The sequence below is a fragment of the Natrialba sp. SSL1 genome (assembly GCF_001861355.1).
Classification (GTDB): domain Archaea; phylum Halobacteriota; class Halobacteria; order Halobacteriales; family Natrialbaceae; genus Natrialba.
Genome location: NZ_MASN01000060.1, coordinates 287,182 through 343,075 on the forward strand (window position 1 = coordinate 287,182; position 55,894 = coordinate 343,075).

At 63.2% G+C, this 55,894-nt stretch carries 53 protein-coding genes, 1 tRNA gene and 2 pseudogenes; 29 read left to right on the top strand and 27 right to left on the bottom strand.

What is annotated here, in order from left to right; genetic code table 11:
- The first annotated feature begins 72 nt into the window (after window positions 1–72).
- Window positions 73–858, top strand: coding sequence for a S26 family signal peptidase (locus tag BBD46_RS20330; RefSeq protein WP_071403653.1), 786 nt, complete (start codon window positions 73–75; stop codon window positions 856–858).
- A gap of 88 nt (window positions 859–946) precedes the next feature.
- Window positions 947–1,699 (top strand): ribose-5-phosphate isomerase RpiA, encoded by a 753-nt coding sequence (rpiA, locus tag BBD46_RS20335; protein WP_071403477.1) that lies wholly within the window; start codon window positions 947–949, stop codon window positions 1,697–1,699.
- A 20-nt stretch (window positions 1,700–1,719) separates the two neighbouring features.
- On the opposite strand, the gene BBD46_RS20340 is transcribed toward rpiA, so the two are convergent.
- A complete protein-coding gene (locus BBD46_RS20340; protein WP_071403478.1) occupies window positions 1,720–2,145 on the bottom strand; it encodes a hypothetical protein in 426 nt (141 codons plus the stop codon).
- 140 nt (window positions 2,146–2,285) lie between these two features.
- On the opposite strand from BBD46_RS20340, the gene fni reads away from it, so the two are divergent.
- Window positions 2,286–3,353, top strand: a complete 1,068-nt coding sequence (fni, locus tag BBD46_RS20345; RefSeq protein ID WP_071403479.1) for a type 2 isopentenyl-diphosphate Delta-isomerase — start codon at window positions 2,286–2,288, stop codon at window positions 3,351–3,353.
- Window positions 3,354–3,606: 253 nt separating this feature from the next.
- On the opposite strand, the gene BBD46_RS20350 is transcribed toward fni, so the two are convergent.
- Window positions 3,607–3,774 carry a DUF1931 family protein gene (locus BBD46_RS20350; RefSeq protein ID WP_004267503.1) on the bottom strand — a complete coding sequence of 56 codons (168 nt, stop codon included), beginning with the start codon at window positions 3,772–3,774 and terminating at the stop codon, window positions 3,607–3,609.
- Between the two features lie 258 nt (window positions 3,775–4,032).
- Between BBD46_RS20350 and larB the strand changes: the two genes are divergently transcribed.
- The 4 genes from larB (at window position 4,033) to BBD46_RS20365 (ending at window position 6,121) form a co-directional block, all read left to right on the top strand.
- The gene (gene larB, locus BBD46_RS20355; protein WP_071403480.1) at window positions 4,033–4,791 is read left to right on the top strand and encodes a nickel pincer cofactor biosynthesis protein LarB; all 759 of its coding nucleotides are present in this window, start codon (window positions 4,033–4,035) and stop codon (window positions 4,789–4,791) included.
- 120 nt (window positions 4,792–4,911) lie between these two features.
- Window positions 4,912–5,061 carry a DUF7563 family protein gene (locus tag BBD46_RS23665; RefSeq protein ID WP_012996607.1) on the top strand — a complete coding sequence of 50 codons (150 nt, stop codon included), beginning with the start codon at window positions 4,912–4,914 and terminating at the stop codon, window positions 5,059–5,061.
- 200 nt (window positions 5,062–5,261) lie between these two features.
- Window positions 5,262–5,684 (top strand): hypothetical protein, encoded by a 423-nt coding sequence (locus BBD46_RS20360; RefSeq protein ID WP_071403481.1) that lies wholly within the window; start codon window positions 5,262–5,264, stop codon window positions 5,682–5,684.
- Window positions 5,685–5,872: 188 nt separating this feature from the next.
- Complete coding sequence (locus tag BBD46_RS20365) at window positions 5,873–6,121, top strand: GIY-YIG nuclease family protein (protein ID WP_071403654.1); 249 nt, start codon at window positions 5,873–5,875, stop codon at window positions 6,119–6,121.
- A gap of 152 nt (window positions 6,122–6,273) precedes the next feature.
- On the opposite strand, the gene BBD46_RS20370 is transcribed toward BBD46_RS20365, so the two are convergent.
- Window positions 6,274–6,873 (bottom strand): NADPH-dependent FMN reductase, encoded by a 600-nt coding sequence (locus BBD46_RS20370; RefSeq protein WP_071403482.1) that lies wholly within the window; start codon window positions 6,871–6,873, stop codon window positions 6,274–6,276.
- 157 nt (window positions 6,874–7,030) lie between these two features.
- Here BBD46_RS20370 and BBD46_RS20375 point away from each other — a divergent pair, with 157 nt between their 5' ends.
- Window positions 7,031–8,536, top strand: coding sequence for a phosphoglucomutase (locus BBD46_RS20375; protein WP_071403483.1), 1,506 nt, complete (start codon window positions 7,031–7,033; stop codon window positions 8,534–8,536).
- Between the two features lie 86 nt (window positions 8,537–8,622).
- Window positions 8,623–9,033 carry a hypothetical protein gene (locus tag BBD46_RS20380; RefSeq protein ID WP_071403484.1) on the top strand — a complete coding sequence of 137 codons (411 nt, stop codon included), beginning with the start codon at window positions 8,623–8,625 and terminating at the stop codon, window positions 9,031–9,033.
- Between the two features lie 45 nt (window positions 9,034–9,078).
- Here the strand turns inward: BBD46_RS20380 and cysE are convergent, their stop codons facing one another.
- From cysE to BBD46_RS20395, 3 genes are all read right to left on the bottom strand, one after another.
- Entirely contained in the window at window positions 9,079–9,591 is a 513-nt protein-coding gene (gene cysE / locus BBD46_RS20385; protein ID WP_071403485.1) for a serine O-acetyltransferase, read from the bottom strand.
- Window positions 9,592–9,896: 305 nt separating this feature from the next.
- Window positions 9,897–10,565: a metallophosphoesterase family protein gene (locus BBD46_RS20390; protein ID WP_071403486.1), complete on the bottom strand. Its 669-nt coding sequence runs from the start codon at window positions 10,563–10,565 to the stop codon at window positions 9,897–9,899.
- A 165-nt stretch (window positions 10,566–10,730) separates the two neighbouring features.
- Window positions 10,731–11,327 carry an IMP cyclohydrolase gene (locus BBD46_RS20395; RefSeq protein ID WP_071403487.1) on the bottom strand — a complete coding sequence of 199 codons (597 nt, stop codon included), beginning with the start codon at window positions 11,325–11,327 and terminating at the stop codon, window positions 10,731–10,733.
- Between the two features lie 118 nt (window positions 11,328–11,445).
- Here BBD46_RS20395 and BBD46_RS20400 point away from each other — a divergent pair.
- The 3 genes and pseudogenes from BBD46_RS20400 to BBD46_RS20410 all read left to right on the top strand — a co-directional run.
- A pseudogene (locus BBD46_RS20400) lies at window positions 11,446–11,699 on the top strand (homing endonuclease associated repeat-containing protein); the annotation flags it as partial.
- Window positions 11,700–11,799: 100 nt separating this feature from the next.
- A tRNA-Gln gene (locus BBD46_RS20405) sits at window positions 11,800–11,872 on the top strand.
- 163 nt (window positions 11,873–12,035) lie between these two features.
- The gene (locus BBD46_RS20410; protein WP_071403489.1) at window positions 12,036–12,770 is read left to right on the top strand and encodes a rhodanese-like domain-containing protein; all 735 of its coding nucleotides are present in this window, start codon (window positions 12,036–12,038) and stop codon (window positions 12,768–12,770) included.
- 27 nt (window positions 12,771–12,797) lie between these two features.
- Here BBD46_RS20410 and BBD46_RS20415 read toward each other — a convergent pair whose 3' ends face one another.
- The 4 genes from BBD46_RS20415 to BBD46_RS20430 all read right to left on the bottom strand — a co-directional run bounded on the left by BBD46_RS20415 (window position 12,798) and on the right by BBD46_RS20430 (window position 18,270).
- A complete protein-coding gene (locus BBD46_RS20415; protein ID WP_071403490.1) occupies window positions 12,798–14,201 on the bottom strand; it encodes an NADH-dependent flavin oxidoreductase in 1,404 nt (467 codons plus the stop codon).
- 121 nt (window positions 14,202–14,322) lie between these two features.
- Window positions 14,323–14,850 carry a KEOPS complex subunit Cgi121 gene (cgi121, locus tag BBD46_RS20420; RefSeq protein ID WP_071403491.1) on the bottom strand — a complete coding sequence of 176 codons (528 nt, stop codon included), beginning with the start codon at window positions 14,848–14,850 and terminating at the stop codon, window positions 14,323–14,325.
- Window positions 14,850–17,267 (bottom strand): ATP-dependent DNA helicase, encoded by a 2,418-nt coding sequence (locus BBD46_RS20425; protein ID WP_071403492.1) that lies wholly within the window; start codon window positions 17,265–17,267, stop codon window positions 14,850–14,852. Before BBD46_RS20425 ends, cgi121 begins: the two co-directional genes overlap by 1 nt.
- Window positions 17,268–17,352: 85 nt before the next feature.
- Window positions 17,353–18,270: a site-2 protease family protein gene (locus BBD46_RS20430; protein WP_071403493.1), complete on the bottom strand. Its 918-nt coding sequence runs from the start codon at window positions 18,268–18,270 to the stop codon at window positions 17,353–17,355.
- A 249-nt stretch (window positions 18,271–18,519) separates the two neighbouring features.
- Here BBD46_RS20430 and BBD46_RS20435 point away from each other — a divergent pair, with 249 nt between their 5' ends.
- On the top strand, window positions 18,520–18,747 hold the full coding sequence (locus BBD46_RS20435) for a hypothetical protein (RefSeq protein WP_071403494.1): 228 nt from the start codon (window positions 18,520–18,522) through the stop codon (window positions 18,745–18,747).
- Here BBD46_RS20435 and BBD46_RS20440 read toward each other — a convergent pair.
- Window positions 18,733–19,551 carry a class I SAM-dependent methyltransferase gene (locus tag BBD46_RS20440; protein WP_253184618.1) on the bottom strand — a complete coding sequence of 273 codons (819 nt, stop codon included), beginning with the start codon at window positions 19,549–19,551 and terminating at the stop codon, window positions 18,733–18,735. The two genes, BBD46_RS20435 and BBD46_RS20440, sit on opposite strands and share 15 nt — an antisense overlap.
- A 195-nt stretch (window positions 19,552–19,746) precedes the next feature.
- Here BBD46_RS20440 and BBD46_RS20445 point away from each other — a divergent pair, with 195 nt between their 5' ends.
- Both BBD46_RS20445 and BBD46_RS21950 read left to right on the top strand, forming a co-directional pair.
- Complete coding sequence (locus tag BBD46_RS20445) at window positions 19,747–19,992, top strand: ferredoxin (protein ID WP_071403495.1); 246 nt, start codon at window positions 19,747–19,749, stop codon at window positions 19,990–19,992.
- Between the two features lie 48 nt (window positions 19,993–20,040).
- A pseudogene (locus BBD46_RS21950) lies at window positions 20,041–20,220 on the top strand (cytochrome P450); the annotation flags it as partial.
- A gap of 16 nt (window positions 20,221–20,236) precedes the next feature.
- On the opposite strand, the gene BBD46_RS20450 reads toward BBD46_RS21950, so the two are convergent.
- Together BBD46_RS20450 and mdh are read right to left on the bottom strand one after the other, a co-directional pair.
- On the bottom strand, window positions 20,237–20,911 hold the full coding sequence (locus tag BBD46_RS20450) for an HAD family hydrolase (protein WP_071403496.1): 675 nt from the start codon (window positions 20,909–20,911) through the stop codon (window positions 20,237–20,239).
- A gap of 159 nt (window positions 20,912–21,070) precedes the next feature.
- Window positions 21,071–21,985 (bottom strand): malate dehydrogenase, encoded by a 915-nt coding sequence (mdh, locus tag BBD46_RS20455; RefSeq protein ID WP_006653434.1) that lies wholly within the window; start codon window positions 21,983–21,985, stop codon window positions 21,071–21,073.
- Between the two features lie 174 nt (window positions 21,986–22,159).
- Between mdh and BBD46_RS20460 the strand changes: the two genes are divergently transcribed.
- From BBD46_RS20460 to BBD46_RS20470, 3 genes are all read left to right on the top strand, one after another.
- Window positions 22,160–22,609 (top strand): TIGR00725 family protein, encoded by a 450-nt coding sequence (locus BBD46_RS20460; RefSeq protein ID WP_071403497.1) that lies wholly within the window; start codon window positions 22,160–22,162, stop codon window positions 22,607–22,609.
- Window positions 22,610–22,720: 111 nt separating this feature from the next.
- Window positions 22,721–23,161, top strand: a complete 441-nt coding sequence (locus tag BBD46_RS20465; RefSeq protein ID WP_071403498.1) for a GNAT family N-acetyltransferase — start codon at window positions 22,721–22,723, stop codon at window positions 23,159–23,161.
- 61 nt (window positions 23,162–23,222) lie between these two features.
- Window positions 23,223–23,966: an Sjogren's syndrome/scleroderma autoantigen 1 family protein gene (locus BBD46_RS20470; protein WP_071403499.1), complete on the top strand. Its 744-nt coding sequence runs from the start codon at window positions 23,223–23,225 to the stop codon at window positions 23,964–23,966.
- A gap of 102 nt (window positions 23,967–24,068) precedes the next feature.
- Here BBD46_RS20470 and BBD46_RS20475 read toward each other — a convergent pair whose 3' ends face one another.
- Window positions 24,069–26,198 (bottom strand): cation:proton antiporter, encoded by a 2,130-nt coding sequence (locus BBD46_RS20475; protein ID WP_071403500.1) that lies wholly within the window; start codon window positions 26,196–26,198, stop codon window positions 24,069–24,071.
- Window positions 26,199–26,334: 136 nt separating this feature from the next.
- Window positions 26,335–28,842 (bottom strand): DEAD/DEAH box helicase, encoded by a 2,508-nt coding sequence (locus BBD46_RS20480; protein WP_071403501.1) that lies wholly within the window; start codon window positions 28,840–28,842, stop codon window positions 26,335–26,337.
- A 118-nt stretch (window positions 28,843–28,960) separates the two neighbouring features.
- On the opposite strand from BBD46_RS20480, the gene BBD46_RS20485 reads away from it, so the two are divergent.
- Window positions 28,961–29,554 carry a flavin reductase family protein gene (locus tag BBD46_RS20485; protein WP_071403502.1) on the top strand — a complete coding sequence of 198 codons (594 nt, stop codon included), beginning with the start codon at window positions 28,961–28,963 and terminating at the stop codon, window positions 29,552–29,554.
- A 27-nt stretch (window positions 29,555–29,581) separates the two neighbouring features.
- Here BBD46_RS20485 and BBD46_RS20490 read toward each other — a convergent pair whose 3' ends face one another.
- Entirely contained in the window at window positions 29,582–30,793 is a 1,212-nt protein-coding gene (locus BBD46_RS20490; RefSeq protein ID WP_071403503.1) for an MFS transporter, read from the bottom strand.
- A 182-nt stretch (window positions 30,794–30,975) separates the two neighbouring features.
- Here BBD46_RS20490 and BBD46_RS23410 point away from each other — a divergent pair, with 182 nt between their 5' ends.
- Window positions 30,976–31,110 carry a hypothetical protein gene (locus BBD46_RS23410; RefSeq protein WP_256375006.1) on the top strand — a complete coding sequence of 45 codons (135 nt, stop codon included), beginning with the start codon at window positions 30,976–30,978 and terminating at the stop codon, window positions 31,108–31,110.
- Window positions 31,111–31,160: 50 nt separating this feature from the next.
- Here BBD46_RS23410 and dacB read toward each other — a convergent pair whose 3' ends face one another.
- A complete protein-coding gene (gene dacB / locus BBD46_RS20495) occupies window positions 31,161–32,687 on the bottom strand; it encodes a D-alanyl-D-alanine carboxypeptidase/D-alanyl-D-alanine endopeptidase (protein ID WP_071403504.1) in 1,527 nt (508 codons plus the stop codon).
- A 203-nt stretch (window positions 32,688–32,890) separates the two neighbouring features.
- On the bottom strand, window positions 32,891–33,481 hold the full coding sequence (locus tag BBD46_RS20500; protein ID WP_071403655.1) for a dolichol kinase: 591 nt from the start codon (window positions 33,479–33,481) through the stop codon (window positions 32,891–32,893).
- Between the two features lie 377 nt (window positions 33,482–33,858).
- Here BBD46_RS20500 and BBD46_RS20505 point away from each other — a divergent pair, with 377 nt between their 5' ends.
- A complete protein-coding gene (locus tag BBD46_RS20505; protein WP_071403505.1) occupies window positions 33,859–34,290 on the top strand; it encodes a hypothetical protein in 432 nt (143 codons plus the stop codon).
- Between the two features lie 88 nt (window positions 34,291–34,378).
- Here BBD46_RS20505 and glyS read toward each other — a convergent pair whose 3' ends face one another.
- Together glyS and BBD46_RS20515 are read right to left on the bottom strand one after the other, a co-directional pair.
- On the bottom strand, window positions 34,379–36,214 hold the full coding sequence (gene glyS, locus BBD46_RS20510) for a glycine--tRNA ligase (RefSeq protein WP_071403506.1): 1,836 nt from the start codon (window positions 36,212–36,214) through the stop codon (window positions 34,379–34,381).
- Window positions 36,207–37,058, bottom strand: coding sequence for a CBS domain-containing protein (locus BBD46_RS20515; RefSeq protein WP_071403507.1), 852 nt, complete (start codon window positions 37,056–37,058; stop codon window positions 36,207–36,209). The genes glyS and BBD46_RS20515 overlap by 8 nt, the downstream gene beginning before the upstream one ends.
- A gap of 135 nt (window positions 37,059–37,193) precedes the next feature.
- Here BBD46_RS20515 and BBD46_RS22840 point away from each other — a divergent pair, with 135 nt between their 5' ends.
- Entirely contained in the window at window positions 37,194–37,355 is a 162-nt protein-coding gene (locus tag BBD46_RS22840; RefSeq protein WP_004267462.1) for a DUF7556 family protein, read from the top strand.
- Between the two features lie 229 nt (window positions 37,356–37,584).
- On the opposite strand, the gene BBD46_RS20520 is transcribed toward BBD46_RS22840, so the two are convergent.
- The gene (locus BBD46_RS20520) at window positions 37,585–38,637 is read right to left on the bottom strand and encodes a hypothetical protein (protein ID WP_071403508.1); all 1,053 of its coding nucleotides are present in this window, start codon (window positions 38,635–38,637) and stop codon (window positions 37,585–37,587) included.
- A gap of 247 nt (window positions 38,638–38,884) precedes the next feature.
- Between BBD46_RS20520 and BBD46_RS20525 the strand changes: the two genes are divergently transcribed.
- The gene (locus BBD46_RS20525; RefSeq protein ID WP_071403509.1) at window positions 38,885–39,478 is read left to right on the top strand and encodes a hypothetical protein; all 594 of its coding nucleotides are present in this window, start codon (window positions 38,885–38,887) and stop codon (window positions 39,476–39,478) included.
- Between the two features lie 233 nt (window positions 39,479–39,711).
- Here BBD46_RS20525 and BBD46_RS22845 read toward each other — a convergent pair whose 3' ends face one another.
- From BBD46_RS22845 to BBD46_RS20550, 6 genes are all read right to left on the bottom strand, one after another.
- Window positions 39,712–39,870: a hypothetical protein gene (locus tag BBD46_RS22845; RefSeq protein ID WP_171908255.1), complete on the bottom strand. Its 159-nt coding sequence runs from the start codon at window positions 39,868–39,870 to the stop codon at window positions 39,712–39,714.
- A gap of 221 nt (window positions 39,871–40,091) precedes the next feature.
- Window positions 40,092–41,537 carry an ABC transporter ATP-binding protein gene (locus tag BBD46_RS20530; RefSeq protein WP_071403510.1) on the bottom strand — a complete coding sequence of 482 codons (1,446 nt, stop codon included), beginning with the start codon at window positions 41,535–41,537 and terminating at the stop codon, window positions 40,092–40,094.
- On the bottom strand, window positions 41,530–42,714 hold the full coding sequence (locus tag BBD46_RS20535; protein ID WP_071403511.1) for an ABC transporter ATP-binding protein: 1,185 nt from the start codon (window positions 42,712–42,714) through the stop codon (window positions 41,530–41,532). Before BBD46_RS20535 ends, BBD46_RS20530 begins: the two co-directional genes overlap by 8 nt.
- A 185-nt stretch (window positions 42,715–42,899) precedes the next feature.
- Complete coding sequence (locus tag BBD46_RS20540; RefSeq protein ID WP_071403512.1) at window positions 42,900–43,901, bottom strand: ABC transporter permease; 1,002 nt, start codon at window positions 43,899–43,901, stop codon at window positions 42,900–42,902.
- A gap of 100 nt (window positions 43,902–44,001) precedes the next feature.
- Window positions 44,002–45,000 (bottom strand): ABC transporter permease, encoded by a 999-nt coding sequence (locus tag BBD46_RS20545; RefSeq protein WP_071403513.1) that lies wholly within the window; start codon window positions 44,998–45,000, stop codon window positions 44,002–44,004.
- Between the two features lie 218 nt (window positions 45,001–45,218).
- On the bottom strand, window positions 45,219–46,925 hold the full coding sequence (locus BBD46_RS20550; RefSeq protein ID WP_171908256.1) for an ABC transporter substrate-binding protein: 1,707 nt from the start codon (window positions 46,923–46,925) through the stop codon (window positions 45,219–45,221).
- A gap of 338 nt (window positions 46,926–47,263) precedes the next feature.
- On the opposite strand from BBD46_RS20550, the gene BBD46_RS20555 reads away from it, so the two are divergent.
- From BBD46_RS20555 to BBD46_RS20580, 6 genes are all read left to right on the top strand, one after another.
- On the top strand, window positions 47,264–47,683 hold the full coding sequence (locus tag BBD46_RS20555; protein WP_071403514.1) for a PPC domain-containing DNA-binding protein: 420 nt from the start codon (window positions 47,264–47,266) through the stop codon (window positions 47,681–47,683).
- Between the two features lies 1 nt (window position 47,684).
- The gene (locus BBD46_RS20560) at window positions 47,685–51,434 is read left to right on the top strand and encodes a DNA polymerase II large subunit (RefSeq protein WP_071403515.1); all 3,750 of its coding nucleotides are present in this window, start codon (window positions 47,685–47,687) and stop codon (window positions 51,432–51,434) included.
- A gap of 293 nt (window positions 51,435–51,727) precedes the next feature.
- Window positions 51,728–52,714 carry a bile acid:sodium symporter family protein gene (locus tag BBD46_RS20565; protein ID WP_071403516.1) on the top strand — a complete coding sequence of 329 codons (987 nt, stop codon included), beginning with the start codon at window positions 51,728–51,730 and terminating at the stop codon, window positions 52,712–52,714.
- Window positions 52,715–52,819: 105 nt separating this feature from the next.
- Window positions 52,820–54,220, top strand: coding sequence for an FAD-binding oxidoreductase (locus tag BBD46_RS20570; RefSeq protein ID WP_071403517.1), 1,401 nt, complete (start codon window positions 52,820–52,822; stop codon window positions 54,218–54,220).
- A 324-nt stretch (window positions 54,221–54,544) separates the two neighbouring features.
- A complete protein-coding gene (locus BBD46_RS20575) occupies window positions 54,545–54,838 on the top strand; it encodes a DUF7130 family rubredoxin-like protein (protein WP_071403518.1) in 294 nt (97 codons plus the stop codon).
- 35 nt (window positions 54,839–54,873) lie between these two features.
- On the top strand, window positions 54,874–55,806 hold the full coding sequence (locus BBD46_RS20580) for a ketopantoate reductase family protein (protein ID WP_071403519.1): 933 nt from the start codon (window positions 54,874–54,876) through the stop codon (window positions 55,804–55,806).
- Window positions 55,807–55,894: the final 88 nt, after the last annotated feature.

Sequence of the window (55,894 nt, forward strand, 5' to 3'; positions counted from 1 at the left end):
CAGGACGCATGTTCCACTGATGGTGTTGAAAATACAAAACGTTGACTTGCCGTGGTCTCGGAGAGTGCCTCGATGAGCGACCGTCCCCGCTCCGACTCGCCCTCCGATTCCCTCTCCCGTTCGGCAGCCGACACCGACGAGTCGTCGGCTGCTCCCGACTCCGACCCCACCGACGGACTCGGCCGCTGGCTCCTCCGCTCGGACGACGCCCGCGCCGTCGCGTGTAGAGACATCGCGAGCGTCGTCGCCGTCGTCGGACTGGCCGGCCTGCTGCTCGTCGCGTTTAGCGGCGTCTGGCCGCCGCTGGCCGCAGTCGAGAGCGGGAGTATGGAGCCGAACGTTGCCACCGGTGACCTCGTTTTCGTCACCGACAGTGACCGGTTCGTCGGTAGCGAGGCCGTCGGCGAGACCGGCGTCGTCACTCGCGAAGCCGCACTGAGCGGTGATGGCACTCACCTCCGGTTCGGCGAACCCGGCGACGTCATCGTCTTTGCGCCCGACGGCGACCCGAGCGCCACGCCAGTCATCCACCGCGCACACTTCTGGGTCGAGGAGGGCGAAAACTGGGTCGAGACGACGGCAGACGCCGACGCGCTCGGCGACAGAACGTGTGCGGCGCTGCACTCGTGTCCGGCACCCCACGACGGCTTCGTCACGAAGGGCGATGCGAACAGCCTGTACGACCAGGTCGGCGGCCAGTACGCGGAGACGACCGTCGTCAAGTCCGACTGGGTCACCAGCAAGTCCGTCGTCCGACTCCCGTGGCTCGGCCAGGTTCGCGTCGTACTCGAGTCCCTGTTCGCGGTGACGACCCCGCCGCCGCTCGCTGGCTCCCAGTTCGTGGCGGCGTTTGGGTAGTATAAAACCAGTCTGGGGCTGATCGTGAGTTGTCTGCTCCGCTTCGGTCGCACTTCTCGCACGGCCAACGCGACCAGCGCGACACGAGATGTACAACGTTTTTCTCCTCGCCGCTCGCCTGACGAACCAGACCATGAAGACCGAGGGCGGGAGCGACACGGCGAAGCGACACGCAGGCGAGCGCGCGGCCGACGCCGTCGAGGACGGCACCGTCGTCGGCCTCGGCACCGGCTCGACGGCCGCCTACGCGATCGAAGCCATCGGACAGGCCGTCGCCGACGGCCTCGACGTTCGGGCCATCCCCACGTCGTTCCAGTCGCGCCAGTTGGCACTCGAGTACGACATTCCACTGACGACCCTCGATGCGGTCGACGGCGTGGATCTCGCGATCGACGGCGCGGATCAGGTGGTCGACGATCCCGAGTCGGCCGCACACGGCGCGCTCATCAAAGGCGGCGGCGGTGCACACGCGCGCGAAAAACTTGTCGACGCGGCCGCAGACCGCTTTTTGGTCGTCGCCGATCCGTCGAAGCTCACTGCCGAACTCGATCGCTCGGTTCCACTCGAAGTGCTACCAGACGCTCACACCGTCGTCGCCGAGCGCGTTCGCGAACTGGACGGTGAGCCAACGCTTCGCGACGCCGAGCACAAGGACGGCCCGGTCGTCACCGACAACGGAAATCTGCTTTTCGACTGCGAGTTCGGTTCGATCGAGGAACCAGACGCGCTCGCGACCACACTCGCTTCGATTCCAGGCGTCGTCGAACACGGCCTGTTCGTCGGACTGGCCGACGAGACGTACGTCGGCACGGCCGACGGTGTGGACGTTCGGACGTACTGATCTGAGCGGTCTTTTGCTGCTCAGATGGTGTCTTCGCCCTCCTGTTTCTCAGTAGCCGCTGGCGCATCCGCCCGCCCAGTAGCCAGCGCAGCCACCAGATAGACCACACCCAGTGCGCGCGTGAGCGGCCCCACCCACGGCTTCACCTCGAGATCGTCCGGATTTTCGTAGGTCACTCTGAGACCGAACTCGAGTGCCGACCGTGGCGCGAGCGCCATCGCGAGGCCGAGGCCGGCCAGCAGCGGGCGAGCGAGTGCGGGCGGACCGCGTTTGCGGACGGCGGCCCAGGTGAACACGAGCGCCTCGAGCCGAGCCATCGGGATCGTCCACCGTCTGAGCCGTCCCTCACCGGGGTTTTCGAAGGCGATTCGCTCTGCGGCGCGGACGATGCGCCGCGGTGCAGCGAACTCGAGGATGCCGATCCCGGTCAGGATATGTCGGAGCATAGGCGGGATTCGACGGGGAACGCCAAAAGCGTGTGTCCGATCTGAGATGCTGAGAAGTCGGGAGGAGAACCCGCACCTGCGCACTGAGAATGGACACCTTTTCAATACCGACTCCCCCACCTTCGGATGGAGACGATTCGATGCCCGAAACATCCGACAGGAAAGACGACCACATCCGCATCATCGAGGAGGAAGACGTCGAGACGGCAGGCACCGGCTTTGCCGACATCGACCTCGTCCACGAGGCACTGCCGGAGATTCACCGCGACGAAATCGATACCACGATCGAGCTGTTCGGGCACGAGTTAGCGGCCCCGATCGTCATCGAGAGCATGACCGGCGGCCACCCAAACACGACGAAGATCAACCGCGCACTCGCCGAAGCCGCCCAGGAGACCAACATCGCCATGGGTGTCGGCAGCCAGCGCGCCGGCCTCGAACTCGACGACGAAGACCTGATCGAGTCCTACACCGTCGTCCGCGACGTCGCCCCCGACGCCTTTCTCTACGGCAACGTCGGCGCGGCACAGCTACTCGAGTACGATGTCGAGGACGTCGAGGCGGCCGTCGACATGATCGACGCCGACGCGATGGCGATCCACCTCAACTTCTTGCAGGAAGCCGTCCAGCCGGAGGGTGACGTCGACGCCCGAGGCTGTCTCGCCGAAATCGGCCACGTCGCGAGCGACCTCTCCGTGCCGGTCGTCGTCAAGGAGACGGGCAACGGTATCTCGCGCAAGACCGCGAGTCGCCTCACCGACGCCGGTGTCGACGCAATCGACGTGGCTGGCCAGGGCGGCACCACGTGGTCCGGCATCGAATCCTATCGCGCCGCCGCCGTCGGCGCGTCCCGTCAGGAGAAGATCGGCCAACTGTTCCGCGCCTGGGGCGTCCCGACTGCAGTGAGTACACTCGAATCCGCGTCGATGCACGACTGCGTGATCGCGAGCGGTGGCGTCCGCTCGGGACTCGACATCGCGAAGGCGATCGCCCTCGGCGCTCGGGCGGGTGGCCTCGCCAAGCCGTTCCTCGGCCCGGCAGGCCGGGGAACCGACGCAGTCGTCGATCTGATCGAACAGCTCGAACTCGAGTTGCGGACGGCGATGTTCGTCACGGGGTCGGCCTCCGTCGCCGACTTGCAGGAGGCAGACTACGTCGTTGGCGGCCGAACGAAGCAGTATCTCGACGAGCGCCAGCGTCGCCGGTAAGCGCTGACTCCTTTCCTTTCCTCCCCTCTCGCGTTGTTCTCTTGCTGGTTACTGACGGCCGTTTTCGGAACGTGAGCGTTCAGTTGGAACTGGTGCAGTGCCCAGTGTCAATGCTAGTGCCGCTATTCGTTCTCGTGTCAATGGCCATCAGTCGACAGAAGTCAGCGACTGTTACTGACAGCGATTCCAATACCGATAGCAATAGCTGTCGCTCACCAGTGTAACGTACGAAAGAATTGTGGTAAACGCTACCTTACAGGTCGCGCGGCTGGACCGTCTTTCGGTCGTTTGCCTCTGCGCGACGGGCAGCGTCTTCGAGGAGTTCGTCGACTTCCTCGTCGAGTGCGTCGTAGAAGTCCGAGGCGACGTTCTTGTCATCGAGCGCTTCCTTCACAGCAGCTTTGACGATAAGGTCTGCCATACGATGTAGCGATTTCCCTTTCCACCATATAAATGCTTTGGTTATTTACGGAAATACCGGGCCGTCAGGGGTTGCGACGCCCATTTCGGGGGGTCGACCCACCGGAAAGTATATGACTTATGAGTCACGCGAACGGTCTTTCACCCGTTCGAGCGCGTCGATTCTGCTCGCGCGCGCCGCTGGGTCCTCTCGCGCGCGGTTTCGACACCTCCCTCGTCGGTCCGACGGATTCGAGTATCGCGGTCCCCCATCGAACGTATGCGCGAACTCCTCGACGCCGTCGCCGACGGCACCCTCTCTCCCGAACAGGCCGAGGCCGAACTCAACGGCTACGTCACCGGCGAGGCCGGTCGCTTCGACGCAGCCAGACAGTCACGACGGGGCATTCCCGAGGCGATCCTCGCCGAGGGCAAGTCCGACGCACAGGTCGTCGCGCTCGCAGAGACCGCACTCGAGACGACCGATCGAGCGCTGCTCACTCGGATCAGTGACGACCAGATCGACGCGCTCCGAACGGCACTGGCCGAGTCTGCACCCGACGCGACGATCGAGCGCCGCGGTTCGACCGTCCGCGTGCTTGGGCCCGACTTCGACCAGCCGACACTCGAGGCGACCGTCGGTATCGTGACGGCCGGTACGGTCGACAAGCCAGTCGCCGACGAGGCCGAAATCGTCTGCGCCGACGCCGGCGCAACGATCGACCGGGTGGACGACGTTGGCGTTGCGGCCCTCGCGCGGACGCTCGACCAGGTCGAGCGCTTTCGCGACGCGGATGTCTTGATCGTCGCCGCAGGACGGGAGGGCGCGTTGCCGACCGTCATCGCCGGCCTCGTCGATACGCCGGTCATCGCGGTTCCCGTCTCGAGTGGCTACGGCCACGGCGGCGACGGTGAGGCTGCCCTGGCGGGCCTGCTCCAGTCCTGTACGGTGCTCTCGGTCGTCAACATCGACGCTGGTTTCGTCGCCGGCGCACAAGCTACCCTGATTTCGCGCGCGATCCATGGGGCTCAAGACTAATACTGTTGTTCGTATCAAAAGATAATCTCAGTAGTGACAAACTGCATAACTCGTTCTAGGAAGGATTTTTATTTCTTCCACGAATAGTACTGGGTGCCGGCAAACTCGCCGGTGTAACCCATGCCCAAGTGTGACCACTGCGACGCGCACGTTTCCGAACGGTTCGCGCGTGTCTTCGCCGACGCACACGGCGAAATCCGCGCGTGCATTAGCTGCTCGGCCAATGCAGGGATCGCTGAAGCCTCACGTGAGCGTGCCCGTCAATTATAGCACAAACTGACCCGACCCGCTACGAACTGTACACCCCAACTGACAACCCCGTACCCGGACGAGGCCTTTTTGTCGCGTGTTGTCATCTCCTGTGGGGTATTTGCCCAGCGTTCCCGACCCCATCGTTCTCGGCCCTATCGTTGACCTCGCTACTCACGTCACAGAAATGTTTATTCACCGACTGGACGAACCCTCTCGAAATGAGGCAGACAGTCGACCCCGACTTCGAGTTCGACCGCGGACCCGTGCTCTGGGGCGCGATTGCAGTCGTGATCTTGGGGTTCACCGTGAACTTTCTCCTGAATCGACCGCTATGGCTCGTTCTGGTCGCACTGGTCGGCGGTGGCGTTGCGGCCGCCCGAAGTGACTTCTACGAGGTCCCGGCCAACAACGGTGCCGTCGCAGCGGTCCTCGGGACGCTCGCGCTGATTCCGTTTCTGGCGTTCGCACGCGTCTCCTGGCTGTTCGGAATCGAGGGCAGCGGTGATACGCTGTTTCTCTCGGCCGTTCTCGGTCTCGCCTGGGTCGCCATCGTCCTCATCGTGCTCGCACCGCTCGGGTACGTCGGCGGGATGCTCGTCGATATGATCCGTCGCCGGGTCGGCGGACCGATCGGGTACTGATCACGACGTGGTCGGTCCACTCCGGTCACCGCTTATCCTCCGTCGCTCCCCGCTCAATTCGATAGCATCCTTTTTCGGCCCCGTTTCCGTACATCCGTCCGATGTCGGAGTCAGACGCCGCGGGCGACCCGTCCGATGACGGCAAGCCGGATAGCAACGGCACCAAATCCGAACCCGAACCCGAACCCATCGACGGCCGCCACGTCGTCTACGTACTCGAGTGCACCGACGGCTCGCTTTACACCGGCTACACGACCGACCTCGAGCGACGCGTGGCCGAACACAACGCGGGTGAGGGCGCGAAGTACACCCGCGGCCGGACACCGGTCGAGGTTCGCTATCACGAGCGCTACGAGACGCGCTCGGCGGCGATGTCACGGGAGTACGAAATCAAACAGCTAACGCGGGCTCAAAAGGAGCGGCTGGTCGGATTATAGTACAACTGCAACTATTCACACACTGATCGCCGAACTGTCTGGCGATCAGGTGTGCAGTGACTTGCAGTGGCTACTATAGCGTAAGCGAGTACGGTGGCTTGATTCGATCAGTCCGGTTCGTGCCCGCCTGAGACGGTTCGGTACTCGAGTCCCTACTCGGTTGACTCACTGCGTGGCGAGCTAACGTCCGGTTCGATGAACGCGTACTCGGTGAGCATTCGGCCGAGCTTTTCGACGCGTTCCTGGAGTTTCGGCTCCTCGAACTGGCGGCCGTCGATCGCCTCCGGTTTGTCGCCCTCGACGAATCGACTCGAGGCGTTTCGAATGCCGACTTGGTGTGGCAGAACCCAGCCGTGGACGCCTCGCACCGTGATCCGCAGATGGTCGAGCGTCGAGCCGTAGCTACCGCCGCCGGCGGTCGCGAGCAGGCCGACGGTAGTGTCCTCGTACTCGTCCCAGCCGCAGTAGTCGTGAAAGTTCTTCAGCGTGCCCGAGTACGAGCCGTGGTAGACCGGCGTTCCGAGGGCGACGGCGTCTGCCTCTCGCACGAGGGCTTTCACCTCCTGTTCGTCGCCCTGTTCGTCGGCGTCGGGGTCGTAAAGCGGCAGGTCGTACTCGCGGAGGTCGAGCAGCGTCGTCTCGGCGCCGGCCTCGGCGGCCGCTCGCAGGGCGTACTGCAGCGCGGTTCGCGTGTAACTCTCGTCGCGGAGGCTCCCGCTCACCGCGAGGACCGTTGGGGTGGGGCGGCTCATTGGTCGACCTAATGTGAACTGGCCCAATGTGCGTGTCGCTTCGATGCGCGTGCGGCCCTCGTTTGGAACCTGCGCACGGATGGTCTCTCCCACTCCACCGTCTCGACCAGTGGACTGCAGCGTCGCTTTTTTCGCACCCGGCGGTGAGTCCACGCCTATGGACGCCATCACGTTCGGCACCGACGGCTGGCGAGCGACACTCGAGACGTTCACGACGCCGCGCGTCCGCATGGTCGGCCAGGGGGTCGCGACGTATCTCGCCGACGAGGGTCGAGACGCCCCCGTCGTGGTTGGCTACGACGCCCGCGAGAGCTCCCGCGGATTTGCTGAAGAACTCGCCAGAGTGCTGTGTGCGAACGGTTTCGACGTGTTGCTCCCCGAGCGCGACTGCCCGACGCCGCTCGTCGCCCACGCGATCGTCGAGCGCGATCTCGCCGGCGGCCTCGCGATTACGGCCTCGCACAATCCGCCGGAGTACAACGGCGTGAAGTTCATTCCACACACCGGCGCGCCGGCGCTTCCAGAAGTCACGGACGCGATCGCCGACCATCTTGCAGAACCGGACCCGCTCCCCGAGTCCGAGCATGGCACCGTTCGGAAGGTCGACCTCGAGACGCCACACGCCGACGCGGTGTTCGATCTCGTTGCGTCAATCACTGCGGGCGATGTCAGTGAGGCCGGCGACAGCGAGGATGACGACGGTGATGCCGGTGACAGCGATACCAGTGACAGCAATGGCAATGACAGCGACACCGACGAGACAATCATTAAACCGGACTTCACCGTCGCCTACGACGCCATGCACGGCAGCGGCCGCGGCGTCACGGACGCCGCCCTCGAGCGCGCCGGCCTCTCCGTCGAGCGCCTGCGCTGTGAGCGCGACCCCGACTTCGGCGGCGGCGCACCCGAGCCCGCCGCCGAGTACCTCACCGAACTGATCGACCGCGTCACCGACCCCGACAGCGCGCCCGTCCTCGGTCTCGCAAACGACGGCGACGCCGACCGCCTCGCCGTCGTCACACCCGCCCGCGGCTACCTCGACGAAAACCTCTTTTTCGCCGCGCTGTACGACTTCCTTCTCGAGTCCGACGCTGGCTCGGCAGTCCGCTCGGTCTCGACGACGTACCTCATCGACCGCGTCGCCGAGGCACACGATGAGGCTGTCCACGAGGTCCCGGTCGGCTTCAAATGGGTCGCCCAGGCGATGGCCGACCACGACGCCCTCATCGGCGGCGAGGAGTCCGGCGGCTTCACCGTCCGCGGGCACGTCCGCGAGAAGGACGGCGTCCTCGTGGCGCTGCTCGCGGCCGCCATGCACGCCGCGGAACCGATCGACGACCGGGTGGATCGACTGCTCGACGCCCACGGCACCGTCGTGCAGGACAAGACCAGCGTCGACTGCTCCGACGAGGAGAAGGCGCGCGTGCTCGGTGCACTCGAGTCCGAAATTCCCGAGACCGTCGCCGGCACGACGGTCGCAGACGTGAACACCGCGGACGGGTTCAAGTTGCTACTCGAGAACGGCTCGTGGCTGCTCGTTCGACCGAGCGGGACGGAGCCCGTGTTGCGTGTTTATGCAGAAGCGAAGACGGACGACCGCGTGGCGACACTGCTCGATGCCGGCGAGTCGTTGGTCGAGCCGCTCGTCGAGTCACACGGCTGAGTGGGTAGTCTGCTGACCAGTCAGTCGCCGGGCTGGTTGCGTGTTCCGGGCTTGCACTTACCGGCCTCGTCGTCGATGAGTCGGACATGGACAGTCGACGCGAGGATGCCGCCTACACCGAGCTGGATCCCGACACCTGGCACCAGAACGACGAGGGGAATTACTACATCGACTGCCCCGAGTGCGGTTCGGCGGCGACGCTGATGAACGTAGTCCAGCACGGCCGCTGTAATGGGTATCTCGACCAGCGAGAGGGAGAGACAAAACTCGACGAGGAGGCGATGGGTTGTACGGCGAGGCTCTGGTTCGAACTCGGATACGTTTCGGATCCGGAGCCTGCGGACGAGACGACGGCCCCCGACGATGCAGCCGCTGGCGACGGCGAATCGGATGCTGACGACACAACGGAGACGAGCGTCGAGACAGACCAGGGTGTGCCGGCGGAAGGAGAACCCGCAGGTGCAGACGGAACGGTCGACGAGAGCCAGGAGAACTGATCTACCTCTCCGTCAGCCGCCGCACTCGTCAGTCGCACCTGCCCGTCAGTCGTCAATTCGCCGCGCCGGGACGCCGACCACGGTCGCACCGGCCTCGACGTCGTCGGTGACGACCGAACCCGCACCGACGGCCGCGTCCTCGCCGACCGTGATGTCACCGAGCAGCGTCGCGTTCGCGCCGATTTTCACACCGTCTTCGACCGTCGGATGTCGCTTGACCGGCTCGTTCGTGTCGCCGCCGAGCGTGACGCCGTGGTACATGTGTACGTCGTCGCCGATTTCGGCGGTCTCGCCGATGACGACACCCATTCCGTGATCGATCGTGACCCGCCGTCCGATCGTCGCGGCGGGGTGGATCTCGACGCCCGTCAGGAGCCGCACGAGGTGCGACAGGAGGCGGGCGAGCAGCCGAAAGCCGTTGTTCCAGAGCCGGTGGGTGACTCTGTGCCCCCAGACGGCGTGGACGCCGGGATAGGTGAGCGCAACCTCGAGACACCGGCGTGCGGCCGGATCCCGGTCGCACATCGCCCGGGTGTCCTCACGCAGTCGTCCGATCATTTCCCAGTTGCCTCCGTACTGGTGCCGAGACGGCTCGGACGCCTGCTCTGGTGGTCAATCACTACCGCTGTCTGCGTGTTCCACCGACAACACCGGCGCTCGGCGTGTCGCGGTCGGTTCCTGCCGGTACACGCGCGGTCGCCGGAGACAACCATACGCCACGATATATCGGTATCCCGCCTAAAAGGTTCGATTCGACTGCTCTTCGGGGCCGTGTACCGCTTCTCACAGTTGGTCCATTCACCGACACGGTATTCACTCACCCGCTCACTCTCTCCTCTGCCGTGCCGATACGCACTCCCTTCTCACTTCCCTCGCGCAAGTCGGCTCCCGATTCGCTCCGGCAGCTCTGCTTCCTCAACTGCCTCTTGCACCGCCGCGACGTCGTACTCGACGCGATGCGTCTCGACGGTCATCGCCGCGAGATCCACGACCGCGTAGCCCGCTCGCGGATCGCCGTCGCGAGGTTGGCCGACACTCCCCGGATTGACCACGATCCCCTCCGCGAAGCGTTCGGCCCCCTGTACGTGCGTGTGACCGAGCACCAGCACGTCCTCCTCGTCGAGCAACCGCGCCGAGAACTCCTCCGGATACGTGTACCGCGAGTACCGCTGTGGATCGTCGGGGTGCCCGTGGACCAGTTTGACGCGCCCGTCGCACTCGAGTCGCTCCGTCGGCAACCGCTCGAGCCATGCACACTGCCCTTCCGTCAGTTGGGAGCGGGCGTACTCGACGCCTGCCTGCGCCATCCCGTTGAACCGGAACGGCGTCTCGCCGGCGACGGCGGCGTCGTGGTTTCCGAGCACGGTTGGGACGTCTCGCTCGCGCAGTTCGTCGACGCAGTCCCCCGGCCAGGGGTTGTAGCCGACGACGTCGCCGGCACAGCAGAGTTCGTCGACCGGTGGCATGTCCGCGAGGACCGTCTCGAGGGCGACCCGATTCCCGTGGACGTCTGAGATGAGACCAACCTTCATGGCTGTCACTCAGTATTCACTGTCGCGAGACAGTTGTAGGTTGCTCACGCAGCCCACAATAGACAGCGTCGGGCAGCGCCGCTCATACGGTTTACTGTAAGTCATTTCCGGCGCAACCGCGATCCAGGCGGCATTTGCACCGGTAAATCGTTACAGCAATCCGTATCAGTCCCCGTTCTCGATCGCCGTCTCGAAGCCGTTCTCGGTTCGAACGACACCCGCCGCACACACTGCGTGTTCGTACTCGAGTGCGTAGCTCTCGCTGGCTGCTGCCGCAGCGCTCTCTGCGTCGAAGTCGATCGGCTCCGGTGCGTCCTTCTCGTAGGTCGCCACGAGCGTTGGCTCGTCGACGGTCTCGACCAGCAGCGCGTCCTTGCGGACGGTGCCGATCAGCGCCTCGCCATCGTCAGTAATCGTCGCCGCGATTCGCGGCGTGTCGTAGTTGTCCTTCTCGTAATCGAGCGCGAGCAGGCTCTCCGCGAGCGCGTCCCGCGCCGGGTAGCCCAACTCGAGTTTCTCTGCGATCGGATCGACGTGGGAGCCGTTGCCGAAGGCGACCGTCTCGCCGGTCGGCGTCTCGACGACGCGCAGGCAGTTGTAGGAGACGTACGGGTTGTCGGTGTCCGGCGCATCCTCGGTCGGGCCGACAGTCAGCGCCTCAGCATCGTCTCGCGCAGTAATCGCTCGGTTCGGGAACGACCGGGAGGAGACGCGATACGCACCACCCTCCGGGCCAACGACGACGAATCGTCCGACGTACATACTCGAGTGTGCTCGGGTCGGGAGAATAGTGGTGTCGGTTCCGTCCGTTACGGAGGTGTCGTCGGCTGTTCGGCAGACTGTCCCGCAGTTTATATACAAAGCCGAAGCCACACAGCGTGTGACGACGGAAGCAGCGTGCCTCGAGGCGCTGAAGCGGGCGGCCGAGGAGTTCGGCGAGTCTCCGACGAAAGCACAGTACGAGGAGCTCGGGTTGACGCCCGCCTTTGCAACGATCATTCGAACGTGTGGTGGCTGGAACGACGCGAAGGAACGGGCCGGACTCGAGACATCGTACTCGAGAGGATCTCGAGGTAATCCGAAGCCAGATGAGATTGAACTTCTCAAGGAACGTCCTGGGATGCACTCTCTGTGACTCACGCTGTCTCGCTCATCTGAGTTCGTAACACTCTAATACGAACCCCAACTACAGACTGGTACGACGTTGGTAACCGACACCGGCGGCGTCATGTCAAGTCCATTGGGGTAGCGGCCAATCCTGAAGCCTTCTGGGGGCTTCGACCCTGGTTCGAATCCAGGATGGACTACTTCTCACATTTCAACTCGAGTTCACTCGGAGTCTCTTCTCCGGGTCTCCAGTTGAAACGAAGGGGTCTGGTCAGGTATCTCACCCAGTGACGGCGAACCGACCTGTGAGTGATACTGGCGTCGACCCCAACGGCTATAATTCGTGGACGTGTTCCCTAAATTATGAAGAGACGAACGCTTCTCCGAGCGACTGGTGGCGCGGTTCTCGGTGGGTCGGTCGGTCTCGCCGGGTGTCTGGACCAGTTTTCGGATTCTGAGTCCGACAATACCGACTCTCACGACTTCCCGGCAGAATACGAAACCGAAACGTTCAACGGTCAGACCGTCCCGTTCGCGCCGCTCGAGGATGTCGTCGACTGGTGGGAGAACGACTCGGCCCGATTTGTCGACGCGCGGACCCAGGCGCAGTACGACGAGGCACACATCGAGGGTGCCGTCTTCAGCCCGTCACCGGACGGATTGGAGTCGGCCGACCCGGTCTCCGACTGGGACACCGACACGCGAATCGTCACCTACTGCGTCTGTCCGATCCTGCAGGCAGGCGAGCGAGCGGGGACGCTCATCGAGAACGGCTACACGGATGTCTACGGCCTCGCGGACGGATTCAACCCCTGGCGCGACAACGGCCACCCCATCGAGAGCAACGATGGCCAGGCGTCGCTGTCGACCTACGAAATCGAGGGCGAGACGGACCCCGCAGACGCTGGCGAGTACGCGCTCGCAGTCCACCCCGAGACCGGTCAGCGTGAAGCCAGTCGGATCGACGCGAACGGCGGGTACGAACTGTCGCTGCACTTCGTCGACGTCCCCGACTCGTCGCTCCTCGAGTTGCGAACGCCGAGCTACGAACTCGAAGGGACGATCGAGGAGTTCTCGTCGGCAACTGTTCGCGCCTGAGTCGGTGGGTCAGTCGTCGCGTCGTTACTATTCCGTTTCTGTTTCCTCACCGGTCGCGTACGCACCTGCACGCTCGAGTACCCCTCGCTTTCGGAGCACGCTGGGTGTGCGACAGATGCCGGGTGCGCCGGTAGCCTGCGGAACGGTGCAGTTGTTGCAGCTGTCACAGAGGGCTCGCGGTGCGATATCTTCGGCAACGTGGGTGGGACCTTCGTCCGTCTCGAGCAGTCGCGCGCCGAGTCGCGGTTCGGCGTAGAACGGCCGAGCCATGCCGACCATATCGCACGCGGGACCTGTGTTCGTCTCCGATTCGGCGGTACCGTTCCCTTCACTCGCGCCGAGCAATCGGTCCATCTCCGCACGCTCGCGGATCCCGCCTTCTGCGAGCACCGGGATCGACACCGCCTCGCGAACCCGACGACAGAACTCCTCGTTCCAGGCTGACTCGAACCCGTACTGCAGCGACTGGACCCAGTTTGCGAGCGAGACGAGCCGTCGTCGCGCCGGCCCGCCGAAAGCCGCGTCGTACGCCTCCTGTAAATTGTCGTTCGCCCACGCTCGCTCGGGGTACTCGCCGCGGATGATACTCATGTCCCAGACGACCGACGTCTGGACCGGCACCACGGCGTCGTAGCCGATCCGCTCGAGTCGGCGCGCAATTTCGACGCCGTCCGAGAGCGAGAGCTTTCGGCGGACGATCGGCGCAGGCGGCGCGGGTGTCTCCGCTGGCACCTTGGTTACGATTGGAACGTCGCCCGCCCGCTCGCGAATTTCGTCGTGGACCAGCGCGAGGAACGCGAGTCGGGCCTCGGGCGAGCCGCCGAACTCGTCGTCGCGACGGTTGTAGAACGGCGAGAGGAACTGCTGGATGATTCCCATGTTCGCCGCCGCGAGGTGGATGCCGTCGTAGCCTGCCTCGACAGCGGCTGCAGCTGCGCGGCCGAAATCCGCTGCGAGGTCGTACACCTCGTCAGTCGAGAGCACGTGCGGGGTGTACGAGAGAAACCCAAGTCGATCGAGCAGGCGAAGCTGCCACGGCGGCTGTGACACCACCAACTGCTCGAGATCGGGATGGTCGGCGCGATACTCGGCGTTCCAGGTCTCCATACTCCGCAGGCCGCCGTGCTCGAGTTGGATGAAGATTCGACCACCGTGGTCGTGGATCCGGTCGGTCAGCCGCGACAGCCGCGAGACGAACGCGGGGTCGTGCACGCGGGTCATACCGGGTGCGGCACAGCCGCCCTCGCCGCGGACGATGGTCGCACCCTGGAAAATGAGCCCCACTCCCGACGCTGCGGCCGGTTCGAGGTCGTCGATCAGCGCGTCGACTGCGTCGGGGCCGTTGCCCGCGCACTCGAGTAGCGGTGCGCGGTAGAGCCGGTTGGGGATCGTCACGCCGCCGATGGTGAGGGGGTCCTCGAGGGTGGCCATCTGTGAGCTGTGCTGTTGGCGGCGGTTCAACGGGGATGGATAAGAGTGTGCTGCCGGGGTGTCGGTTTTCGGGTTGCGCGTATCGGTTGGGGACAGTCTTCGTGTGCTAGTGCTACCAGTGCTACTTCTCGACTTCGAGCAACGCCACCCGCTCACGAACCAGTGCCTCGAGTGAGGCGTCCGTCGCAGCGCGTTCGGCGTCGGTGATGTCGAAAAACGACTGCAGGGTCTTCTCGTCGGTGTCGTCGAGTGTCGGTTCGGGTTCGACGAACGACTCGAGTTCGGTGATCGCTTCGCGGGCCGCTTCGAGGTCGCCGCGTTCGTTCTCCGTCGACCCAGCGTGGTCGATGAGGACGACGGCGTGAGTCTCGCCCTCGCTGACGCCCATATCGAGTGCCTGGTCGATCTGCCGTCGGCCCGCGGCGTAGAGCAGTATTTCGACTGCCCGGTCGCGAGCGACGTTCTTGCCGCGCTCGAGCGCGCGGTCGGCGAACTCGACGGCCCGCTGGAGGTGTTGCCCTCCAGCCACGTATCGTGCGTCGAAGGCCTGTATCGTCACGCCGTGGCGCTCGCCGATCTCGCCTACGTCGGTGACGAACGCATCGAGGTCCTCGACTGCGAGGCGGCACTCGAGTAGCTCCGGGGCCATTAGAAGTCACCCAGGCTGGATTGGTTGTCGTCGGCGTCCGCATCCGTCTCTTCTTCTGTGCCTGCGTTCGGACCGGCGCTTGCACTCCCGCTACTCGAGTCCGATGTCTCACCCGACCCGGAGCCATCTTCGACCGGAATCGGCTCGACGCCGTCCATCGACGGCTCCTCGCGGCCCGCGTTCTCGAGGATGTTCTCGGCCGTCTTCTCGCCCTTGAGGACGTGCAGGATGACGCCCTTGTCGGCGGTTCGGAGGGCTGCGGGCTCGTCGATGCCTGCCGCGTAGAGCCGCCGGGCGCGTTTGCGGCCAATACCGCTCACCGAGACGAGTTCGAGTAGCTCCTCGCCGACGCCGTGTTCGACGCGGGCGCGGGCCTCGCGGACCGCGACGGCCCACTCGCTGTCGATTTCGCTCGCGAGCGACTCTGCCGCACCGAGCAGCCACTCGGCGGTGTCGACCTTGCCGCGGAGGTCGCCGGGACCGATTTTGTACCGCTCGGTGATCTGCTCCTCGTCGTCCTCGGTCGCCCAGTCCTCGAGTAGCTTTCCTGTTTTGAGGGCGGCGAGCCAGTCTTCGAAGCGTTCTTCTTCGAACTCGCTGGGTGCGTCGCCGAGGAGTTCGCGCTCGCGTTCGTAGTAGAGTTCGCCGAACGTTTCGTCCTCGCCCGAGCGCAGGTAGAGTTCGTACATGTCTGGCGTGCGCGAGACGAGCTGGTAGAGCCCGAGGGCCGTCGGGCGCTCGTCGGCGTCCTCGAGCCCGTGGACGATTTCGGCGGCGCTCATCGGGTCGAGGTAGAGCCGCGAGACGGTGTGGCCGAGGCTGGTGGCCTCGAGGTCCTCTTCTTGACCGGTTGTGCCCCCGCTGTCACCGCCACCACCGCTATCGGCCAGGTCGGCCGCCGACGTGAACGCACTCGCCGCGTCGGCCTCGCTGTTGAGCGTGTCCTCGGGACCGCCGCTGCGTTCGATGAAATCGTTCCGTTCCAGGTAGCTCAACACGTCGTCGGTCACCCGCTCGAGCCGTCCCCCCTCGCTCGACTGACTCGCGTAGAGCGTGGCCTCGAGGAACTCGAGTAACCCCTCGCGTGTGCGGGCGAAGCCGGAAGCGATCGTAGCGAGCACGTGCGTCCGCAGCGCCGGCTCTGCGGCCAGCTTCGAGCGGACAGGTTCGGGGTCGGCCCAGACGTAGCGGTCGAACAGCTCCTGGCTCTCGTCGTGGCTCTTCGCGAGCAGGACGGCCTCGCCGTAGGGGTCGAGACCGGGGCGGCCGGCTCGGCCCATCATCTGGTGGACCTCGAGCACGTCGAGCGGTGCCATCCCACCTGCGCTCGGGTCGAAGCGCCGCCAGTCGCGGACGATCACGCGCCGGGCCGGCGTGTTGACTCCTGCGGCGAGCGTCGGCGTCGCGGAGATGACCTTCAGCAGGCGGTCACGGAAGGCGTCCTCGACCAGACTGCGCTGGGTACTCGAGAGCCCCGCGTGGTGGAACGCAGCGCCGCGCTCGACGCAGTCGGCGAGATCCTGACTCGTCTCGGTATCGCTGTCATCGCGGATCTCGGCGGCCAACTCTGCCAGGTCGTTTTGCTCCCCGTCAGTCAGTTCGCGGCTCGAGACCTGCCCGAGTCTGCGCGCCGCGGCCTCGGCGTTTCGTCTGGAGTTCACGAAGACGAGCGAGGAGCCGCCCTCTTGGAGGATGTCGCGGACGAGCGCGGCTTCCTGTTTTTCGCCGGCTTCGACGGGGACCTCTCGCGTCTCACCGTCGTCGAAATTGAGCGCGTTGCCGTAGTGGACGCCCATCTGGAGGTCGATCGGCCGCCAGTCGGTGTCGACCAGCTCGGCGTCGAGCCAGTCGGCGAGTTCGTCCGCGTTGCCGACGGTTGCGGAGAGTGCGACGACCTGCAGTTGCGGGTTGAGCCGCCGGAGTTTGGCGAGGGTGACCTCGAGCGTGGGCCCGCGGTTCCGGTCGTCGATCAGGTGCACCTCGTCGCTGACGACGCAGGTGAGATCCGAGAGCCAGTCCGCGCCGTTTCGGACGAGCGAGTCGACCTTCTCGCTGGTCGCGACGATAATGTCTTTCGTGGCGAGCCACTCGCTGGTCGACTCGTAGTTGCCGGTGGCGACGCCGGTCGTGACGCCGAACCCCTCGTAGGCGTCGAACTCGGCCTTCTTTTCGCTGGCCAGGGCTCGCAGCGGGACGATGTACAGCGCCTTCCCGCCGCGCTTTACGGCAGAGAGCATCGACAGCGCAGCGATCATGGTCTTGCCGCTGGCGGTGGGGACGGCCGCGACGAGGTTCTCGCCCTCGGTCGCGCCGGCCTCGACGGCTTCGGCCTGCGGCGGGTAGAGCTCCTCGATACCCTGCTCCTGGAAGTGCGAGCGGGCACCGGGCGGGAGCCCCGACAGCTCCTCGACGTTCATTACCCGTGATTGGCGCGTCTTTCGGTTTAAACTGTCGTCTCTGGTGCTCCAGTGTCTGAGAGACGGGCGGAAGAAACGACCCGCTTCAGAACCGGAGATACGGCCCCAGAATCGCAATTACGACCGCGAGCACGGCGACCACACCAGTCGTGTGAACGAGTCCTCGTCGTCGCCGCGCCGAAATCGGACGCGCGATCGACTCGCCGATCCACTCGAGTACCAGCGAGAGCACGCGGCCGCCGTCGAGTAGCGTTACCGGTAGCGCATTGAGCAACCCGAAGTTCGCACTCAGGAGGGCCGTCCAGAACGCGAGGTTCGTCACGAGACCCAGCGCGGCGATCGACTCTGCAGTTGGTGGCACACCGCCGGTGACCGCCCAGCCGAAGTACAGCATGTAGGCGTCCATCGCGGTTCCAGTGGCGGGCGCGAGCAACACTGCCAGTGCGACGGCGGCGACGACCAGATTGTTCGCCACGCCCGCGGCGAAGACGCGGAGCCGGCTCCGTCTCGAGGCTGTATCCAGTTTCTCACCGGGGAGGACGTACGCCGCGAGGGGGACGACGCCGAACAGGAGTGCGATGCCGGTCTCCTGCAACGGAATTTCCTCGCGCCGACAGGCGATTGCGTGTCCGAACTCGTGGGCCACCGTCGCGATCACGAGCGCGGCGATTACGGACGGCGCGGCGGCGAGCGGCATGAACGCGTTGGTGCCCGGAATCGCGATCGTGTTCACGGGTGCGTTCAACGCAGTGGGTGCTGACTGCTGGAGCGCCAGCCACGCACCCGTCAGGACGAGTCCGAGTACCGCGACCTGACACGCGAGCAGTAGTCCGATCGAACAGTCGTGCCACCGGTCCCAGCCCGGCCGTTCGGCTAGTGCGTCCAGTCGCTCGCTTCCGCCGCTTCGGTGGAGATACAACACCCCTGCACCGATCTTCACCTGTCGCGGGAGCCGCTCGTTGATCCGCTCCTCGAGACTATCGATCCTGGACCGTACTGACATGTTTTGTGGTCGAACACTACGTTCTGAGCCACTCCATATAACAGTTGACATGATTCATCGCGCTTTTTGGACATGAGTACGTTCGATCACTATAGTAGCCACTGAAAGTCAGTACATACCTGATTGCCGGCCAGGTCGTCGATCGACGTGTAAACAGTTTCAGTTGTTACTATAACCTCTATGGGCGTGCAGCCCTGACTATTCGATACCGACACTGCACCCGCGCTCGAATTTGCCTCTGATGCTGCTATGAAACCGGTCTACTTCTGTGCCCGCTGTAGCGAGGAACTCTCACGCACCGTCGAGGAGTGCCCACACTGTGGTTACTGTCCAAAATCGATCGCCTGGCGGACCGGCGTGGGCGCACTGATCTTCGGCGGTGCGCTGACACTCGTCGCACCACCAGTCGGGCTTTTCGGCGTCTTCGCGGGTATTCTCGCGGTCTGCGGGAGTTATCTGCTCTCACCTGCGGAGTGACCGGCTGTCACTGTTCGCCACTGTCCGACCGTCATTGTTCGCCGGCCGCTTCTTCGTTTCCGCCCCTCTTCTGTTCACGTTCTTCAGAACCGCGCGGTAGTGTGCGCTCTCCGGCGATCTGAGTACGTCTGTCACCACCCACGGCGTCCCACCCGTCGCCTCCCGCAGCCGTTCCGGTGAACACAGCAGAAACTGCAGTGTTCGCCCGATTTCACGGCGTTCGTGGCGTGCCACCGGTTCATCGTCGGATTCACTTTCGCGCTCGAACTCGAGATGAAAGCATCGGTGGGCGATTCCCTCCCGCGGGTCCGATCTGTAGCCGAGGAACGACTCGTCGAGCCGCGTCGGGTCGTAATTGTCGACGACGGCGATCCCTGACTCGTGGCTGACGCGATCGAATTCCTCGAGGATCGCACGAACGCCGGCGAGCGACCGACCGAGGCCGAGCTGGGTCCCCACGGCGTGTACCGCACCCACCGAATCGGTGGCCACCGGCAGGGTGTGCATGTCCCCGACGCATACCCGCTCGCACCCGCGCTCACGGGCTGTGCTGATCGCGTTCGGACTCACGTCGACGCCGATCGCCTCGACGTCGCGGTCGGCCCACCACAGGAGGTGCGTTCCGGCACCGCAGCCCACGTCGAGAATCGGCTCGTGGTCGGTGAGCCGCTCGAGGATCTCGACTGTCTCAGTAGCCCACGAACTCGAGTCGCTGAAGTAGAACGAGGCGACGGATCCGTCTTGCACGTCTCCGCCGTCGCGATAGGTGAGCCGTCCTGGGTCATCGTGCAGGTGTGCGAGCATCGCGCGACCAAGCGGATCGGGTACCCCACGGCCCTGCTCACGTTCGTGAGCTGACCGCGACGATGAGTCGTCCCGTGACATACAACAACTGACGCCACAACCGATACTAAATACACAATGACATATGGTCTCTGGTACCGCTAGTCATACTGGTCGACCGCTAACGATTTATCACGATCCACCCAAGTGCCGTTCATGAAAGTCGAATTCGACGAGGACACTTGTATTGGCATGTACCAGTGTGTCGCCGAGTGGGACGGCTTCACGAAAGACAAGTCGAAAGGAAAGGCGATTCTCGAGGACAGCGAGGAGGTCGAGGACGGTATCTTCGTCCGTGAGGTACCTGAGGACGCCGAACTCGACGCGAAGTTCGCCGCCCGCACGTGTCCCGTCGACGCAATTCGAATCTACGACGACGACGGCGAGCAACTCATTCCCTAACCGGTCGCTTGGGTTCCAACGCTTCTATCATTGTACTGCAGCATCGACCCCTTCGGTGGCGGCCCGCGCCACTGTATCGGGATGCGGTTCGCGATGACCGAACTCCAGCTCTCGCTGGCGACGCTGGTCCAACGCGTCGATTTCGACCGAATCACAGAGTCGATCGACCCATCGTTCAGGGTGTCACTCGATCCCGGACCGCTCGAGATGCGGGTCCGAAAACGGTAGGCCGTTTTCCGCTTCGTTACCCGTGGGCGAGTCGTCTCACTCCGTGCAGGTCTTCGACCTCGTACGTCGGTTCCACTCCCAGTTCGACCTCGCGACAGTGGGGGCGGCGAACGAAGACGGACTCGAGTCCCGCTCGTTCTGCGGCGAGGATATCGCTCTCACTGTCGCCGATGTAAAGTGATGACTCGGCGGAGACGGACAGATCGTCCAGTGCACGCTCGAGGTAGTGCGTGTTCGGCTTCTTCAGGCGAAGGCTCTCGATGGTCATCTCGCGACCGTAGTAGGTATCGAAGAACGGACCGAGTTCGAAGTGTTCCAGGACGAACTCGATGGTGCTGTGGTGGTTGTTGCTCACGACGCCGCAGCTCGCCTCCGTTGGAAGATCGGAAATCGCGGCGACATCGTCGTATCGCGTTCGGGTGCCGTCCCTGAACTCGGCGAACTGAGAATCTTCGTCGTGGCGCTCGCGTGCCGCCCAGAACGCCGCTGGCTCGAGGTCGTACGCCGAGCAAATCTCGTGGAGCGCCTCGGTCGTCACGCCGTTGACGATGGCGTCGACGTGCTGGCGGTCCGGGTCCTCGACGCCGACCGCACGGAAGGCGGCCCGCGTAGCGTTCGTCTGGGTTTCCACCGGCGGCGGCTCGACGAGTACACCGTCGCTGTCGAAGAGCACGGCGTCGTATGCTGTCACGCACTAGTGGTATTCTAAACGGGTAGGTTACCGTTTCGGTCGGGAAGACGAACGCGGTGAGAAAATCGGTCGCGGTTGTCCGTGGTCCGATCCGGCTGATCCGAATCGAGAGCGGTTCGCAATTCTCGCAGCTCTCCAGATCTCGCCGTACTGCGCCGATCAGGCGATCTTGTCGTACTGCTCCGAGAGCTTCTCGGCGGCCTCGCCGAGCTGATTCCGCTCGTACTCCGTGAGATCCCACTCGACGACTTCCTCGACGCCGTTCGAGCCGAGCTTGACGGGAACGCCGAAGGCAGTGTCCTCGTGGCCGAACTCGCCCTCGAGTGTAACGCTCGCCGGCAGCACTTCGCCGGTGTCGCGGAGGATGGCCTCGACCATGTGGCCGACGCCGGTCGCTGGTCCCCACTCCGTCGCGCCCTTCTTCTCGATGACGTTCATCGCGGAGGTCTGGAGTTCCTCGAGAAGTTCGTCCTTCTCGTCGTCGGTGAACTCGAGATCCTGGCCGTTGACGCGGACCTTCGAGAAGACCGGGACCTGCGCGTCGCCGTGTTCGCCGAGAATCGTCGCCTCGACGTTCTGGATCGGGGCGTCGTAGCGCTGGGAGATCACGTAGCGGAAGCGAGCGGAGTCGAGTCGCCCGCCGAAGCCGATCACCTTGTCGCGTGCGCGGTCGCCTGCCTCGTAGAGGTGGCGGTTGAGCAGGTCGACTGGGTTCGACGTCGTGACGGTGATGAAGTCGTCGTTGTACTCCGCGATCGAGGAGCCGATGTCCTCCATGATCGGCGCGTTGTCGCCCGCGAGGTCGATCCGCGTCTGTCCGGGCTGGCGCGGGATGCCGGCCGTGATGACGACGACGTCCGAGCCCTCGGTGGCCTCGTAGCCGCCCTGGCGGATTGTGGTGTTCGAGTCGTAGGCTGCGCCGTGGTTCGCGTCGGCGGCCTGACCGATCGTGTCGTCTTCCTTGTCCGGGATGTCGACGAAGACGAGTTCGTCTGCGATGTCCCGAAGCGCGATGTTGTACCCTGCGGCGGCCCCGACCGTTCCGGCCGCGCCGACCACGCTAACTTTCGTCATACCACGTAACGATCCGCTTGCCCCTGCGTTAAATCCGTCGAATCCCGCTCTTCTCGCACGATATGACGATATTTCTATCGACAAATGTCGAACTCTTGCCGTTGGTGCGTTTCCACGTCACGCAGCACAGCCGCATCCCGAACCGATATGAGCCAGCGCCGCCGTCTCACCCACATGCGAGTGAGCGTCATCGGCGGCGGAACGATCACGAACGACGAAGCCGACCGCGCCGAGGCAGTCGGCCGCGAACTTGGCCGGCGCGGCCACACGGTCGTCTGTGGCGGTCTCGGCGGGACGATGGAAGCCGTCTGCCGCGGTGCGAAAGAGGCTGGCGGGACCACCATCGGCATCCTCCCCGGCGACCGCCGGACCGCCGCAAACGAGCACGTCGACATCCCGATCGCAACCGGTCTCGCCCACGCCCGGAACGCACTCGTCCCGATGAACGGCGATGCAATCATCGCCCTTGCCGGCGGCGTCGGCACCCTCTCCGAAATCGGCTTCGCGGGCATCTACGACCGCCCCATCGTCGGTCTCGAGACCCACGACATCGCCGGCGTCGAGATCGAGACCGTCGAGACACCCACGGCCGCCGTCGATGCCGTGGAGGGGGCACTCGAGTAGCCCTGCCGCGACCCGATTCCCGACTCGTTGTACGACAGCCGCTATCGGTACTTGCCACCGCCGCCACACCGAATCGGTACCGGCTTTGTGCACCCCCGCCTCGGCTCACCTATGACTGATTCGAGCACTGTCGATGCCACTGCTGATTCGTACTCCATTCGTGAGGAACTCCCCGATCCTGAAACGTTCGCCGCACTGCGCGAGGCCGCCGATATGCCGCCGCGCTCTCTCGAGGGCATCGAACAGGGGCTCCCCAACTCCGTCTACGGCGTAATCGTCGTCCACGAACCAACCGGCGAAACGATTGGCATGGGTCGCATCGTCGGCGACGGCGGCACCGTCTACCAGATTTCGGATATGGTTGTCCACCCCGACCATCAGCGCCAGGGACTCGGCACGCAAATTATGACCCAACTCGAGTCCTACCTCGAGACGGAAGCGCCGCCGTCGGCGTACGTCAACCTCATGGCCGACATCGACGGCTTCTACGAGTCGTTCGGGTACGAGGAGACGCGGCCGGCGTCGAAGGGGATGTATCGGCGGACGGAGTGACACCAAATTCGGCGGGTCCGCCTTCGCAGCTTTTTCGACGGATGCCACCGTTCTAGTGGGTATGAGTGACTTCGATAAGGAGGCCGAGCGCGAGAAGCTTCGGGAGAAGTACGAGCGCGACAAGGAAGAGCGACAGGCCACTCAGCGCATGAGCGACCTGCTGCTCAAGGGAGCGACGATGACGAACTCCCACTGTGGCACCTGCGGCGACCCGCTGTTTCAGGAGGGTGGTACGACGTTCTGTCCAAGCTGTCACGGGAATCCGGATGCCGTGCAGGGGACCGGACTCGAGGCAGACGCGGCCGAAGCGGATGCAGCCGATGATGCTGCAACCGAAGAGGGTGCACCCGAGGCCGGGGGCGGGACCGGGGCTGGAACCGAGACGGATGAACGAAACGCCGCCGCGGACTCGTCCGTGACGACTGACCGCGCCAACACTGACGCGACGACCGACCCCAAAACGACCTCTCAGCGATCGAGTGAGACTGGTTCGAACCGCGAGGAGAGTGGCCAGTCACAGCCAGCGCCGCGGTCGCAGCCTCAGCCACAGTCCCAGCCCCAGCCTCGGACCCAGTCCCACCCACAGTCACCACCCCGCCGCGAGGAACAGCCGACACCGTCCGGCAGTGTCGACACGAACGCCACCGACGACAGCGCCGGCGACCTCGCCGCTGCCCGCGACTCGCTGACGCGTGCACTCGAGAAGTTCGCCGCCGAGGCAGCCGCCACTGACGACCCGCGATATGCGAAGGAGTGTCTCGAGGCGGCCCGTGAAGCGAGCGAGGCGCTGGAGTCGCTTCGCTGAGTTCGTCCGTCGTCCCCTCGGTTCGCGGTTCGCGGCTCGTAGCTGTCGCGGCTCTGGCTGCCGCGACTCGTAACTCGCGACACCACCGTCGACAGACCGCGATCAGGAGAACCGGAGGAACTGCCGATCGTCCGTTTGCTCTGTCACCGCCGGATACAGTATCACGAAGTTCCCCTCGGTGAGCTGTGCGATTCGCGCCGGCAGTGTCTGTAGCTCCGGATGCCATCCCGTGTCCGTCCGGCGAGAGCTCAAACAGACGATCAGGTCGCCCGCTTCTCCCGCGCTGCGAAGCGGTTCGGTCAGCTCATCCCAGCCCGCAACCGTGTCGAACTCGACTGGCTGTTCCGGTGCGACGCCGTCCATCACCCGTTCGAACTGCGCCGACTCTTCGCCAACTACAACGCCGTGGATCGGCGCTCCCGTCTGCTCGGCGACGAGCGCCACCGTGTGCAACGCTTCGGCGATGCCGTCGTTGCGAGCCACGTTCGGGGGGAGCACGAGCACGATCCGCTGAGTTGTGGTGAGTCGTTCGCGAATCCGCGCGACGAGCGCGAGCTGCGTCGTTCGCCGGAGCACCTGGTCGATCACGTGGCCGAACACCCGCTGTGTCCGCGCACGAGCGCCGTCCCAGCCGATTACCAGTGTCGTGATGCGATTGTCGACCGCCGAGCCGACGATGCCCGAGGCGATATTGTGGTTTACTCGAGTGTGCGTCTCGAGTGGTACCGCTGCAGCCGTGGTCTCGTCGGCTAGCGTCTCGAGTCGTGTCTCCGCGTCACCGACTGCAGCGGCGGTCTGCGTGACGGTCCCGGGGCGGACGACGGTGACCGCGTGAATCGGCTCGTCGGCTCGCTCGTCGCGGATCGTCATCGCGAGTTCGAGCAGCGAGTGGGGGTCTCTCGAGTCGTGTGCTACTGGGACGAGAATTCGCTGTGGGGCCGTCGCTGGATCGTACGGTTCGCGCTCGCGCGCACGAGCGATTTCTGTGCCGAATCGTTGGACGAGCGCGGGGCTAAACAGGCTGACGACGAGAATCATCACCACGACGCCGTTGATCATGTGCTGGTCGAACCCGCCGACGCCGGCGTCGAATCCGATCTGGACGATCGCGAGCGCAGCTGCGGCCTGGCCGACGGAGAGGCCGAACATGCTGTAGACCTCGTTGCGGTCGTAGTCGTACAGCCGGCCGGTCACCCACGCGGCGAGGTACTTCGTGATGACGACCATGACGAGCAGTGAACCGGCGATGAGGAGTGTTTCAGCTCCGTCGAAGAAGACCCGTGCATCGACGAGCATCCCGACCGATAACAGGAAAAACGGGATGAACAGCGCGTTGCCGACGAACTCGATGCGGTTCATCAGCGGCCCGGTTTCGGGAATCAGGCGATTGAGCGCCAGCCCGGCGAGGAACGCGCCGATGATGTGCTCGACGCCGACGAGTTCGGCGAGGATCGCACAGCCGAAGAGGACGGCGAGGACGAACAGGTACTCGAAGTAGCTCTCCTCGCTGTGAATGCGAAAGAACCAGCGCCCGAGCCGCGGCACGACGAGCCAGACGCCGACGAAGAACACGGCGAGTCCGGCGGTCAACTGCACCCAGAACGCGGCGTCCAGATCACCGCCGACTGCAGCGATCACGACCGCGAGCACGAGCAGCGCCAGCGTATCGGTCAGGATTGTGCCGCCGATCGTCGCGGTAATGGCCTCGTTTTTCGCGATTCCGAGCTCGGTGACCACTGGATATGCGAGCAGCGTATGTGAGGAGAAGATCGCCGCGAACAGCGAGGCCGCAGCAACGGACAGGTCAAGCACTGCGACGCCAACCACGGTACCCACAGCCTGCGGAATTGCAAATGAGAGCAGCCCGAAGACGATGCTTCGATCTCTGTACGCGACGAACTGCGTGAGGTTGATCTCGAGGCCAGCGATGAACAGCAGGTAGATCAGGCCGACCTCACCGAGTACCTGAATCGTCTCGCCGCGCTCGAGGAGGTGCAGTCCGTTCGGGCCGATTACCGCGCCGACGAGGATGATGCCGACGATGCCTGGCAGCCGATACCGTTTGAGGACGAGCGGTGCGATCAGAAAAATCGCCACTGCGAGCCCGAAGATTGCAACGGGGTCGTCGAACGGGAGTGTCAACGCTACGGACCCCTCGAGTAACCTCGTCAGCGGTGACTCCACGACGAGCGGCGACGCTACCGACAAGCTGTCTGATCCGGCGAGTGACACTGGCTGGTGCTATCGTCTACGGCAATGACCGTAACCGGTTCGCGTGTATATGCCCGCCGACCGTTCGGCATGGCCGGTCATCTTCTCGTCCAAATCACTGGCATTCGCCTGAGACAGCCACCGCTTTACACGCTCGCTAGCCAGGTCCAGTATAGTCGCTGCCGATGACCTCTCGCATTCGTTCAGCAGTCACCTGTCCGACGCCGTCGGCCGCCTGCAACTCGTCTTCGGTCGCGATCATCACTGCTTCTACGGTGCCGAACTCCTCGAGTAGCGAGCGCGCCGTCACCGGCCCAATTTCGGCAATCGAGGAGACGACGTACTCCTGTTGCTCGGCCAGCGTCTTCGACTGCTTCTCGCCGTGGACCGAGACCTCACGGTCTGAAAGCTCCTGTTCCCGGCCTGCGATCACCGCGAACAACTCCATCGTCTCCGTTTCCCCTTCGGTTCGGAGCACGCTCGCGCCGAAGTCGACGGCCAGACTCGAGAGCGCCCCGCGAATCGCGTTCGGGTGGATGTCCCGCTGTTCGTACAGGCCGTCACCCTCGACGACGACGATGGGGCGGGCGTAGTGGCGGGCCATCGCGCCGACCTGCTCGAAGACGGAGCGGTCGCCGCCGACCAGCGAGTCGACGAAGTCGGCGACGGACTTGCGCTCGACGACGACGCGATCCGAGAGCACGTAGTCGCCCACGTCGAGCGTCTCGAGTCGGATCTCGATCTCTTCGCGTCGGGAAAGGTCGCGGGCGATATTGGCGTCCATCTCGCGCTGGTCGGCGACGATTTCGATTGCGTCGCCCTCGGCCGACGGTTCGTGCGTTTCCACGTTGTCGGGCTCGCTGTCCGAGTCGCCGTCCGCCGTTTCGTCGTCATCGCTATCCGCATCGAACTCCCGCAGCCCTGGCTGTGGCGAACCCCCTCCGCTTCCACTGGAAGAGTCGGAGACGGCGTCGGGGTTAGTGGTGTTTTCGTCTACTTTCACTTCGCTGTCTTTCTGGCCGCCGGCATCGGTGTCGGTGCTGGCGTTTGCCCCGTCGGTACTCGAGTCCTCGCCGAAATCGGCGAGCGACTGCTGGGACTCGTCGAGTTCCTCGGCGAGGTCGTCGGCCATTCCCTTTAGCTCGCGCAGTTCGGATTCCATCTCCTTCTCGCGGCGGCGGGAGATCCAGAAGTAGGCCTCGTCGCGGGTGTCTTCGGCCATGAGGACGACGACGCGACCCTCGGACTGGCGGCCGGTCCGGCCCTTGCGCTGAATGGACCGAATCGCCGTGGGGACCGGTTCGTAGAAGAGCACGAGGTCGACTTCGGGCACGTCGAGGCCCTCTTCGGCGACCGATGTCGAGACGAGCACCTCGAACTCGGCCGCGCGGAACTCGTCCAGAACCTCCTGTTGTTGCTTCTGGGTCATGCCGTCGGATCCCTCGCGGTCGCCTTGCCCGACGAAGCGCTTCGCGTCGAAGCTATCCGAGAGGAACGCCGTCAGCGCCTCCGCCGTGTCTCGGGACTCGGTGAAGACGATCACGCGCTCGCCGCCCTCGAGTCCGAGCGTCTCCGCGAGGAGCATCCGCGTCTTGCGATACTTGGGGTGTAACTCGTCGAAGCTTTCGGCTTTCCGCATGGCCTCGCGAACGCGCGGGTCCGAAACCATTCGCTGGCTGGCCTTCGACGCTCCAGAGGAGCGGGCCTGGTTGCGCTGGCGGTCGAAGTACCGCCGCAGGGCCTCGACGCTCTGGGTTTCGACGAGCGTGACCGCCTGGCGGAGCTTCATCACCTCCGCGTGGACTGACATTCCCTTGAACCCCTCCGACTGATCGTTGTTGATCAACTGCTGTAACTCGGCGCGCATCCGATTCAGGTCCTTCTGAGACTGGTCGGGCTGACTGGATTTCGCGACGCCCAGCTCTTTGAGTTTCTCGAGTCGGTCCGTGATCACCTCGTTCAGTGCGTCGCGGATCTCGAGGACCTCCTCGGGCAGGTCGATCCGCTCCCACTCGACCTCGGTGTCGTGGGTGAACTCGTCGACATCGGCGTCCTCCTCGGTCATCACCTCGACTTCCTGCAGGCCGAGGTTCTCACAGACCTCGAGGATGGCTTCCTCGTCGCCGCCGGGCGAGGCCGACATTCCCGTCACGAGCGGGTCCGTCGCGTCCGCGTGGTAGCGCTCGGCGATGTAGTTGTACGCGTAGTCGCCGGTCGCGCGGTGACACTCGTCGAACGTCAGGTGAGTCACGTCGGCGAGCGAGATGCGGCTCCCGACGAGGTCGTTTTCGATCACCTGCGGGGTGGCCATCACGATCGTCGCCTCCTCCCACAGTTCGGCGCGGTCGTCCGGGCTCACGTCGCCGGTGAAGACGACGATTTCCTCGTCGGGTATCTGGAGCGCCTCGCGGTAGAAATCGGCGTGTTGCTGGACGAGCGGCTTCGTGGGGGCGAGCATCAGCGACGTGCCGCCCACCTCGTCGAGTCGCCGCGCCGTCACGAGCAGGCTCACGGTCGTCTTGCCGAGGCCCGTCGGGAGACAGACGAGCGTGTGGCCGTTCGCGGCGGTCCCGGCGAGTTTCAGCTGGTAGAGGCGGCGCTCGAGAAAGTCGGACTCGAGTAGCGGGTGATCGATCGAGGGCGGCTCCTCGTCCTGGGCTGCCATTGGCGGCGGCTTCGACGCGGGTCCGGTTAAGGATTGAGAAAGCATGGTGAAAGTGAACTGTGCTGGTCGCGTTGCCCCAGTGCGAACAGCTACCACGACCGGGACGAATGGACCGGACATGCCGGAACACGACATCGAGTCGCTGACGTCCCGCGAGCGCGCCCGAATCATCAAATCTGCCGTCGTACCGCGGCCTATCGCCTGGATCAGCACGACGAGTGTCGATGGCGTCGACAATCTCGCACCGTTCAGCAGCTACAACTACATCTCCTCCGCGGAGCCTGTCGTCCTCTTCAACACGCCCGATGCGGAGGGCGACGACCAGAAGGACACGCCACGAAACGCACTCGAGACGGAGGCGTTCGCGGTCAACGTTGTTCCCGAGGCGCTGGCCGAGCAGATGGACACGACCTCCGCCAACCTCGAGGCCGACGAGAGCGAGTTCGAGTTCGCCGGCGTCGAGCGGGCCGACTGCGAGCGCATCGATGCGCCGCGAGTCGCAGACGCGACGGTCACGATGGAGTGTACGCTGTACGACTCGCTGCGCGTCCGCGACCGACTCGTGATTCTGGGTGACGTGGAGTACGTCCACGTCGACGAGTCGGTGCTGACTGATGGCAAAATCGACGCCGCGAAGATCGATACGGTGGCTCGCCTCGGCGGGCCCTACTACACTGACAGCGAGCCGATCGAACTCGAGCGCCAGTTCTGATTTCACCGCTCCTTTTGATTTGACGCGCTACCCCTCCGGCAACCAGTAGACGAGCACCATCGCACCGACCGCGAGGACGGCCAGCAGGATGTACCCCTCGTTGAAGAAGCCGCGGTCGGCGAGCGCGCCGAACAAAACCGGACTCGCCGCGCCGATGGTCATGTAGAACGTCCGCAGGAAGCCGAGCCCCGTTCCCTTCATATCCGCCGGAAACGCCGCCGTCATGTACGTCAGCGTCATCGTCCCGTAGCCGAGGATACTGCTGAGGAGGATGGTGCCACCCACGATGGGCCAGAATCCCTCCAGAAACGGCAGCGCGGCGAGTGCGAACGCGATGACGCCGAGCACGGCCGGCAGCGAGCGGCGGATGCCAAATCGGTCGTACAGATTCCCCGTCACCGGCTGGACGACGATGCCAAGGGCGAAGAAGGCGCTGAACAGTCCCGTCGCGACCGCCGGCGAGAAATCCTTGATCTCGATCAGATACGTCGGGTAGAAGCCCGTAAACGCCTGCCAGATGCAGTAGGTGAGGATCTGGATCGCCGTGACGACGATAATCGCTCGCCGGCGCAACTGGACGGCGACGTAGCGGGCCGTCTCGAGTGACATGCTGTCGACCGCGCTCGACTCGCCGGAGGTTCGATTCGGGACGACGAGCCAGAGGAACACGGCAGCGAGCCCGAAGACGGGGACGGCGAGGCCGAAGCCGAACTGCCAGGCGACCGTCGCCGCAATCGCGCCGGCAACGAGTGGGAGAACGGCATTGCCGACCTCGCCCGCGGCCATCGTGACGCCGATTGCGGTGCCGTCGTTGTCGGGGAAGACATCGGAGAGGATGGTGAACCGGGCAACGCCGTAGAGCGCCGTTCCGAAGCCGAAACAGGCTGTCGCGACGAAGACGACCGGTGCTGAACTGGCGACGGCCACGAGTCCGAGCGTCGCTGCTGAGATGACCGTACTGGCGACGAGGACGTTCCCCTCGCCAAGCCGATCCGCGAGGATGCCACCCGGAAGCTGTCCGAGCGCGTACGCGAGCCAGAGCACAGTCAGCAGGAAGCCGGCCGTGGTTAGATCGAGGCCGTAGGCGTCCTGGAGGTACGGCAGTAAGACGGGATAGGCGAGGCGAACACCGATCGAGAGGAACCAGCCAGCCGCGACGGCGGCGAGGATTTTGCCACGCCTGCCGGTCAGAAACGTTCTCGCACTCGATAACGATTCGGACCGAAACAGGTGTGCCACAGTCTGGCTCAGCCGTTGGCTTTCGTTGCCTATGATAGCATCTTTCCGGTACGATGTTGCCGATATCGATACTCGAACTCGCTGGAGCTCCACTCGATGCAGTTCTACTACCAGCCCACTTCTTCGGTACTGCACGCCACCGACCAATGCTTTTGTTGCTCCCTCTCGTATGTCGTGATACCATGTGCCACTGCTTCGACGCAGTCGACGACCTGTCCGAGACGGAACGCGAGACAATCCGCGCCGAACATAGTATCGACGAGCTCCGTGCGGAGTACTCCGCCGACGAACTCGAGAAGCTCGGCGTCAGTGCCTGAATCGATTCGCGACTGCACCGGCAATCGCTCGCCACTGATTCTGTCGCGGCTCAGCTATGCTCCTCAGCGATTGCTGTTACGAGTTCGTCAACCCGTGGTGACGCACCGTTGGCCCGCTCGCCCGTTAGATTCGCCGCGAGCACCGCGAAACTCGTCGCCGGTTCGCCGTCGTCCTCGATAACGCCCGCGAGACACGTGACGCCGCGAAGCGAGCCGGTTTTGGCTCGAATCGTCGCGTCGACGTCCCCGAGTCGGTTTCGAAGCGTGCCGTCCTCGCCGGCGACCGCCATCGTCCCGCGGAACTCCTCGCCCCAGTCGGCGTCGAGTCCCCACTCGATCATCGAGACCACGTCGCGCGCCGAGGCCAGGTCGTGTCTGGACAGTCCGGAGCCGTCGCGGATCTGCGGTGTCTCTGCGCCGGCTGCCACGAGTGTCTCGTCGAGATACGCCTCCCAGACAGACCAGGAGCCGTTTCCAGTTCCCTCGCGTTCGTAGGCAACTGTCCTGGCGATGTTCTCCGCAACCATGTTGTACGACCAGTGGTTGAGCCCCTCCGCGATATCTGACAGCGGTGCCGACTCGTGAGTTGCCACCTCCTCCGTGAGTTCGAGTGGCTCGTCGATGATCTCGATTTCGGGCTCCGGACCGCCGCCACCCGGCGTGATCTCGACACCCTCGTCCGCAAGCGCCCGCGCGAAGACGCTCGCAGCGTGCTCGTTCGGCGTGGCAACCGGAACCGACGCCGTCGCCTCGTCGTCCGGCACCATCCGCCCGTTCACCTCGGCGGTATTCGTCCAGTGGTTAGGCGTCGTTATCGTCACGAACCGGTCGCTGTCGACGCACTCGAGTTCGATCTCGACATCAACGAGCCCCGAATCGGGTTCGACCGTGTGCTCGAACTCGCAGTCGTCGCCCTGTCGAGAGACCGTTACCTCGGCCTCGTTGTGGTTGACGACGAACGCCGAACTCTTCGAGCCGTACGTGTTTACCGCGTCGCCGAGCGTCCACCCCGGCGGATACTCGCCGTCGTCGAACGCGGAGACGTCGACGATAAGCCGATCAGTGACGCGCTCGATGCCGGCGTCGGCGACGGCCGCCGCGAGTTCTTCGAGATCCGACGCCGTGAGATCCGGATCGCCGCTGGCGACGACGCCGAGCGATTCGACGACGCGCTGATTTCGGCGGTCGCCAACGACGCCGACGGTCGTCTCGTACCGATAGTCGGGGCCGAGTTCGTCGAACGCGGCCGCAGTGGTCAACAGCTTCGTCGTCGATGCTGGCTGGACGGGCCGTTCTGATCCGCTGTCGACGATTACGTCGCCAGTCTCGAGATCACGCGCGAAGGCGCTAATTGCTGCTTGGTCGAGGTGGTCGAACACGTCGCCGGCGTCGACCGGTGGCCCCTGGTGGGCTTGCTGGTCCTGCTCGTCTTGCTGTTCTTGCTCACTCTCCTGTGTCTGTTCTTCCTCCGTCTCATCCGCGGCGCTGGCCTGACTCCCCGCCACCAGCCCCGTAACCGCTGTGAGTCCCGTTGCCTGTACGAATCGCCGTCTATCGAGCGTGAACGCGCTGAACATAGCCCGGCCTCGAATGGGCGATGCTAATTACTAACCACCATCCCTAGCATGCTAGTTGGTAACGAATACAGTCACGAAACGTAACTGCTCGTCCTCGAAACACGCGTAGAGCAGAACAACGAAACACCAACTAGCTCAGACCGAATCAACCCGCTTCAAATCGGAACGGCCCCAATTCAGACCGAGCTGAATCCGAACCCGATTCAGACCGGGACGAACTCGAGTACCACCCACGCGAGCACGCCGGCGTAGATCGGAATCGTCAGGTTGTCGTCGACGATGAAATCGCCGATCTGGACCTTCACGCCGTCGGCGATGGTCGCGCCGAGGGCGGCCGCGAGGACGGCAAGCGGCGTCTCGTAGAGGAACGGTGCGGCGATAATCCCGCTGACGACGAACATCGTGACGAGTACCTTCGTGCTCTTGACCCGTCGCAGCGTGTTATCCGACACGGCACCACTGATCGGATCGCCGATCGCGAGCATCAACATCGCCGGCAGCGCGATTTCGGGCTGGAAGAGCAAGACCACGATGGTCATACTCACCATGTAGTAGCCGTAGCCCGCGAACTGGTCCTGTTCGTAGTCGCGGGTCAACTTCTCGTAAATCCAGAGGTCGAGTCCGACGTTCAGTCGGACGAACTCGAGTGCAATCGTGCCGACGGCGAGGACCGTCATCAGGACGCCAAAGCGTTCCCAGGTGAGGCCGAGGTCGAGGTAGGCTGCGAGCAGGTAGAGGGCGACCAGGCCGGCCCCACTCGAGTGGACGAGCCGTCGTTTGAGTTCGTCGGCCATCGTTTCGTCTCTGTTTCTCCCGTCGGAGGTGGTGACCTTCAGTGCGTCGGTTACGTCCAACCGTTTGCGCTGCGTTCGGTCGCGAAGCGACCGCGCTCGGCAAACTGGTGATGAAAAGCACTCTTGCTCTTCCCTCCGTTTCGGCTCGTATGGGACTCCACATCGGTCGTCGGTCCGCTCGCTTGGCCTCCGGCCTCGCTTCCGGACCGTCACCTTGTCCCCTCGTTCTCGTTGAACTCGAGTTTGGCCCCGTTCTGCGGCGGGAAGACCAATACCGAGGGGGTAGCTTTTGGCTTGAGTGTGAGATGTCCTCGTCTTCTACCGATTACCTGCCAAAATAGGTGTTGTTTTATTGCCAGCTATAGAATAGTTGCAAAATGAATTCGACCGTGTTACGTGCGGTCTTTCCGGATCGCCCGCCGACGAAAACCGATGTTGTCGCGGGCGGTCTCGCTGGTGGCCTCGCACTCCTTCACGGAACCTGGCCCGCTCCGGGTAACGGGTTACGCTGGGAGTGGATTGCGCTCGGGTTCGTCCTCGGTGCAATCGTACTGGGACCGGTCGCACAATCGCCGGTCGGGAAGCGGATCGGGACGATGGCTCGCGATCTCAGCATTGCCGCCCGTCTCGTCGTGATAGCGATCGTCATCACAGTGACGCTCGTACTCGCTACTGTCGTTTTTCCAGACGTGGTCTTTCGCAACGTCTCCATCGGTATCCTCGCAGTGATCCCGTTCTACGTCGTCGGACACGTTGCCGTCGCCAGAGAACTCGGCGGCTGGAAGCCAGCGTCGGAGTCAGACTCGTAGGCCCCTGTTCTCCGATCGCTGTCTCCGTTCCTCCTGTCGTTCCTGTTCTCCCGTTCCGCTATGCCGCTACCGACTCCCGCTGTTTCCGTTAGAGTTCGTCGAACTCGAGTTCTCCAGCCCGAAGCTCCGCCATGATTTCGGGGAGCTTTGACACCGGCAGTCGCTTCTGAGCCGTCGTATCGCGTTCGCGGACGGTGACCGTCGTCTCCTCGTTCTCGAGCGTCTCATAGTCAACCGTCACGCAGAACGGCGTACCGACCTCGTCCTGGCGGCGGTAGCGCCGACCGATGTTACCCGAGTCGTCGTACGTAACTGAGAGGCCCACGTCCCGGAGGTTTGCGACGATTTCGTCGGCGGTGGCCTCGAGTTCGTCGTCGTTCTGCAGCGGGAAAACGCCGACGAAGGTGGGCGCGACTTCGGGGTCGAGCGCGAGGTAAGTGCGCTCCTCGCCGTCGACCTCGTCTTCCGCATAGGCGTGGTGAAGGACGGTGTAGACGAGTCGGTCCACACCGAAGGAGGGTTCGACGACGTGCGGAACGATGTGCTCGCCGGCCTCGGTCTGCTCCTCGACTGCGAAGCCGGTCTTCTCGACGGGAATTTCGTGGCGCTCGCCGTCGAGTTCGACCTCGACGCTGTCGTCCTCGAACGCATCACGGTCTCGGCCGGCGAGGGACTCGAGTTCGGCCACGACGGCCTGGGCGTCGCCGCCGAACTCGGGGCCCAGATAACTCATGTCGGGGTCGACGGTCGCGCGCTCGACGGTCTTCGGCTCGTCGTACTGTCGGAAGACGGTAAAGCGATCCTCGGAGTACTCGGCGTGCTTCGAGAGGTCGTAGTCGCTACGGTAGGCGAAGCCGGCCATCTCGATCCAGTTACCGTCAATTTCGCTCTCGGCGTCCCAACAATCCGCTGCGTAGTGGGCGCGCTCACCGGAGAGATGCTGGCGGAACCGGAATCGGTCCATGTCGACGCCGACGGCGTCGTACCACGGCTTCGCGACGCCGAGGAAGTACGCGACCCATTCGTCGCCGATGATGCCCTCGTCGACCGCCTCGCCGATGGTCGTCTCGATCTCCGATCCATCGTCGTCATTCTGCTCGGTCGCCGGATAGAGCGTCACCTCGACGTCTGCGACGTCCGCGAGGTCCGGTTCGTCCTCCTCGGGATCGACGAAGTACTCGAGTTCGGCCTGCGTGAACTCCCGCGTCCGAATGATGGATCGGCGGGGGCTGATCTCGTTGCGGTAGGCGCGGCCGATCTGGGTGACGCCGAAGGGAAGTTGATTCCGGGCGTACTCCTTGAGTCGCGGGAACTCGACGAAGATACCCTGTGCGGTCTCGGGGCGGAGGTAGCCGGGCTGGGAGTCGCCGGGGCCGATGTTCGTTGCGAACATGAGGTTGAAGGTCTCGACGGCCTGGTCCGCGAGGCCGGCACCGCAGGAGGGACAGACGAGTTCGTACTCGGCGATGACTTCCTCAACCTCGGGGATGGGGAGGCTCTCGGCGTCCTCGTACTCCGTATTATCCTCGACGACGTGGTCCGCGCGGTGGCTCTCGCCACACTCCGGACACTCCACGAGCATGTCGTCGAAGCCGTCGAGGTGGCCCGAGGCCTCGAAGACGGGTTCGGGCATGATCGTCGGCGCGTCGATTTCCATGTTGCCCTCGGCGACGGCGAACCGGTCGCGCCAGGCGTCCTCGACGTTGCCTTTCAGGGCTGCGCCCTGCGGACCGAAGGTGTAGAAGCCGCCGACGCCGCCGTACGCGCCCGAGGACTGGAAGAAGTAGCCCCGGCGCTTGGCGAGTTCGACGAGTTTCTCGCTGGTCTGTTCGTCTGGCGCGGCTGGTTCTGTATCTGCGTCCGTCTCTGCGGCTGCCGCTGTCTCTACTTCTGCATCCGCCGCGTCCTGCTGTTGCTCACTCATAGAGCGCCTCCAGAATATCGACGTCACAGACGATGCCGACGAGCTGCTCGCCGGTCACCATCGGAATCTGTTCGATGTCGTTGCTGATCATCTGTTGTGCGGCCTCCTGAATCGTCTTCTCGGTCGAGACCGTCACCACGTCCTCGCTCATGAACTCCCGTACGGGACCGTTTGGAATCTCGATGTCTCGCGTCGGGAGGTAGCGACTGCCGACGCCCTTGATCCCCTCCCAGGACCACTCCGAGTCCTGATCCGGGAAGTTGTTCCCCGTCTCTTCCTCGCCCTCGACGATGCGGGCGACCTCGATGATGTCGACCTCGGTGAGGACACCGCTCACCCCACCCTCGTCGTCCAGTGCGACCGTGTAGGGAACGTTCGCGTACGACAGTTCGCGCTCGGCGACCGGCAGCGGCGCGCCCTCGTAGGTCGTGTTCACGTCCTCGCTCGCGTAGCCGCCGACGGTGTCGTCGGTCTCCTGATCGCCCGTCGCGATCGCGTGAATCACGTCCGTCACCGTGATGATCCCCTCGAACTCGCCGTCGACGACCGGGACGCGGCGCGCGCCCTCCTCGACCATCGTCCGGGCGACCTCCTCGAGTGCCGTCTCGCGCGTCGTCGTCGGCACGTCGTCCATCAGCATCACCAGCTGGTCTTCGTCGGGCTGCTCGATCAGCGTATCTCGAGAGACCAGTCCGCGGTACTCGGGGCCGTTGTCCGTCGGTTTCACGACCGGCACTGACGAGAACGACCGTTCCTGGAGGTACTCGAGTACGTCCGAGCGGGTGCCTGGCAGGTCGACGGTCACCACGTCCTCGCGGGGTGTCATCGCGTCGGCTACGTTCATGTCCCCACAGTAGGACAAAAATGAGTATAAACCCAGTGTTTCGTGCGCCCGCGTTCGCCGATCGTGTCAGTCTATTTGTGTCTTCTGACGGGTTGATTCGACGCGCTTATATGTCTTGGATTGTCACACTCTACCATGGTGTCGAAACCCCACACCACAGCGGCAGACGAGACGGTCGTCGGCTCGATCGATTCGACGGATTCGAGCGACGAGTACGTCATTGCGGATATCTCGGCCGACGACGCATGGCTCTCCATGCGAGCGGACGAGGCAATGACACTTCCGGCGTGGCGATAGGGGGGTTTCACTGTTCGACACGGTGGGGGCCTGTCGGGCTGCAGTGGCGTACGAGCGGGTGCTTCGCTCGCGTCCATTACTTCTTCGCTATCGTAAGAACGCTCTTTGAGCTTGCTTTGTTTCGCCCCATCAAGATGCTCGCCGAGAATCTCTTTAGCGTTGCCAGGTCGTGATGGACTTTTTCGTAGGGTTGAGTACGAAAGCCCGAGTTTGCGGAGAAACGTGCTATCTAGTAGATCTCCTCTCGGAGACATGGCACTGGAACGACCGACGTGTCATTTCGATCCGGGAATGTTACCGTGACTTCGGCAGATTGGGGCGTCGATTCGACAACTGTTTCGAAGTCCACTTGGGGTCCCCAATTCTCACCCGATCCATATTCGATTTCACCTTCGTTCGAATACATTGTTGTATGACGGACGACAGGGGCGACCGCGCCCTCGCTCTCTAATTCCGACGAGTCAACGGCTTCTATGTGTTCGAGGAACTCGTCTGTGACCCCATCCGGTTCAACGTCGATCGCGGTTTCACTCTTTTCGGCTCCATCTACCGTCGCTTTCACGACACCTTCTTCTTCAAGGAGTGTTTGGATGTGATCCATAGCGGCGTTCGTTGCCTGTCTTGTGCCCCATTCGTCAAACGCCATCTCCTCCGTCTCTCCTGTTTCGGTCTCGATGGAGACACGATTGTCGCCCTCAGAATGTTCGTACTCTTGGTCGGGAGCCGCTTCAATCGAAACGGGGGGTGCTTCACCGAGAGCCAACGCACGTTCGGTGGTCCCAGCATCTTCGCCGTCAACCTCCACACTCACTGTCTCGGGGATTCCGGCCACCTCATCGGTGATACGGAGGACTAATCCATGATAGGCCAAATCGTGGTCTCCTGCGTCTGGAGAGACGGTCTCTACGACTGCATGGATACCGGACTCCGTGCGATCCATCGCCGCCAGTTCTAACCGATGCGGACTTGACCATAATCCTGCCAAGATGGCCACGAGATATGATTCGTTGAAATCCGTCTCGTTGATAAACGCATCCACATCCTCGTGCTGTTCTAGCCGAGCTTCGGCTGCCGCTCTATCGGCAAGAACCGTCTGGTAGGATGACGGTGTGCTTGATAGACCGCTTGCCAGTTCGGTATCCGCAAGGGGAGAGGCCCGGTAGAGAGACTCAACGGACATCCCAACAGGGTTCTCTAATTCAGTTTCTTCTCCTCTCCCCAGGCAACCTAGTACCCCGAACGAAAGGATCGATGATGTTATGAGGTATTTTCGCCGCTCCATTATGATAAAGTAATACTTCTCAACCAAAACATCTTTCTCACGCTCAAATACCGATTGCAGTTATCGTCAGACACGCGGGTACGACCAGAACGGCTCAATCAGAATCCCCGTTGAAAAGACAGTTTCCAAGTCCAGAAACAAGTGAAACGATTTACACGCTGATCGCATGGTCACTGTGCGATTGGGTGTCCAGTAATTCCCAGTGGCGACTACAACATTTAGTACACCGTCGTTGATGTCGCAGTTGATGGTCGATCATCACCGCACAGCGAGCCGACGTGACGGCGGTCGAACCGGCGGGAACCGACCGCGTCGGTCTGGCGTCGGCTCCGGTTCCGGTTCCGGTCCCGGCCCCAGACACAGAACCAACTCTGGAACCGGACTCGAGTCCACGTCCGATTCTCGGTACTCGATCGCGTCCTTGCTCTCGTCGCTCGTCCCCAGACCGCTCGCTCGGCGGGCGATTTCGGTGTCGGTGACGAGCGACCGCGACGTCTACGCGCAGGACGAAGCCGTCTCGTTCACCGTCGCGTTCCGAAACCGGCTCCCGGTTTCGGTTGCCGTGCCGACGCCGCGCCGCCGGCGCTGGGGCTGGTCCGTCAACGGTGAACTCGAGGCGAGTGACGAGCGCCGGTATCTCCAGTCCGCCCCCTCCACGTTTCGATTTAGCGCGGGCGAGCGAAAAGAGATCCGCGTGACCTGGAACGGCCGCTTCGAGCGGACTACGGGCCGACACGAGTACGTCGTCCCCGATCCGGGCGAGTACGAGATTCGGGCGTTCGTCGCGACCGACGACGGGCGGTATCAGCCGAGCGATTCGACTACTGTTCGAATTCGGTGACCGATTCGTGGAGGCGGGTGCACTCGAGTACAGTAGTACAGTGTGTCGAGCGTGAAGTGTACAGAACGAAGCGTGTGGGAGTGTCGACGCCGACCGCATCCCACGATCAGTTGCTATGGGAGACGAACCGTGAGTGGCGGGTGTGAGAGCGCAGCGAACGGAGCGAGGGTGGAGACCGACCGGAGGGGAACCGAACGCCAGCGGTTCAGCCGTCTCTCTCGAATTTTGGCGTTTTATCCCGTCAGGAAGCCGCCCGGCGGAATGCGCGTCGATGGGCGACCGTCCTCGTCGGCGTTGGTATCGTCACCGAACTCCGGGGAGTGTCGGACTGTTCGTCGAGCCTTTGCGACCGTGCGGTTACAGGCGGCAACCGTAGCGAGGATCTTACTCATACATGAGTTAATAGCGACGGCGACCACATAAGTATTTATGAGATGGAAGATCATGTGTTTCTCACACGTGTATTTCTTCTATCTGTGAAAGAATACGGGCGTTTGTGGCGTAGATGGTGGCCAATACCGGGCTCCTACAATTACTACTTGTGGAGTAAACGTTCTATCTAACTATGTATGAATTGTGAGTGGTACTCGCCACGCTGCCAGATCTACCCACCTCACCGATGTAAATGACAGGCAGTGAAATGCGATTCGGTGCCGTACTCCGGCTCGATCTCGTAGGCCGGTCGCTCTCGCGCACAGATACTCTGCTCGGCGAAGGACTCGAGTAGCAACGTCGTCGCAGCCTGCCAGGCGACCGCTCGTGATTGGCCACCACCGGCAGTCGCCCGTCCGCCGTCGGTGGCCGCCTCACCCTGTTGTCCCGTCTGCGTCACCTCGGCGGCCGACTCGTGATCCGTCGCGACGAGTTCGATAGCCTCCTCGACGATCCGGCCGGGTTCGCCCTGTGGGAGCGTTCCGTCGAAGAACTCTGCGCGCAATTCGGCGCCTGTCATCGGCTCGAACGTCCGGCGCTTGACCGCCCGCATGAACGCCCGCGTCTGGGCCCACTCCTCGTCAGTCCAGTCGTAGGTCTCGGGCGCGATCAGCCGCGGACACCGGGTTCGGAACCGACACCCCGAGGGTGGATCGATCGGACTCGGCACCTCGCCCTCGAGTACCCCCCGCGCGCCAGTCTCCCTCGGATCGGGAACCGGGATGGACTCGAGTAACGCCTCCGTGTAGGGATGCTGCGGATTCTCGAAGAGTTCTTCTTTGTCGGCGAGTTCGACGATGTTCCCGAGGTACATCACCGCGACCCGGTCGGAGATGTGGCGGATGACAGAGAGGTCGTGGGCGATGAAGAGATAGGTGAGGCCGAACTCCGTTTGCAGGCGCTCCATCGTGTTCAGCACCTGCGCCTGAATCGAGACGTCGAGCGCGGAGACGGGTTCGTCACAGACGATGAAGTCCGGGTTGACCGACAGCGCGCGGGCGAGGTTGACTCGCTGGCGCTGCCCGCCGGAGAAGGCGTGGGGGTACCGGTTGTAGTGGTGCGGGTCGAGGCCAACGCGTTCGAGGAGGTCCTTCGCTCTGGCCTCGCGCCCCTCGTCGTCGAGCATCCCGTGGGCGCGCATCGGCTCCTCGATGATCTGGCCGATCGTCAGCCGTGGATCCAGCGAGGCCTGCGGATCCTGGAAGATCATCTGGATCTCCGAGCGTTTTGTCCGCAGATTCTCGCCGCTGAGCGTCGCGAGATCCTCTCCCTTGAACGAGATTCGCCCCGCAGTCGGCTCGAGCAGACGCAGAATCGTTCGGCCGAGCGTGCTCTTCCCACAGCCCGACTCGCCGACGAGGCCGAGCGTCTCGCCGCGGCGAATGTCGAAGGTTACGTCGTCGACAGCCTTGACCCGCTCCTCGCCGATGGTGATCGGCGGGAACTGGCTCGTATCGAAGGAGACACTCGAGAACAGCCCGGAGCTCTGGTTGAAGTGCTTCTTTAGGCCCTCAATCTCGACGAGCGGGTCGCCGTAGGGGACGGTCTCGCCGGACATCTCCGAGCCGAACTGGCCGTGCGCGTCGTCGGCCGTGGTGGTATCCGACTCCGACGTCCGCTCACTCATCGTGTTCACCTCCGTCAGTTCGTTCGCTTTCGCCGCTGGTGCTGGTACTGGTACTGGTGCTGGTGCTGTCGACCGCGCTCGCGGGTAGCTGCTGGTCGGCTCCCGCACCGTTCTCGAGTGGGGCGCTCTCCTCGTAGTCCGACCCGAAGACGTCGTGTTTGATGCAGGCGGCGCGGTGTGGGTAGCCCTCGGCGCGTGCGACCTCCCTGTTCTCGGGGTGGATGCGCTTGCACGCTTCCCGTGCGTCGGGACAGCGCGGATGGAACCGACAGCCAGACGGCGGACTGATCGCCTCCGGCATCACGCCTGTGATCGGGTCGAGTTCCTCGACGGTTCGGTCGGGCCGTGGCATCGAATCCAGCAGCGCGTCGGTGTAGGGGTGTTTGGTGTCGTAGAACAGTTCGTCCACCGGCGCTTGCTCGACGATTTCGCCGAGGTACATCACGTTCACGCGGTCACAGATTTCGGCGACGACGCCCATGTCGTGGGTGACCCAGATGAAGCTCGTATCGTACTTCTGCTGGAGTTCGTCGACCAGATCGATGATCTGCCCCTCCACCGTCACGTCGAGCGCCGTCGTCGGCTCGTCGGCGATGATGAGACTCGGTTCGCAGGCGAGTGCCATCGCGATGAGCACCCGCTGGCGCATTCCGCCGGAGAACTGGTGGGGATACTCCTCGTAGCGCTCTTCGGGGTCGGGGATACCGACCTCGCGAAGCATGTCGATCGCCTCCTGTCGTGCCGCACCGTTTGACAGATCGCGGTTGAGTTCGATGAACTCTCGGAGCTGACTGCCGACGGTGAAGACGGGGTTGAGCGACTCCATCGGATCCTGGAAGATGACGGCGATCTCGTTGCCCCGGATACGCGTGCGGACCTCCTCGTTCGTGAGCATGTCCTCGCGCTCACGGAGTTCGCCGTCGGGGCCCTCCTCGAGTCCAAAGATCGTTTCGCCCTTGTAGGTGATCTCGCCGCCGACGATCTCTCCTGGCGACTCGATGAGCCGAAGGAGACTCATCGAGGCGACGCTCTTGCCGGCCCCGCTCTCGCCGACGAGGCCGACGATTTCGCCCTCGTAGACCTCGAAGGAGATGCCGTCGACTGCCCGTACGGTTCCTGCGTCCGTGAAGAACTGCGTCTTGAGGTCCTCGACGCGAAGGAGTGGTTCTGCGCTCATTGGTGGGGTGGTGGTGTCATCGTCGGTGTCGTGATCGTGCGGTGTTGTGGGGGTGTCGTTCGATGTCGGGGTCGTGATCGGTTCAGTCGCGGTTCAGTCGTGGTTCAGTCGTGGTTCAGTCGTCGGTCAGTTCGGTTCCGTTGTTTCGGTGGTCTCAATGATCTCGGTGGTCTCGATACTCACTGTTAGTCGTCGATTCGCGGGTCGAGTGCGTCCTGGAGGCCGTCGCCGAACAGGTTGAAGCCCATAATCGTGATCAAGATGGCCAGACCGGGCCAGATCGAGAGCCAGACGTTCGAGTGCATGTAGCCGTGTGAGACGTTGAGCATCTGTCCCCAGTCCGGCGTCGGCGGCTGTGCGCCGTAGCCGAGGAACGAGAGGCCGGCGACGATGAGAATCGTGACGCCGATCTGGAGGGTTGCATAGACCAGCACAGGCGCGAAGCTGTTCGGAATCACGTGTCTGAGGATGATGTTACGGTTCTTCACACCCGACGCCTTCGCGGCCTCGATGTAGTCCATCTCGCGCACCGAGAGGACCTCGCTTCGGATAATCCGCGCGAAGACGGGGATGAACGTGATTCCGACGCCGATGATCGCGTAGGTGATATCCGGTGTCCCGCCGCTGACGAACACCGTGAAGACGATGATGAGGATCAGCGGGGGGATCGCGTAGACGGTTTCGACCATCCGCATGAGCACGTCGTCGACCCGGCCGCCGTAGTATCCGGAGACCGCACCGATGAGTGTTCCGCCGACGAAGCCGATCAGCGTCGAGGCGATGCCGACGCTGACGGAAACCTGTGCGCCGTAGACGATTCTGGTGAAGTAATCACGGCCGCTCGGATCGGTGCCGAGCGGATTACTCAGCGAGCCGTCGGCGTGAAACGCCGGCGGAACGTTCTCTTCGCCCTGTCCCGGTGGCGGAATCCGCTCCGGATGCTCGAAGATTGGCAGCGTCTCGGCGAACGTGAAATCTGATAGTGCGCCGAACGTAATTCGCGAGAGGTTGCTGTCGACGACCGTGTACGCCGAGATCAACAGGACGACGGTGATGACGTACAGTCCCCACCGTGCGGTCGTATCTTGCATCACCTTCGCAAACGTGTAGCGCCAGCCGAACTTGGCTTCGACGTCCTCCTGCGGGCCGCCGGCGTCAGCGTCCATCTGCCCTTCGCCAATTGCCACGATCAGACACCTCCTGGTCCGGTGGCGCTTTCTCGGGCGCTATTCGAGGCGTTTTCTGGACCGCTCCCATCGCCGGCCGTGATACGTGTTCCTCGCATGGTCAGTCACGGTCTCCGTAGGTCACTCGGGGGTCGATGTAGGCGTAGGAAATATCCGTGATGATCACGCCGATGACGAACATCGTGCCGATCACGATCGTGATCCCCATGATCAGTTGGTAATCGAGACTCTGGATCGCCTCCAAGAACAGCCGCCCGATCCCGTTGATGTTGAACACGTACTCGATGAGCACGGCACCGCCGAGCGCCGTCGAGAGGTTGAGTCCAACGATCGTGATGATCGGCAACTGAGCGACCTGGAAGGCGTGTTTTCGCAGAATCGTCCGCTCCGGCACGCCGTACGCCCGCGCGAGTTTGACGTACTCTCCCTGCAACGACTCGATCATCTGCGTGCGCTCGACGCGCATCAGCGTCGCCATCTGTAACGTCCCTAGCGCGACCATCGGCAACAACAGATGGCGTATCGTCTGGAACGCCAACTCGAGATAGCCGCTGTAGCCGTAGTGTTCCGGACTGCGCCACGGATAGACGAGCCCACTCGAAGGCAGCCATCCGAGCTGGATCGCGAAGATCAGGATGAGCATGATGCCGATCCAGAACGAGGGGGTGCTCACGCCGATGAGCGCGACGATGCGCGAGACGTGATCGGTCGGCTCGTTTCGCCGAGTTGCGGCGATGATACCCAGCGGGATCGCGGTGACGAGCGCGAACGCGTACGCGGAGATGACGAGCAAGAGTGTCGGTCCGGCCCGCTGAATGAGCAGGTCGGTGACGGGCCGATCCCGGTGAATGCTGTGTCCGAGGTCGCCCTGCAGGAGGTTGACCATGTAGGTGACGTACCGTTCGTGGAGCGGGCGATCGAGGCCGTACTGGCGCTCGACGCGCTCGATCACCTCCTGATCGACCTCTTGGCCCTGCAGCATGAGCCGAACGGGGTCGCCGGGGGCGAGATTCGCGAGGATAAACGTGATGACGGTGATCCCAATCAGGACGGGGATCGCCTGCACCACGCGAAATGCCGTGTATCGTAGGAGTCCCATGTGAGTGCGGTAGCGATGTCAGCGTTGGTGTCGGTCGGAGTCGAGTTCCCGTGTCTTCGCGTCTCAGGTCGACGCCAGCATCGTCTCCGGTCTCAGCTGCGGCGGGCCCGGACGTGTGCTGTTCCGGCGTCGCTCTCTTTGTCCAGCGGGCGTCGGCAGTGGTAGCCAGGGCCGGTTCGAACCAGCCCTGACGCGGTTCACGAGCGAGACGCTCCCGGTTAGTCGTCAATCCAGACGTTGCCGTACTCGGAGACGGGACGCGGGTTCTGCTGGACCATCGGATGGGCGTGTAGGTCCCGGACGTGTTCGCCCGACGCCATCGTGTTGTGGAACGAGTACGCCGGGAGCGACGGCAGCTCTTCTAAGATTTCGAGCATGACACCCTCGTAGAGGTCGTACCGTTCGTCCTGATTCGCCAGCTCGCGAGCCTCCGCGATATCGTCGTGGAAGCTGTCACTTCCCTCGTAGAAGTGCGCCTGATTAATGCCGACTTGACTCTCGTGGTAGAGGTTGTACATGTAGGCATCCGGATCCGGCCCACCGGTCCAGCCGAGGAGATACGCCTGGAAGTCGTCCGGACTCGGATCCTCGTTGTACACCGTCTGGTCGAGCAGCGTCCCGAAGTCGAGCGTCTCGGCCTGGGCTCCCTCGTAGCCGATCTCGTGAAGGCGGGTCACGATCCGCTCTGCCAGATCTCCGCGGTGGTCGCCCGGTGCGGCGATCGTCGGACTCCAGTCGTCGTCGACCGCGCCGTCGAGCAACTCCTCGGCCTGGTCTGGATCGTACTCCGGATAGTGCTCGTCGTGCCACTCGTCGAGCGGGAAGTTCCACTGTTCATTCGTGATCGGCGGAATCGGTGCCGATAGCGGCTGTGCAACGTTTCCGAGACGCGACTCGACGAAGTCGGTCATCGAGAACGCATGACAGATCCCTCGACGTACGTCGGGATCGCCCGTCGGCGCGTCGTCCCGACAGTTGAACGTCAGGTGCATGTACGACGGGCTCTCGCTGATGTGGACCCGCACGTCGTCGTCACCCTCGAGTTCACTCCAGTCGTCGTTGGGGACGTCGGCGATCGCATCCGTGTCACCGGCGCGGATCTCACCGACTCGGCTCGCCTCGTCGACGTTGTCGACGAAGGTGATCTCCTGGAGATACGGCTCCGGCTCGTCCCAGTAGTCGTCGTTGCGCTCGAGTGTCACGTACTCGTTGAACTCGAAGTCGCTCCAGACGAACGGGCCGGAGCCGACCGGGTTCGTGTTGAACTCCTCGCGGTCGTCCTCGCTCTCGCGTTCACTCTCGGGAACGATGGAAATCGCCATCGTCTGGAGTTCCCACGGCCCGTAGGGATGCTCGAGGTCGACCTGCACCTGGTAGTCGTCGATCGCCTCGGCGTCCTCGATCATGTCGTACTGGGCTTCGTTGACGCTGTCCTCCTCCTGGTAGGCCATGAAGGTGTGGGCCACGTCGCTCGCGGTGAGTTCCTCGCCGTTGTGGAACTCGACCCCTTCGTGAATCTCGTAGAGGTATCGTGTGCCGTCGCGCTCTACGTCGGGCATGTCGACGGCGACCTTCGGCTCTAGATCGAGGCCGGCGTCCCACTCGTAGAGGCCGTCGAACACGAGGTTGTACACCTGTGCGCTGTAGGCGTCGTTGGAGTGGATCGGGTCGAAGTCCTCGTCCCGTTCTAGCTCCTGGGTGTACTCCATCGTGCTCTCGCGAGCAGCGTCCTCGTCGTCGGGTTCCTCCCGATCGTAGTCGTAGTCTGTGGGATCAATGATGTCTTCCTCACCGTTTTCCTCCTCACCGTTCCCACCGATGCACCCTGCGATGGCCGTCGCCGACACTGCCGTTCCGGTCGCAAGAACGTATCGCCGGCTGACGTCTGGTAACTTCCGTACCATCCCGTCGATATAGACAGTCATCGACTCTTTGTTATCCTCTCCCAAACAGGAGGAATAACGGGGATACTGACCGAGGCCCCAACGTAATGCGATTTTACACGATTTTTGCTGTCCTTTGGTCACCACTGCTGTGTACTATCGGACAGATGTGGTGTCTCGGAACGTTCTTCTCCGGATCTCTCGACGCGCATCACTCAGCCGACTCGCCGAGCAGACACTCACAGCCGGTGATCTGTTGTGTGGGACTACCGCCCTGTCGTGGCCTCCAATGGTGTCACAGTTGCACTCCGACACCACCACATCGTCCGCGACTGACGGGAACAGTGACCTTTTTCCACCGGCACATACAGTATCGCTGTATGAACCACCGAGCCGTCGACACCGACGCGGAGTACGTCGCCCGCCTCGACACCGGCGCGGACTGGCGCGCCGAAATCGAGTCGCTCGCCGACGAGGTCGCGGCCGACGCCGCCTGGTTTAGCGCCCTCGGTGCCGTCCAGGACGCCGAACTCTGGTTCTACGACCAGGACGAGTGTGAGTACTACCCCATCGAGTTCGACGAGCCACTCGAGGTCGCAAGCTGTGTTGGCAACGTCTCGCTACTCGAGGGTGAGCGCTTCGCCCACACCCACGCCGTCCTCTCTGACCCAGACGGCACCACCTACGCCGGCCACCTGAACGAGGCCACCGTCTGGGCCGGTGAGGTCCACATGCGCGTCTTCGAGGAGGGCCTCGAGCGCGAGTACGACGAAACGACCGAGCTCGACCTCTGGCTCTGAGATGCGCGCGGAAGACGAACGATACTTCGAGCAACTCGAGTCCCAGCTCGAGGAGGCGTTCGACGTCGCCGAGGAAGCCAAAGAACGCGGCAGCGATCCCGAACCCGACGTCGAGATTCCGACCGCACGGGACATGGCCGACCGCGTCGAGAACATTCTGGGAATCGACGGCGTCGCCGAGCGCGTCAGGGAACTCGAGGGCGAGATGTCTCGCGAGGAAGCAGCCCTCGAACTCGCGGAGGACTTCGCAGAGGGGCGCGTCGGTGACTACGAGACGAAAGCCGGCAAGGTCGAGGGCGCGGTTCGAACGGCGGTCGCCCTGCTCACGGAGGGTGTCGTCGCAGCACCGATCGAGGGAATCGACCGGGTCGAAATTCTGACGAACGACGACGGGACGGAGTTCGTCAACGTCTACTACGCCGGGCCGATCCGGTCTGCGGGCGGGACAGCACAGGCGCTCTCCGTGCTGGTCGCAGACTACACACGCGCACTCGTCGGCATCGAGCAGTACGACGCGAGACAGGAGGAGATCGAGCGCTACGCCGAGGAGATCGCCCTCTACGACAAGGAGACGGGCCTGCAGTACTGCCCGAAGGACAAGGAGGCGAAGTTCATCGCCAAGCACCTCCCGATCATGCTGGACGGGGAGGCGACCGGCGACGAGGAGGTCTCCGGCTTTCGCGACCTGGAGCGGGTCGACACCAACAGCGCCCGGGGTGGGATGTGTCTCGTGCTCGGTGAGGGGATCGCGCTCAAGGCCCCCAAGATCCAGCGCTACACCCGTAATCTCGACGAGATCGACTGGCCGTGGCTGCAGGATCTGATCGACGGCAATTACGCGGCCGATTCGGAGGACGACGAAGACGCCGACGACGCGGCTGCCGAAGACGAGAACGGCGAGGGAGACGGCGACGAAGAGAGCGAAACAGACGCCGAGGGAACGGCCGAGACGGACGAGGCTGACCCCGACACAGCCGACGGCGACACTTCGGACGAAGACAGCGACGGCGAGGGACCACCCCGCGTCGGTAAATCCGAAAAATTCCTCCGGGACCTGATCGCCGGCCGGCCGGTCTTCTCCCATCCGTGTGCCACGGGCGGCTTCCGCCTGCGCTACGGCCGCGCGAGAAACCACGGCTTTGCGACCGCCGGTGTCCACCCCGCCGCGATGCACCTGGTCGACGACTTCCTCGCGACTGGCACCCAGATCAAGACCGAACGACCCGGCAAGGCCGCCGGCGTCGTCCCCGTCGACTCCATCGAGGGGCCGACCGTCAAACTCGCCAACGGCGACGTTCGACAGGTCGACGACCCCGCCGAAGCCAAGGAGATCCGAAACGGCGTCGAGGCGATCCTCGACCTCGGCGAATACCTCGTCAACTACGGCGAGTTCGTCGAGAACAACCATCCGCTCGCGCCCGCCTCCTACACTCCTGAGTGGTGGATTCAAGACGTGGAGGCTGCCGGTGTCGACATCCAGGCCCTGCAGGACGATCCGCGCATCGACCTCGAACACCCCGATCCCGACGAGGCGATCGAGTGGGCACTCGAGTACGACGCGCCGCTGCACCCCATGTACACCTACCTCTGGCACGACTTGCCCGTCGAGGAGTTCTGTGCGTTGGCGGACGCAGTGGCTGCTGGACGGGTTGAGCAGACCGGGGACGGGACTGGCGGCGACGGCGCGGACACCCTCGTCCTCGAGTACACCGAACCCACACGCGAGGCACTCGAGACTATCGTCATCGAACACCGCCAGCGCGAGGGCAGCGGCGAGGCCAACGGCCGAATCGAAATCGACGACTGGCGGCCGCTCGCGCGGTCACTTGGCTGTGAGATCCGCCGGACGGCGACCGACGGCTCCTCGCGCTCTCCTGGTGCGAACGTCTCGCCCGACGGACCCGACGCGAACACCTCGTCAGCAACGATCGAACTCGAGCGCGCCTGGGCCGACGACGACCTCTCGACGCGCGCTCGCACCTGGGGCCACGAGGATCAGCCGGACGGCTCGAACGCCGTCAAAGCCGCCAACGAGGTCGCACCGTTCGAAATCCGGGAACGCTCGCCGACTCGCGTCGGCAACAGAATGGGCCGTCCGGAGAAATCCGAGCGCCGCGACCTCAGTCCGCCGGTCCACACCCTCTTCCCGATCGGCGAAGCCGGCGGCGCACAGCGCAACGTCGCCGACGCAGCCAAACACGCCGAAACAATGTCGGACACGCCCGGCGTCGTCGAAATCCAGATCGGCCGCCACCAGTGTCCAAGCTGTGACACGGAGACGTTCAAGAACCGTTGTCCCGACTGCGAGACCCGAACCGAACCCGACTACCGCTGTCCCGACTGCGAGCAGTCACTCGAGCCTGATGACTCCGGTCGCGTCGAGTGTGGCCGCTGTGAGATCGAGGGCACCTGTGTCGAGACCCGCGAGGTCGACATCAACGACGAATTTCGGAGTGCACTCGAGTCCGTCGGCGAGCGGGAGAACGCCTTCGAGATCCTGAAGGGGGTCAAGGGGCTGACCTCGTCGAACAAGGTTCCAGAACCCATCGAGAAGGGGATCTTGCGCGCCAAACACGACGTGTCGGCGTTCAAAGACGGCACGGTCCGCTACGACATGACGGACCTGCCGGTGACATCCGTCCGCGCGAGCGAACTCGATATCGACGTGGGGCAGCTTCAGGCACTCGGCTACGAGGAGGACATCCACGGCGAGCCACTGGTCCACGAGGATCAGTTGGTCGAACTCAACGTACAGGACATCGTCCTCTCGGACGGTGCGGCCGAGCACATGATGCAGACGGCCGACTTCATCGACGACCTGCTGGAACAGTACTACGGCCTCGAGCCGTTCTACGAACTCGAGGACCGCCAGGATCTGGTCGGCGAACTCGTCTTCGGCATGGCTCCCCACACGAGTGCCGCAACTGTCGGAAGAGTGATTGGTTTCACGAGCGCAGCGGTCGGATACGCTCATCCGTACTTTCACGCCGCAAAACGAAGGAATTGTGACGGGGACGAAGACTGTGTGATGCTTCTCATGGACGGTCTTCTCAACTTTAGTAGAAGTTTTCTCCCCGACAAACGAGGCGGGCGCATGGACGCACCTTTGGTCATGTCCTCTCGCATCGATCCTTCCGAAATCGACGACGAGGCCCACAACATGGACATCGTCTCGCAGTACCCCCGCGAGTTCTATCTCGCAACCTTAGAGCAGGCCGATCCGGAGGATGTGGACATCCAGATCGGCGAGGACACGCTCGGCACCGACGGCGAGTACACCGGCTTTGAGCACACCCACGACGTGACAGACATCGCAATGGGGCCGGATCTCTCCGCGTACAAGACCCTGGGCTCGATGATGGACAAGATGGACGCCCAGCTCGAACTCTCGCGGAAACTCGCCGCCGTCGACGAAACAGACGTCGCAGAACGGGTTATCGAGTACCACTTCCTACCAGACCTGATCGGGAACCTGCGTGCGTTCTCCCGACAGGAAACCCGGTGTCTCGACTGCGGCGAGAAGTTCCGCCGGATGCCACTGACCGGCGACTGTCGGGAGTGTGGCGGCCGCGTCAACCTCACCGTCCACCAGGGATCGGTGAACAAGTACATGCAGACGGCAATCGAGGTCGCCGAGGAGTACGACTGCCGAGACTACACCAAACAGCGACTGGAAGTACTCGAGAAGTCACTCGAGAGTATTTTCGAGAACGACAAGAACAAACAGTCTGGTATTGAAGACTTCATGTAGCCGCTACCGGCTGTTCTGTCCTGATTTGGGCTTCACGAGGTCGCTTTCGGCGGCCGTTCTGTGGCCGCAGGTAGTGTGTGTGTGTGTGTGTGTGTGTCTGTCTGGCTGTCGTCCCCTGCAGTCTGTGTGGAGTTCTCGTGGTGTGTTCTGTCGTTCCAGCCACCATTCTGATGACTCTTGTTCCCTAATATTGTCCTCTTTAGTACCTGGTTCTATGTTACCGAGGACAGCTCCAACCAACTACAACCTCGTCCGGTACTTATTTAGATGTTTGATTATGTTATACTCACACAATGACGACAATGGATGGCGTGAAGAAGGGCAGCCAACTCGTGACGAAGTTCTTCGTTCTCTGGGTGGTCATCGCGGCGGTGTTAGCATTTGCACAGCCGGAGAGCTTCGCCTGGCTCGGTGACTACATTTCCTACCTGTTAGCAGTCGTGATGCTGGGAATGGGAATGACGCTTACCATCGAAGACTTCAGACGGATTCTCGAGCGACCACGGGATGTTGTTCTCGGAGCGGTCGCCCAATGGGTTATTATGCCGCTTTCTGCGTACGCGCTGGTCGTTCTCCTCTCGCTTCCGGCAGAGATTGGCATAGGGCTCATTCTCCTCGGTGCAGCACCGGGTGGGACGGCATCGAACGTCTACACCTATCTCGGCAAGGGTGACGTGGCGCTCTCGGTGACGGTGACATCAGTGACGACGCTTGCGGCACCGATTGTGATGCCTGCCTGGATTATCCTCTTTGTCGGCGAGCAGATCGACGTCACTTTTGCTGAGATGTTTCAGGAGATCGTTCTCATCGTCGTGATTCCGGTCATTCTCGGACTCACGCTTCGCCGTGTTCTCGACCAACGCGCACCGCGGGCCGCGGAAGCGGGTTTGACGGTGTTCCCAGCGATCAGCGTGCTTGCAATCGTGACGATCGTTGCCGCCGTCATCGGTGGCACCGTCGACAATCTCCTCACAGCGAGCGGTGTTGTGATACTTGCCGTCCTGATCCACCACGCGATCGGTCTCGGGTCGGGGTACGGCACTGGCTATCTCACGAATATGTCTGATGCGCGCTCGCGTGCACTCTCGTTCGAGGTTGGGATGCAAAACAGCGCGCTGGCAGTCGCGATTGCCGCTGCGTTCTTCTCGCCGCTCGCGTCACTGGTTCCCGCTGTCGCGGTCGTGCTCCACCAGATTGCAGGCCCTGCAGTGGCGTCCTATTACGCCAGCCAAGACGACGAAACGCTCTACGAAGCGACGACGGACGCTATCGGCGACTGACGGTCAACTTCTGTTTCACCACTGGATAGTCCAACTCTAGTGTCACGCCGTTTCTCAAATTGTCCGCATCACCACGTTTAATGGTGTATATTCGAATTATTATGCATGTCAGAAAGTTTGGACCAGATCTGTGACGAACTGGATTCCGACCAGTATTCGTTCACTGATGCGGATCGATTCGAACGGTCCCACGACTGGGGGACCGACGAGGAAGACGGCGTCTATCCGGACGTCGTCATCTGGCCGGAAAGCACTGCGGACGTTTCGGCCGTTCTCGCAGCAGCAAACGACGCCGGAATTCCAGTTACGCCGTACGCGGCCGGGACGAGCCTCGAAGGAAACGCCGTTCCGATGCACGGCGGTATTAGCCTCGACCTGACGCGGATGGACGCGGTTCACGACATTCGGCCGGATGCGCTGCAGATCGATGTCGGTCCGGGTATCTACGGCGACGAGATCAACGCTGCACTCGAAAGTCACGGGCTACTTCTCCCGTCGCTTCCGTCCTCTGGGAAGATATCTACGATCGGTGGCATGATCGCAAACGATGCCTCCGGCATGAAGACGGTGAAGTACGGCGAAGTCGCAGATTGGCTGCTCGAAGCAGAGGCCGTACTCCCCTCTGGCGAGGTAATCACCGTCGGGAGCAAGGCAGCAAAGACCTCCTCGGGGTACAACGTTCTCGATCTCCTCGTCGGGAGCGAGGGGACCCTCGCGGTCGTCACGCGCCTCACGCTTCGCTTGACTGGCCGACCCGAACAGATCTGGGCTGGTCGCGCAACGTTTTCGAACCTGGACGACGCCGCTGACGCCGTGTTCGACGCGGTCCGCTCGGGTGTCGACGTGGCCAAGATCGAACTGATCGACTCACTCAGCGCAGAGATTGCAAACGCGCGACTCGATACCGATCTGCCCAACTCGCCGATGGTCTTCCTCGAGTTCCACGCGAATCAGCACATCGAAGCCGAGGTCGACTTCTGCCGGACAGTGTTCGACGCACACGATATCGACTCGTTCGAAATCGCCGAACAGGACGAGGAGATGGCGTCGCTCTGGGAAGCACGCCGCGAACTGGCCGACGCGGTCGAGCCGTACGACCCCACCCTCTCGCCGCTCACTCCCGGCGATGTCACCGTTCCGATCGACCGGTTGCCCGATATCGTCGACTACATCAAAACGCTGGGCGAGAAACAGGACATCATGATTCCCTGCTTCGGGCACGCGGGCGACGGTAACATCCACTATTTCGTGATGGTAGACCCAGACGATCCTGCGATGGTCTCGACTGGACAGGACGTGTCCAAGCAGATCGTGGCGCGCGCAGTCGAAATGGGGGGAACTGCGACCGGGGAACACGGCATCGGTATCGGAAAACGGGAGTACGTCCCGGCCGAACACGACGAGGCGCTGGTCGCCACGATGCGATCGATCAAGTCGACGTTTGATCCAAACGGGATTCTGAATCCGGGGAAGATTTTCCCCGATGAGTCGGACTCTCAGCCATAGCTGTTGACGCCACTGTTGCCGCTATTGAGCTCCACACACGAACACCGCTCGTCATCTCTGGTTCGTTCTGGCTTCTCTGTCTGCGTTCGGTGGCCTGATACGACTCGTTATCTCTGCCGCTTGATTCGGCTTCCTGTTGCCCCACCATGCCTCGCAGGACCTGTCGGTTGACCGTCCCGCTATCGTCTCCTGCACTAATTCGATATACCAGAATACAGTTCATTGACTGTATGGCCGCCTGTCTCAAAACGCCGCTACCGAACCGTTCACACTGTCTAGAGCTTCGTCTCGCCTTTATGCCGCTTCGAGGCGTGCCTTTGCTCTATGACGCCAGATCGACCCGACCTGGGTTTTGGAAGTGCGGTCTACACGAAAGACGGTGAAAAAGTGGGCCACATCCGCGGCTTCGACGAGGACGGCTTCTACGTGACGATTCGCGATGGGATGGAGGGGCTAAGCATCGAACACGTTCGGTCCGGCCACGAGTTCGGCGAGGCACACCTGATGTGGCGCTGTCTCGAGTGCGGTGAGATGGGCGACCTCGAGCAGGACCTGCCAGCGGCGTGTCCGTCCTGTGGGACGGAGCGAGAGAACCTCTATTATTGGACCGAAGACTAGCAGCTTTATCGCGCTGGCGTCCCGCCCTTCATACGATGGAGGTCGTGGTCTTCGGAGCCGGTAGTCTCGGCAGTCTCGTCGGCGGCGTACTCGCTCGAGTCGATGCGCACACGGTCACACTCGTCGCCCGCGAGCCACACGCGAGCGCGATCCGCGAATCCGGACTCCAGCTCGGTGGCGTGTTCGACGAGACGGTCACCCCCGACGCGACGACAGATGGCAGCAATCTCGCAGCCGACCTCGCGATCGTGACCGTCAAATCGTTCGACACCCCTGCTGCAGCCGACACGCTCGCAACCGGCGCGTTCGACGCTGTCCTCTCGCTGCAAAACGGGATGGGAAACGAGGAGACGCTCGCCGCTGCGATTGACGCGCCGGTTCTGGCGGGAACGGCGACCTATGGAGCACTTCTCGACGAGCCGGGTGTCGTCGACTGCACCGGACTCGGTGAAATCGTGCTCGGCTCGCTCGATGAGCGGGTAACCGGGAGTAGTGCCAACTCGAGTACTCAGGCGGCACACATCAGGGATGCCTTCGACCGAGCGGGTCTCGAGACGGTTATCGCGGAGGACATGCCACGACGGCTATGGACGAAACTCGCGATTAACGCGGGCATCAATCCGGTAACGGCGCTTACGGGAACGACGAACGAGGCTGTTGTGTCCGGTCCTGCAGCCGAACTGGCGAGGGACGCAGCCCGTGAGACGGCACGGGTTGCAGAGGCTGCGGGGATTTCGCTTCGAGAGCGGGATGCGGTTGCGGCGATGGACCGCGTCGCGACGGGAACGGCTGCGAACACGTCGTCGATGGCCCAGGACGTCGCTGCCGGTCGACGGACTGAGGTCGATTCGATAAACGGGTATGTGGTGGCGCGGGCGACAGCACTCGAGGTCGACGTCCCGACGAATCAGATGCTTACGGCCCTGATTCGGACGTGGGAACGAGGTTGTGGTGTGCGCACAACGTAACGGTTGTTGGCGGTAGTGGTATGGTAGTGATAGTGGTGGTTGGTGAGAAGCCATCACTTCGACTGCGTGGATAGCTGTAGAACAGTGT

Excerpts from the sequence above, each read along its gene's own strand:
- BBD46_RS20330 (WP_071403653.1), top strand. The coding sequence starts at position 73 with ATGAGCGACCGTCCCCGCTCCGACTCGCCCTCCGATTCCCTCTCCCGT.
- rpiA (WP_071403477.1), top strand. The coding sequence starts at position 947 with ATGTACAACGTTTTTCTCCTCGCCGCTCGCCTGACGAACCAGACCATG.
- BBD46_RS20340 (WP_071403478.1), bottom strand. The coding sequence starts at position 2,145 with ATGCTCCGACATATCCTGACCGGGATCGGCATCCTCGAGTTCGCTGCA.
- fni (WP_071403479.1), top strand. The coding sequence starts at position 2,286 with ATGCCCGAAACATCCGACAGGAAAGACGACCACATCCGCATCATCGAG.
- BBD46_RS20350 (WP_004267503.1), bottom strand. The coding sequence starts at position 3,774 with ATGGCAGACCTTATCGTCAAAGCTGCTGTGAAGGAAGCGCTCGATGAC.
- larB (WP_071403480.1), top strand. The coding sequence starts at position 4,033 with ATGCGCGAACTCCTCGACGCCGTCGCCGACGGCACCCTCTCTCCCGAA.
- BBD46_RS23665 (WP_012996607.1), top strand. The coding sequence starts at position 4,912 with ATGCCCAAGTGTGACCACTGCGACGCGCACGTTTCCGAACGGTTCGCG.
- BBD46_RS20360 (WP_071403481.1), top strand. The coding sequence starts at position 5,262 with ATGAGGCAGACAGTCGACCCCGACTTCGAGTTCGACCGCGGACCCGTG.
- BBD46_RS20370 (WP_071403482.1), bottom strand. The coding sequence starts at position 6,873 with ATGAGCCGCCCCACCCCAACGGTCCTCGCGGTGAGCGGGAGCCTCCGC.
- BBD46_RS20375 (WP_071403483.1), top strand. The coding sequence starts at position 7,031 with ATGGACGCCATCACGTTCGGCACCGACGGCTGGCGAGCGACACTCGAG.
- BBD46_RS20380 (WP_071403484.1), top strand. The coding sequence starts at position 8,623 with ATGGACAGTCGACGCGAGGATGCCGCCTACACCGAGCTGGATCCCGAC.
- cysE (WP_071403485.1), bottom strand. The coding sequence starts at position 9,591 with ATGATCGGACGACTGCGTGAGGACACCCGGGCGATGTGCGACCGGGAT.
- BBD46_RS20390 (WP_071403486.1), bottom strand. The coding sequence starts at position 10,565 with ATGAAGGTTGGTCTCATCTCAGACGTCCACGGGAATCGGGTCGCCCTC.
- BBD46_RS20395 (WP_071403487.1), bottom strand. The coding sequence starts at position 11,327 with ATGTACGTCGGACGATTCGTCGTCGTTGGCCCGGAGGGTGGTGCGTAT.
- BBD46_RS20410 (WP_071403489.1), top strand. The coding sequence starts at position 12,036 with ATGAAGAGACGAACGCTTCTCCGAGCGACTGGTGGCGCGGTTCTCGGT.
- BBD46_RS20415 (WP_071403490.1), bottom strand. The coding sequence starts at position 14,201 with ATGGCCACCCTCGAGGACCCCCTCACCATCGGCGGCGTGACGATCCCC.
- cgi121 (WP_071403491.1), bottom strand. The coding sequence starts at position 14,850 with ATGGCCCCGGAGCTACTCGAGTGCCGCCTCGCAGTCGAGGACCTCGAT.
- BBD46_RS20425 (WP_071403492.1), bottom strand. The coding sequence starts at position 17,267 with ATGAACGTCGAGGAGCTGTCGGGGCTCCCGCCCGGTGCCCGCTCGCAC.
- BBD46_RS20430 (WP_071403493.1), bottom strand. The coding sequence starts at position 18,270 with ATGTCAGTACGGTCCAGGATCGATAGTCTCGAGGAGCGGATCAACGAG.
- BBD46_RS20435 (WP_071403494.1), top strand. The coding sequence starts at position 18,520 with ATGAAACCGGTCTACTTCTGTGCCCGCTGTAGCGAGGAACTCTCACGC.
- BBD46_RS20440 (WP_253184618.1), bottom strand. The coding sequence starts at position 19,551 with ATGCTCGCACACCTGCACGATGACCCAGGACGGCTCACCTATCGCGAC.
- BBD46_RS20445 (WP_071403495.1), top strand. The coding sequence starts at position 19,747 with ATGAAAGTCGAATTCGACGAGGACACTTGTATTGGCATGTACCAGTGT.
- mdh (WP_006653434.1), bottom strand. The coding sequence starts at position 21,985 with ATGACGAAAGTTAGCGTGGTCGGCGCGGCCGGAACGGTCGGGGCCGCC.
- BBD46_RS20460 (WP_071403497.1), top strand. The coding sequence starts at position 22,160 with ATGCGAGTGAGCGTCATCGGCGGCGGAACGATCACGAACGACGAAGCC.
- BBD46_RS20465 (WP_071403498.1), top strand. The coding sequence starts at position 22,721 with ATGACTGATTCGAGCACTGTCGATGCCACTGCTGATTCGTACTCCATT.
- BBD46_RS20470 (WP_071403499.1), top strand. The coding sequence starts at position 23,223 with ATGAGTGACTTCGATAAGGAGGCCGAGCGCGAGAAGCTTCGGGAGAAG.
- BBD46_RS20480 (WP_071403501.1), bottom strand. The coding sequence starts at position 28,842 with ATGGCAGCCCAGGACGAGGAGCCGCCCTCGATCGATCACCCGCTACTC.
- BBD46_RS20485 (WP_071403502.1), top strand. The coding sequence starts at position 28,961 with ATGCCGGAACACGACATCGAGTCGCTGACGTCCCGCGAGCGCGCCCGA.
- BBD46_RS23410 (WP_256375006.1), top strand. The coding sequence starts at position 30,976 with ATGTGCCACTGCTTCGACGCAGTCGACGACCTGTCCGAGACGGAACGC.
- dacB (WP_071403504.1), bottom strand. The coding sequence starts at position 32,687 with ATGTTCAGCGCGTTCACGCTCGATAGACGGCGATTCGTACAGGCAACG.
- BBD46_RS20500 (WP_071403655.1), bottom strand. The coding sequence starts at position 33,481 with ATGGCCGACGAACTCAAACGACGGCTCGTCCACTCGAGTGGGGCCGGC.
- BBD46_RS20505 (WP_071403505.1), top strand. The coding sequence starts at position 33,859 with ATGAATTCGACCGTGTTACGTGCGGTCTTTCCGGATCGCCCGCCGACG.
- glyS (WP_071403506.1), bottom strand. The coding sequence starts at position 36,214 with ATGAGTGAGCAACAGCAGGACGCGGCGGATGCAGAAGTAGAGACAGCG.
- BBD46_RS20515 (WP_071403507.1), bottom strand. The coding sequence starts at position 37,058 with ATGAACGTAGCCGACGCGATGACACCCCGCGAGGACGTGGTGACCGTC.
- BBD46_RS22840 (WP_004267462.1), top strand. The coding sequence starts at position 37,194 with ATGGTGTCGAAACCCCACACCACAGCGGCAGACGAGACGGTCGTCGGC.
- BBD46_RS20520 (WP_071403508.1), bottom strand. The coding sequence starts at position 38,637 with ATGGAGCGGCGAAAATACCTCATAACATCATCGATCCTTTCGTTCGGG.
- BBD46_RS20525 (WP_071403509.1), top strand. The coding sequence starts at position 38,885 with ATGGTCGATCATCACCGCACAGCGAGCCGACGTGACGGCGGTCGAACC.
- BBD46_RS22845 (WP_171908255.1), bottom strand. The coding sequence starts at position 39,870 with ATGAGTAAGATCCTCGCTACGGTTGCCGCCTGTAACCGCACGGTCGCA.
- BBD46_RS20530 (WP_071403510.1), bottom strand. The coding sequence starts at position 41,537 with ATGAGTGAGCGGACGTCGGAGTCGGATACCACCACGGCCGACGACGCG.
- BBD46_RS20535 (WP_071403511.1), bottom strand. The coding sequence starts at position 42,714 with ATGAGCGCAGAACCACTCCTTCGCGTCGAGGACCTCAAGACGCAGTTC.
- BBD46_RS20545 (WP_071403513.1), bottom strand. The coding sequence starts at position 45,000 with ATGGGACTCCTACGATACACGGCATTTCGCGTGGTGCAGGCGATCCCC.
- BBD46_RS20550 (WP_171908256.1), bottom strand. The coding sequence starts at position 46,925 with ATGACTGTCTATATCGACGGGATGGTACGGAAGTTACCAGACGTCAGC.
- BBD46_RS20555 (WP_071403514.1), top strand. The coding sequence starts at position 47,264 with ATGAACCACCGAGCCGTCGACACCGACGCGGAGTACGTCGCCCGCCTC.
- BBD46_RS20560 (WP_071403515.1), top strand. The coding sequence starts at position 47,685 with ATGCGCGCGGAAGACGAACGATACTTCGAGCAACTCGAGTCCCAGCTC.
- BBD46_RS20565 (WP_071403516.1), top strand. The coding sequence starts at position 51,728 with ATGACGACAATGGATGGCGTGAAGAAGGGCAGCCAACTCGTGACGAAG.
- BBD46_RS20570 (WP_071403517.1), top strand. The coding sequence starts at position 52,820 with ATGTCAGAAAGTTTGGACCAGATCTGTGACGAACTGGATTCCGACCAG.
- BBD46_RS20575 (WP_071403518.1), top strand. The coding sequence starts at position 54,545 with ATGACGCCAGATCGACCCGACCTGGGTTTTGGAAGTGCGGTCTACACG.
- BBD46_RS20580 (WP_071403519.1), top strand. The coding sequence starts at position 54,874 with ATGGAGGTCGTGGTCTTCGGAGCCGGTAGTCTCGGCAGTCTCGTCGGC.